This is a genomic window from Snodgrassella sp. B3088 (assembly GCF_026535815.1).
GTDB classification, from domain to species: Bacteria; Pseudomonadota; Gammaproteobacteria; order Burkholderiales; family Neisseriaceae; genus Snodgrassella; species Snodgrassella alvi_E.
The window spans coordinates 277,131-334,801 of sequence record NZ_JAFNPG010000009.1 but is presented as its reverse complement, the minus strand read 5'-3'; the positions used below and the strand labels follow the sequence as shown (position 1 = coordinate 334,801).

The window sequence follows — 57,671 nt, the reverse complement described above, 5'->3', positions numbered from 1 at the left end:
GTATTGCAGCTGGTGGCTGTACTTTTGACAGTGCGTTTTCATTTGCGCTGATTCGCGGCGGCCATGTGGATGCCTGTGTGCTGGGTGGTCTGGAAGTGGATCAGGAAGCCAGTCTAGCCAATTGGATGGTACCTGGCAAAATGGTGCCGGGCATGGGAGGAGCGATGGATTTGGTTACCGGAGCTCGTCGTGTGATTATCGGTATGGAACACTGCACGAAGAACGGTGAATCGAAGATTCTGAAAAAATGTAGTCTGCCGCTGACAGCTAAAAACAAGGTAAATCTGATTGTTACTGAGCTGGCGGTGTTTGCTTTTGACGATGGGCAGCTGGTGTTGCAGGAGCATGCGCCGGGCGTTGATTTGGAAACGATTAAGGCCAAAACACAGGCTGAATTTATGGTTGCAGAAAATTTCTGCGAAATGACAATCAGCCAGCGAGGTTTGTAAAACGGGCAGTTGTCAGGTTAAGGAGTAGATATGGAACATGCGGTAATTGTTAGTGCAGCGCGTACACCAGTAGGCAGTTTCAATGGTTCGCTGGCCAGTGTGGGTACGGTGGATTTAGGCAGATTAGTGATTGCAGAATCGATTAGTCGTGCCGGTGTCGATGCGGGGCTGGTTGATGAAGTTGTGATGGGTAACGTGTTGCAGGCAGGACTGGGACAAAATCCGGCACGGCAGGCAGCACTGGCAGCTGGGCTGAATGATACGGTACCGGCTTATACGGTAAATAAAGTATGCGGTTCTGGCCTGAAAACGGTGGCTTTGGCGGCACAGGCTATTGCAGCTAAAGATGCAGAAGTGGTTATTGCGGGTGGTATGGAAAATATGAGCCGTGCACCGTATCTGCTGGACAGTGGAGCACGCTGGGGCTTTCGTATGGGCAATCAGCAGGTAATTGATACGATGGTTCATGATGGTCTGACTTGTGCGACCAATCATTATCATATGGGTATTACTGCTGAAAATATCGCACAAAAATATCAGATTAGCCGGCAGGAGCAGGACGAGCTGGCTTTACGTTCGCAGCAGCTGGCGGCACAGGCTGTGGCTGCTGGTGTGTTCGACGCTGAAATTGTGCCGGTGACGATTAAGTCGCGTAAGGGTGAAGTGGTGTTTGCTCGTGATGAGTATCCGCGTGCAGAAGCAACCGCTGAGGGGCTGGCTAAGTTAAAACCAGCTTTCCGCACCGATGGTACGGTGACGGCGGGTAATTCATCTGGTATTAATGATGGTGCGGCAGCAGTGATGGTGATGGCGGAAAGTAAAGCCAGAGAGCTGGGTTTGCAACCGCTAGCGCGTATTCGCAGCTATGCCAGTGCCGGTGTTGATCCTGCGCTGATGGGGCTTGGGCCAGTGCCGGCGACACAGAAAGCTTTACAGAAAGCTGGTCTGTCTCTGGCAGATATTGATCTGATCGAGGCTAATGAGGCTTTTGCTGCGCAGTTTCTCGGGGTTGGGCGTGAGTTGAACTTTGATATGGATAAAACCAATGTTCATGGTGGGGCAATTGCACTTGGTCACCCCATTGGTGCCAGTGGTACACGTATTCTGGTAAGCCTGCTGTATGGTTTGCGTAAACGTGATGTACAGCTAGGTTTGGCTACGCTGTGTATTGGCGGCGGTCAGGGTATTGCCATGATAGTGGAACGGATGTGATGTTGTCGCAATTGTGTTAGCAAGGAATGGAATATGTGAGCCATGTAATACTGATGTGTTATGTGGCTTGTTTTTTGTCAGAAACTATACCAGTTGATATGGTGTAACTTGGTATTTTAATTTTTATCTTCAATCATTTGCAGAATGTCGGCTTCTGTCATGTTTTGGGTTTGATTGGCGAAGGTGTAGCAGTCAGGTTTGTTGTCTATATACACTTGTAGGTTGAAGTCCAGTGGCAGGGGTGGTTTGAAAATCCATGCAGCTATGTAATATTGGCCGCTGTGTTTTAATCGGTAGTAAAGATGGGTGCCGCATGCTGAACAGAATGCCCGTTCTGCCCATTCTGATGATTGATAATGAGTAATCAGCTCTTTGTTGTGAAAGTGAATTTTGCCAGTATGCATGATGGTCATTAATGGACCAGCATTCCATTGGCGGCAGGTATGGCAGTGGCAGGCACTCATGGAATAATTTTCCAGTTCAAGGGAAAAAGTAATTTTTCCACACAAACATGAAGCAGTGTGATTTGCCATGTATGGACTCCGATAGAAGATGTAAAGTGTAGTAGACGGCAGCTGTTAGGCTTTATGTCTGACTACTGCTGTCTGTAGGCTTTGGTTATGTTTTTATATTGCTACTGACTACACTTTTAGATGGAAGCGATATATAAGGAGATGATGCACACGACGCCTACTCCCCAAATGCAGGAGCGGGCAAAGGGTTTATCTTTGATGTAGCAATATAGGTAACCTAGCCGGCTGAGTATGAATAGAACGCTCCAGTAATTAATAGTGAGCTGAGCAGCCTTGCCAGTGGCATGAGCTATGATAACCGCAGCGGCAAAGGGGGCAAAAATTTCGTAACCATTCTGTTGCGCTGCATTGGCGCGAGCAGCTTTGCCATACGCTCTAGCCAGAAATGCGCGCGGTTGATGATTGTCGTCGGCAATGAAACCACCGCTTTTTTTTGCATAAAAGGCGGTAATCCATGGCAGTAGCATGGCTATGAAAACACACCAGTAGGCAAGGGTCATGATGTTATCCTGTTGAGTATGCTTATGTGCTGGGTTGATAATGGTATTAACTATATTAAGGGTATATGTGCTTTCGGTTTTATCCGGTTCTGACTTTACCCTGAATTTAAATTATAAGATAATTCAAAGTTTTTCAAGTTTTTTGTGTTTGATAACTATTTTTATGTGTTTGTTGCGCTGATGAGGTGGTCGTCGGGCGGTTTTGAATGGTAAGGCGATTTTGTCGGCGATTTTTGTTTCGGGAACTCTACCATGTTGTTTAAAAAGTTGGCTGACCAGAATGTGTCGGGCAAGACTGTTGTTATTCGGGTGGATATGAATGTGCCGGTAAAGGATGGTGTGATTGCAGATGATACGCGCATTCGTGCTTCGCTGGCTTCAATCCGTTTTTGTTTGCAGCAAGGGGCTGCTGTGGTGGTATTGACGCATCTGGGGCGTCCGAAAGCTGGAGCACCGAAGCCGGAAGACAGTGTGGCGCCGGTAGCACAACGTCTAGGCGAGCTGCTGGGGCAAGAAGTCAGGGTAGTGGAAGATTGGCGTGAGCATAAACCACAGTTACAGGCGGGAGAGGTGGTGATGCTGCCTAATGTGCGCCTGAATGTTGGTGAAAAAGAAAATGACTCAGCTCTGGCTGCGGCTTATGCTGCGCTGGGTGATGTGTATGTAAATGATGCGTTTGGGACGGCACACCGAGCTGAAGCTTCTACTGTAGCGGTAGCCGCGGTGGCGGGTATGGCCTGTGCTGGTATGCTGTTGACTGCTGAGCTAGATGCGCTGTCACAAGCGTTGCAAAATCCCCAAACACCGGTTGTTGCGATTGTGGGTGGCAGTAAGGTATCGACTAAACTGACGATTCTGGAGAGTTTGGCTGATAAAGTGGACCATTTGATTGTTGGCGGTGGGATTGCCAATACTTTTTTGCTGGCACAAGGCTTGCCAGTGGGACAGTCGCTGGCGGAATCGGAGCTAGTAAACAGTGCGCGGCAGATTCTGGACAAAATTGCGGCTAAGGGCGGGGATATTCCGCTACCCACTGATGTTGTAGTGGCAAAACGCTTTGCGGCAGATGCGCCGGCTGAAATCAAAAATGTGGCAGATGTGGCGGCGGATGATATGATTTTGGATATTGGCCCGCAGTCGGCACAAAGGCTGGCACAGATGCTCAAATCGGCCAGAACAATTGTTTGGAACGGCCCAGTAGGGGTGTTTGAGTTTGCTTCGTTTGCGCATGGTACTGAGGTGCTGGCTGAGGCAATTGCGGCTAGTGAAGCTTTTTCAATTGCCGGTGGCGGCGATACGCTGGCGGCGATTGCTCAGTTTGGTGTCAAGGATGATATTAGTTATATCAGTACTGGTGGTGGTGCATTTTTGGAGTTTTTGGAGGGTAAGACTTTGCCAGCTGTGGCTGCGTTAACTGCCCGTGTGTAGGTTGGAATAATTCTGCCGGTACTGCTCTGGTATCTATGATGATGGCGAAACCGCTACTAATAGCGGTTTCGCTTTTTTTATGGCCGTAAGTCCGGCTGTTAGGACTACTCTGATGTGATGATAAAGAATGAGATTATGGATTTGTTTGGATTTGAATGAGTGCCGACGCAGGCAGAAAGCAGAATTTTTTTCAAAATGCGCACTTTTTTAATTTTTTGCTTGGTCTGTTTTTACTTATCAACTATAGCCTGAATGTTAATTTTTTGACAATGGCTTATTTTCAAGTTAATAATAATGCTGTTTTGTTAATTTTATTTTAATTTTGTTTGTTTAAGTCATTTAATTTCATTGATTTATAAATAATTATTTCAAATATTGGTATTGATTGCTGGCTGACGGGCAGGGTGGAAGCTTTGCGTGTTGGGTGGCAATTTTTATTCACACACTTCAGGTTAGGAGTAGTTGATGTCTGGTTCTTCAGGTGGTTGCTGGCGTTGTTTACCTCGCTGGCTGCTGGTATTGATTTTACTGGCAAGTGGTCTGGCGCTGGGCTATGGCGGGATTGTGCTGCTGATGCAGGGCGGATCCATGTATTATCTGCTGGCCGGTATTGCTTATCTGGTGCTGGCGGTGCTGGTAGCTAAGCGTAAGTCTTGTATGGCTTTAGTTTCACTGCTGATTTTTGTGGCAACGTTTATCTGGGCATTGGTTGATGCGCCGGAGCTGACTTTCTGGCCGCTATTGTCGCGACTGGTGGTGCCGGCTCTGCTGCTGATGATGACTTTCTGGTCAGGCAGTGGTTATTCTGGTGTTTCGACTGGGGCGCGCCGTTTCTACAATTGGGGCGGAGCAGTTATTTTCCTAGCGTTGCTGGCTACGCTGATTGCGGCATATTTTCCTCATGGTGAGATTCGTAATCAGGTCGCCATTAGCGAGAATGCAGCTGCTGCTCAGGTAAGTGCGCGTAATCCAGCTGATTGGGCATTTTTTGGCCGTAATCAGCATGGGACACGTTTTGCGCCTTATACCCAAATTAATCCGGATAATGTACGTAATCTACAGGTGGCATGGACGTTCCATACCGGCCGCCGTACCAGTGGCAAGGCAATTGGTGTGGATGAAAATACGCCGTTGCAGATTGGTGACAAGCTGTATTCGTGTACGCCGGAAAATCTGGTTTCGGCCATTGATGCGGATACGGGTAAGCTGATCTGGCGCTTTGACCCGAAAGCGCGTACAGCCGAACATGTGACCTGTCGCGGTGTTGGCTATTATGATATGGATAAGGACGAAAGTCTGACTACAGCAGAGAAAGCAGCCTATACTGAGCCTGTATGCCGCCGCCGTATTGTGGTTTCTACTGTTGATGCGCGTTTATTTACGCTGGATGCGGATAAAGGAACGTTGTGCCCAGGTTTCGGTAATAAAGGCTATGTGGACCTGAAAACGTATATGGGGCCGACTGAAAACAGTAAGCGCTATCACCCAACTTCGGTACCGGTAATGATGGGGCATCTGACGGTGGTTGGCGGCTGGGTACGTGATATCGTGCATGGTGAGCCTTCCGGTGCGGTGCGTGCGTTTGATGTGCGTGACGGTAAGCTGGTGTGGACTTGGGATATCGGTAAACCGGATGGTTTAGCTAAACCTGGTCAGAACTATACTTTAGAAACGCCAAATGTATGGACTATTCCTACTTATGATAAGGAACTGAATCAAGTTTACTTACCAACTGGTAATGGCCCTCCGGATTACTGGGGCGGTGACCGCAATCACATTAAAGAAAAATTCGGTGCGGCTGTGGTGGCTCTAGATGCCAGCACGGGTAAGCTGCGCTGGGTGCGACAGCTGATTCACCATGATGTGTGGGACTATGATCTGCCTTCTCAGCCGGTGTTGTATGATGTGACTAATGATAAAGGACAGAAAGTTCCTGCTCTGATTCAGACTACTAAGACCGGTCAGATTTTTGTGATTGACCGTCGCAATGGTGAGTTTGTGACTAAGGTAGTGGAACGGCCTGTACCGACTGCTCCGGCTGCAGAAGGTGAGCGTCTGGCGACTACGCAGCCGGATTCGGTAGGTATGCCGAGTATCGGAAATGAAACGCTGACTGAGCAACGGATGTGGGGTATTACGCCGTTTGACCAGCTGTATTGCCGTATTTTGTTTAAGAAATCGGTATACAAAGGCCGTTTCACGCCACCGGGTGCGCAACCCTATATTGAATGGCCTAGTCTATTGGGTGGTATGAACTGGGGCGGTATTTCGATTGATGAATCGCGCAATCTAATGTTTGTTAATGATATGCGCATGGCGCTGCGTATGCAGTTGGTCACCCGTGAGCAGGCTAAGCAGTATAAGGTATCCACTGATGAAGTACCTGGCTTTATGGGTACAATCCGGCCGCAGGTGGCAGGTATTTATGGTGGGGTGAAGATTGATATTCTGCAGTCTCCACTGGGTGTGCCGTGTCAGCAGCCTCCGTTCGGTACAATGAGTGCTATTGATTTAACCACTAAGCAGCTGGTATGGCAGGTACCTTTGGGTACGGTGCAGGATACTGGTCCGCTGGGTATTAAGACGCATCAGCAAATGCCGATTGGTATGCCTACTTTGGGCGGTCCTACGGCTACAGCTTCTGGTCTGGTGTTCTTTGCTGGTACGCAGGATTATTATCTGCGTGCTCTGGATGCGAAAACAGGTAAGGAAGTGTGGAAAGCGCGTCTGCCGGTGGGTTCGGTGGCTGCCCCGCTGATTTATGTTTCGCCGAAAACAGGTAAGGAATATGTAGTGATTTCAGCTGGTGGCACCAGCCATGCTACGGATGTAGGCGATTATGTAATTGCTTATGCGCTGCCGGATAAGAAATAATTCTGGCCGTTTGATTCAACAGCACCTGTAATGCGGGTGCTGTTTTTTTTCTGATGGCGCTATAATAGTATTGTTTACTTATTAATTGCATTTATATTCCTGTTTTTACGCTGGTTTATGAAATACTGTTGATGATATAAGAATGTGATGCTGTGGTGCATTGTTAACTGAAATAATAAGGAGTTGTGTTATGAAAAGTTTTACCCGTGTAGTAACGCTGGCTGCTTTGTCTTCTTTGAGTATCGCTGCTTTTGCAGCACCCGCAACGGAGGTGCCCACTGCGGTGATGACTGAAACTGTAGTGGTTCAAGAACATGCACCGGTAAAAGGGTGGGTGAATACGCATTCAATTTTGCCGCAGTTGAATTTGAGTACGCAACAGAAGGCGCTGGTGCAGAAAATTGATCATCAATATGCTAGTCAGCGTCCGTTGATGAGTAATGAAAATCGGCAGACATTGTCTAATCTTCAGCAGCTGCGTAGAAATCTGGTTACTGGCAAACGTTTTGATGATGCTAAGGCTAAGAATATGATTGCACAGGAACAGCAGATATGGGCGCAGCAGCAACAGGCTCGTGCTGATTATGATTTTTTACAGCTGAAACGGGAACACGATATTTATCAGATTCTGACGCCTAAACAGCAGCAGCAATATTGGCATTTACGCCAGCAGCAGAAGTTGTTGCGCTGATGCGCTGGCGTGTATTCTGTTGATTGAAAACCTCGGATATCCGGGGTTTTTGTATGTGGGCTGGCAATGTATCAGAAGCGTATCTGAGCCCGTGCCCAAAGGGTACGGCCAGGTTCGTTGACGCGGCGTTCCTGTACGGAATAGGTGTCGAAATCGTAGGCAGATTTGTTGACAGCTTCGGCATAGGTTTTGTTGAAGAGGTTGTCGATGCCGATTTGTAGGAGAGCGTGCTTGTTGGGTTTCCAGCCTGCATTGAGAGCAAGGGTACCGAAACCATTGCTGCGGCCTAAATCCATACCGACGATGTTGCCCTGATTTTTGGCATAGCGATGCTGGCTGGCAGCTAAACGCCAAAGGGCACCGGCGCTGAAGTGTTCGTTTTCCCAGTTGAGGTACGTGCGCCATTCTAATGGTGGGGTTTGTGCCAGTGGCCGTTTGTCGCTGCGGTTGCTGGCGTAGGTATAAGCCAGACTGCCACCAAGATTCCAGTGTGGGGCAAACTGCCAGTTGGTTTTGGCTTCGAAGCCATAGCGACGGGCATTAATCTGGCGGGCATAATTTTTGCTATTTATGCTTTCAATCAATATGAAATCATTGATTCTGCTAGCGAAGATGTCGATGGAGCTGGTGATGCTGCTGCCTTGATAGCTGAGGCCAGCGTCGATTTCGTGGTTGGTTTCTTTGTGCAGTTTTGCACCATTTGTTTTGCTGCGTTCCCAGTAATCGGGGGCACGCTCGGCCTGACCATAGCCAATATAGCTGGTGAATCTGTCACCACGGTGTTGCAAACGCATGAAGCCTGCGTTTAGGCCTTCATGTTGATGTAGATAATTTGGGGCAATGGTATTTTTCTTAGGGTTGAACTGGGTATTGGTCCAGTCGTGACGCAGACCACCGTAGAGGCTATTGTTTTCGTCGAAATTCCATTCGCTTTGCACGTAGACACCATGGCGTTTATAAGTCTGATTCCATTCAAACGGCCATCTGGTGAAGTTTTCTGCCTGATGTTTGTCGGTGCTCATCATCATCGGGCGTGAGCTGACTTCGTCACTCTGCCAGTCTGCGCCAATTTCGCTGTGGGTGTTGCCAAGCTCTATCTGTGCCGACAGTTTGGCTGATTTAATTTCACGTCCTGGATTCATTACTGAATACATGCGCCGTACCGGCATGGCTGCTTGATGCGTACTGTCCATTCCGTTCATGCCTGTACCCGTTTTCATGCCCATACCCATGCCGCCATTCATTTTCATTGGTGGAGTAGTACGCAGGCTGAAGTTGTCCATGACATGATCAATTTTGCTGCGGCCGTATTCAAACTGTATCTGGCTTAGCCAGTCAGTGATGTTTTGCTGACGTAGTTTCATTGACCAGCCACGGCGGTTAAATTGGGTACCGTCCATTGACCGGTCGGCATAGCGGGCATGGCCGGTGCTGTGTTCGTACTGTACGGCAAGCAAGGTATCGGTGAAAGGTGTGAGGGCACCCTGAACTATTTGGTTGTTGCGCTTGAAAGCCGAATGAACGGTGTCACCATTACCATCTTTGTAGTCTTTTGATTCGTTGTGGCTGGCGTTGAGTCGAAGCCAGCCGTACTGGTTGCCTAGTGTGCTGTCTATGTAGGCATCGCTACGGCCAAATGAGCCTTTGGTAAGGGCGCTATCGAGTTTGGCCGTGGGCTGTGTTAGTGGTTTTTCGTCACGCATGAATCGGACTGAACCAGTGATCATACCCGGTCCCTGATTAACGGCTTGAGGGCCTTTGGTGATGATTACGCGGTCGTAACTGGCCGGAAAGAGATAGGATGTGGGCGGATCCATGCGTCCCGGGCAGCCACCGAGTACAAACTGGTCGTCGGCAGTAATGAGCAGGCGCGAACCGCCAAGTCCGCGCAGCAAAGGGTCGCCGGAGCTACCGCCTTTGCGGGTAACACTCATCCCGGCTACGGATTTGAGTAAGTCGGCACCATCCTGTGCCGGTAGGGGCTGAAGGGCGGTTTTGGGGTCGATAATTTCGATACCGGGTGCATTTTGCTTTGAAGCAACAACCACAATGGGACTTAGTTCGGCGGTATGAGGATCTGAATTAACTGGCTGGGGCTGAGCCTGCGCTTTGACGAGGATGCAGGACAGTGCAAGAAAAACAAGAAAGCGGGAGGGAATATACATGGGGTGAGTCTGTCCAGATGCAGGTATGGATGTGGCTTATTATATCTTAATCAATACAAACAAATCTTTAAACATTAAAATCATTTGTTTAGGCGGACAGGTTAATGTGCTCTAATTTTTTAGTGACTTAACCATTGTGATAGTACGTAGATGATGAGACCGATACATCCGCCCACCAATGTGCCGTTGATGCGGATGAATTGTAAATCGCGGCCAACACTTAGCTCGAGTTTATCTACCATCTGCCGGCTGTCCCAGCTTTTTACTTTGTCTGCGATAAACTGGCTGACGCGATTTTTGTACTGCTGGATGAAATGGCGTGCACATAGTGTGATGCGGGTGTCGAGCCGGCGCATAAATTGTGGATACTGGCTGGCTTGCTGTTGCATATGGCTACACAGGCGGATGAGCTGTTGCTGCCACCAAGAGTTATGTTGAGTGATGTCCTGCTCACTCCAGCCGACGAAGCTATCCCATAAATCTTTGATGCTTTGCTGTAAGGCGGCCGATTGTAGTAATTGCTGCCGGCTGGTGGCCAGTTGGCGATGCCAGCGGCGGTTGCGGCGTAACTGCCGCTCGATGATGAGCAGTTGTTTGCGACTGGCACGCCAGAATACATGTTGTGGATTGGCCAGTACAGCGTCTATATAGGAATCAGCCCAGTTGAGGGCTTTGCCGGCTACCCAATCATCTATCTGTGCAGTGAGGGTGGTTTTAAGGGAGGCTTTGAGTTTGTCCCATGTGGATGGATCGCTTTTTTCAATTCTGCCTACCCATGACAGCAGACTTTTTTCCAGCTGGGCTCGTGTCTGTTCGTTTTGTAACCAGCAGCGCACTTGTTGTAATAGAGCACGCAGGAGAATAGAGTCGATTCCTTGTTTATTGATTAGCAGTAGAATGTTGGCCAGTGTTTTACCTATGCGGGCACCGCTGTACTGTGTATTTAGCAGTTGGCTGATGAATCGGGATACATCGCTAGCGGTAGCGGTGCGTAATAGGAGAGGAATCTGACGAGTAAGGATGGGCAACCATTGCTGTTGGTTGTCTGTATTGACCAGCCATTTTAATGCGCTGGTGGCCGGATGCTGGCGATAAATGCGGCTGGCGATGGCTTTGTCTTGCAAAAAATTGTTTTCGATAAAGCGTGCGAGCTCGTCGGCAATTTTATTTTGCTTTTGCGGCAGAATGGCGGTGTGAGGAATGGGCAGACCGAGTGGATGGCGGAAAAGCGCAGTGACAGCAAACCAGTCTGCCAGTGCACCTACCATGGCTGCTTCTGCGAATGCTTTCAGGTAAGCGAGTGCCGGATAGTGCTGCTGCCACAGACAACTGAACACAAATAAGACGCAGGCAGCAAACAGTAGGCTGGTAGCCAGTAGGCGCATGCGGTCTAATCGACGGCGTTGCTGCAAATTGTGTACGGTTTGGGACATGGTTTGGGCTGATGGTGTTCTGTAGTAGTGGTAGATGTAGTGATTTTAGTGGCTGGTGACCGGTTATCCAGTCTGATTTCCGGAATTTTACCCGATTAAGTAAGAATATGGATTTTGGGAGCTGATGTGTGTGACAGGCTGTTGTTTTTTTGATGGCAGGGTTTGGACAGTGGGGAAGCGGTCTATCTTGCTTAAATGAGTTTGCGGCAAAACTATGGTTTTGCCGCACGATAGGCGTGATGCGAATAGAAATTTAAACGCTAGGCTGCGGGCGTTGCTGTTTATGCTGCCACCATTTAAAAGCATAGCCGGCAATAACCGGAATCAGGGCGTAGATAATGAGTGCTGTCCAGCTGCCGTACCAATGTACCAATTTGGTTGTGCTGCCATCACTATTGAGCATGATTTCGCTTGAGCCGTGGTGAATGGCTCGCCACCAGCACATTACCAGTAAACCCAAAAATAATGGCCATATGTTGCGCGTGCGTGCGCGTTGCCATAGCAGAAAAAACACCAGTGCCCACACCAGTGTCAAGGTGGTGACGAGCAAACCAGTATCTGTTGGCAGTTGCAGATAGCGGCAGATAATAAAGGTGATCACTACCCAGATGCCGGCGAGAATGGCCATGATGAATTCTTCGGGTTTATTTAGCATGCTGTTGCTTCCTTAGCGAATTTACGGCAGTTACGTTCAATATACCGCAGCTATTTTGCTTTGTCATGTGCTGGCAGCCATGGCTTCAGGGTACTGGTATCGATATCCCACTGCCAGATGCCATGCTGATTGAGCGGATTAAGGCCGCGCAGAAACAGATATCGTACGCTGATGGTGGTCGGCAGCTGGCCGTGGCTGTGCAGAAATCGGGCGCAGGCGATGCTGTAGATGAGTGCCTGTAAATAGTAATGATGTCTGGCGATAGCGGTGTCCATGTTTGCCTGGGTATAGTCGTCAAGGCGGTTGCCCAGATGGTTAGATTTGTAATCAATTACATATACTTGCCCGTTAATATCTTCGCCCATTAGGTCGATGGCGCCGTTGATATAGCCGCTGACGGTGGCAAAGTCTAGCTCTTGAGCTGCCTGAACACAGCATTCAGGCAGGCCGGGTGCTTGGGCAAACCACTGTTGTAAATCTGCGATATTAAAGTCGTCGACGTGTAGCATGAAATTCATTTCGGCAACGCGCTGTGTGATGGGCAGGCTTGCTATGGTGGTCTGTGCGGACAAGGGGCAGTGGCGTACGGCATCGCTGAGTTCCTGCATGGTAGCGGCATGGGTATTATCGAAACCGTAGCGGGCGAGACAGGCAAGTATTTGTTCTTGTTCGTCACTGTTGGCTGGCTGGCTAAATTCAGTCTGTTCTAGTATGGCATGCAGGCACAAGCCGGCATTGATGCCACGTTCAAATGCCAATAGGGCGGTTTCGGCTTCAGCGGCGGGGGTTGCAGGCTGTGACAATATTTCCGCCTGATCGAGTGCTGGTGCCAGTTTTTCTTCTTCGAGGCTGTGTTCGTGGTGACGGTATTCGTGGCGGCTTAAGCTGGTGAAGCTGGTATAGCGTACAGTCTGAAATTCTCGTGGTGGCAGGGTCAGGGCGCGATAGGGTTGCTTTGGCGCTGCTGCTTCATCCGCAACGGTAGGCGCAACACTGCCTTCGCACCAGTGAAACATGGATGTGCTGCAGCCGGCTAATCGTTTTTGCCATGCTGCATGCAGGGTGCTGGAGAGATTTTTTTTATGGGTTTGTTGCCAAAACTGTAGTGATTGTTCAAGTGTGCCGTCGGGCTGCCCGTCCAGTAACCATGCCATAGGGTTGCTGGCGGTGTTGTTGCAGGCGGCTGTATAGAGAATGAGTTGTTCACGGGCACGGGTGAAAGCTACGTAATACAGGCGCAAACGTTCGGCCATGCTTTCGCGTATCAATTCTGTGCAGTCAGTGTCGCTAAGAAGGCTGCTGGCAATCAGTTCTGTCTTATCCTGCTGATGCAAGCGCTGCCAATTTTCCTGATTGTTGATGGCCTCTTTGCCGTCCCAAACAAAAGGACAGAATACGACAGGATATTCTAGCCCTTTGGAGGCATGCATGGTAACAATTTTAACCAATGCTTCGTCGCTTTCCAGCCGCAGCAGGCTGTTTTCAGCGGCCGGCCGTTCGTTGTCGATGGCACTGGCTAGCCAGTCGAGCAAGGCGGTGGCGGTGGGCAGGGTTTGTTCGGCGTCGGCAAGTAATTCAGTGAGTTGCCACAGATTGGTCAGGCTGCGTTCATTGCGCTGGCTAAGCAGGTTCGTTTCCATGCTGGTGTGGCCGGCAAACCACTGCATGGCGCTATAAATCCCGTACTGCTGCCATAGCTCGCGGGTTTGCTGTGCCAGTTGTATCCATTCGCTGAGGTCGTTTTCGTTTTCGTTCAGTTGTGCCAGTTGTGCCGCTGTTTGGTTATACAGTATGCCGCCAAGAATAAAGCGCAAAATTTCGGTACGTTGTGGTTGCAGCCAAAAACGGAGCAACGCCAGTACAGCCTGTGCTTCGGTACTGGCAAATACGGACTGATTACCCAGTGACACACTCATGATACCGCAGCGTTTAAGGGCACTGGCAATCATGCTGCCCTCGTTGTGGGAATGTACCAGTACGGCGATGTCGCCTGCCTGTAATGGCCGAGTATTGAGTAATAGTTCATCTCGTCTGCCTTGATTAATCAGGCTGGCTATTTCGTGGGCACAGCATTCTGCTGCACGTACACGCAAACTGTCTTTATTTGGGATAAGCTCTTCGCCTTTGCTGTTGAGCTCAATTTGTTCTGGTAGCCAGCGTACGACCACGGCAGGTACGACTGTTTTGTTCAGTCTGCTATGCAGGCGGCTTTCAAGCGCCTGTGCTTGTACCGGTGGGTAATCGATACCTTCCAGCACAAATGGCAGCTGTTTGCCATTGAAGAGATGCCCGATTGCCTGTATGAGTGCCTGATGGCTGCGGTAATTGGTGGTGAGGGTGTAGCGTTGTTGCGGCGGAGTATCGGCGGCAGCACGTAGATAGGCATGAATGTCGGCACCGCGAAAACGATAAATAGCTTGTTTGGGATCGCCAACCATAATCAGTGGTCGATTTTGCTCGGCGAAAGCGGTTTTGAATATTTTGTATTGCAGCGGGTCGGTGTCTTGGCATTCGTCTACAAGTGCTATTTGCCATGTTTGTGCTAATGCGGCAGCCAGTGCAGAGGCCATGGGATTTTCTGTAGATAGTGCCATACCAACGTCGGCAAGAAGGTCGTCGTAGCTGCGCTGATGGCTGTGGCGCCGATGTTCGCTCAGACACTGTTTTACGTAATTGAAGCAATCCAGCTGTAATTGCAGAACAACACTGGTGTCTGCTGCTTGCAAGGCACTGAAGGCAGCGGCCAACTCGGCTAATACCGCTACTTCCGCTACCAGTACATCGTTTAGAGTTTGTCCTTTTCTGGTTTTTTCGTGCAGTTGGTCGGTAGCCAGTTTGGCACATCTTTCTAGTGTCGCTGTGGAAAAGATTGGTATGCTGGCTACACTTTCCAGAGCTGATTGTAGGTCGCAGAAAAGTTGTTGGTAGCTGCTGGTGCGATAAATATTGCCGTTGAGTTGTGGCTGTAATTGCCAGAATGCATCCTGAATATGAGCAAAGCGCGTACAGACAGTGTGCCAGGTCTGCTGCCAACATGCATGGATGGCATCTTTGTTTACAGCCGGCGGCTGACGCAACTGGATATCGGCTATGCCACAATAACGACCCATTTCACGCATTAGGCGTGCCGGTGTTAGTTTGTAGGTTACCGCAAGCTCAGCCAGGTTGTTGTTATTGCTGACTTGCCGGCGCCAGAAATCTTCGGCAAACCGGCACAATAGTTCAGGGTCGGTTTCGATGGTTTCAGTATCAAACGGTGTCTGGCACAAAAAGGCGTAGTCAGTGAGTACGCGCTGACAGAAGCCGTGAATAGTGTAGACGGCGGCGCGGTCGAATTGGGTAATCGCTGCCTGTAGGCGCAGTATCAGACTCGTTTCGTCTTCCTGAGCGCGCGCATAGTCAATGAGTTGTTGCAGTACCGGATCGTTTTGTTCGGCGGGCAGAGTGTTTTGCAGTAAGGCCAGAGCTTGATTGAGGCGTATCCGCAGGCGGGTTTTTAGTTCGGCTGTGGCGGCTTTGGTGAAGGTCACCACCAGTATGGCATCTACCGGCATGTGTTCCAGCAATACCAGCCGTGCAAACAGTGCGGCGATGTTGAAAGTTTTGCCGGTACCGGCAGAAGCTTCTATGAGGCTGCTGCCGTTTAAAGGCATGGTAATGGGGTTTAAGGCTTGGCTCATTGTTCTTTTTCGGCAGTTTCCAGCGCGGCCATCATTGGCAGCAGTAGTTCTTCAATCAGCTGCCAAAACAGCGGGCTGTCAATCGGCAGGGTTTCGTCACGGCCGAATACTTGGGCTACTTCGGGATATTCGGCCTGCGGTTTGCCGTTGTGGCTGTCCATATACATTTTAAAAGCTGCGCTTCGTTCTTCCGAGCCATATTCTGGTAGGGTGTTTGCTTTTTGTCGGCGCTTATACCAGCAGCGGGCGGCACTGAGACTGGTTTTCGGAAAAAATGGCAGTGGCCGGTATTGCCCAAGCTGGTAATAATCCAGCCATAAGGCCAGCTGCGCCTGTGCATCCGGCCGGCTTAGTGCGGCTAGCTTGCGAGGCTGGGGCGGGTATAGCTCGTAGGTATCCTGTTTAAACTCAGTGGCGCAGGCGCAAAAAAGTAAATGGCGCAGGTACAATTCAATGTTATCTGGTGCGGTGGGCGCCTGAGTGCGCTCGAGTAATTGTCCGCACTGGTGTATATGGCTGATGTTGCCACTGAGTTGTAGCTGTTGATGATTGAAAACGAAAACGATATCGGCTACAGCGGGGCTAAACAGTATTTCACCATCCAGAGCGAGTGTTTGGGTGCGTAAAGTCTGGCTGACAACTAAACCAAGCGCGCCTTCTGGCACCAGTCCGCTGACCGCCAATGCTGCATCCACGTCGTTAAAATCCAGATGCTGCTGGCGCGCGCGCGTGTAAGCACTATAGATTAGGGCGCTGTTTTCAATGGCAAATGGTTCTGCGGCGCTGACTGGTGCTTCTTGATACGGTGCCTGCCATTGCAATTGTTGTTGTAGCCAATGGCGTACCGGATTGCGCCAGAAACGGATAAACGTTTCAATATCAATTTCTTGTGGTTGTGGTTCGCCTTCTTCTGTGGCTGCATAAAATGGCAGTGGCTTGACCATTTTTTGATTCAAAGCTTCGGCATAATCAGAGCGGCTGCTATTCAGGTCTCCGTTAAAATATCGATAGGAAAACGGTTGTAATGGATGGCGAATGATATGTTGCTGATTAAACTGCAACGGGTTGCAGCCGGTCATAGCCGACAGTACATCTATTAGCTCATGCAGTAGGGCAGAGGGAGCCAGCTCTTCGTTTTTACGTATATCTTTACCTATGTACGACAGATAAAGTTTTTCGCCTGCGCTCAAAATGGATTCGAGAAACAGATAGCGGTCGTCATTTCGGCGGGCACGGTCGCCTCGGCGTGGATGGCGGGCAATCAAATCGAAAACAGCGGATTTAGTGGTACGCGGATAGTCTCCGTCGTTTAGTCCAAGTAGGCAAATGCAACGAAAGGGTAGACTGCGCATCGGCACCATACTGCAAAAGGTGATGCCACCCCGTAAAAAGCCGGCCTGACGAGTACCGGATAGATAGTTCTGTAAATGCTCTATGGCGATTTCTGGCTCAATTAGACACTCAAATTGTGCCAGCTCTGCTTGTGCCTGCCATTCGCCAAGGCTGGTTTCCAGTTGCTGCATGGCTTGACCAGCCAGAGAATCCGCATCGGCTACATCGTGCAGGAGCAGGCGTGTGCGGGCAATCCAATCGCTGATGCTGGCAGCGCTTTGCCAGCAACTGTGGTGCTTAATCAGACAATCAATTAACTGTTGTCCCCGAGCTAAAATCTCTGTCTGGCCAACATCGCCAAACCATGGCAATTGTTGCTGCCACAGGGCAGTGCGTTTATCGTCTGGCAGCAGCCAGCCTAGTACAGTTCGTTCTCGTGCTTGCTGCCAAGTAAAAAGTTTGCTTTCACCGCCATATTTATGGCGCATATCTGTGTCTATGCCCCAGCGAACACCTTGTTCTCGCCAGACACGGCTAATTAGTTCCACGTCGCTGTCACTTAAATCGAAACGTGCGCGCAGCGGTGATTCGTCTAATAAGGGCTGTATGCTTTCGATGTCGAAGCGGCTTTGCATAAGTTGCAAGAGTTTTTCCAGCAATTGCAGTAATGGCTCTTGCAAGCTGATTTTTACATCAGCAATATTGTAGGGCAGTGCAGGGGTGTTGCCCTGAGTCTGACCAAATACCGCATGAATGAACGGTAAATAAGGCTCGATATGCGGAGTGAGTACGGCAATGTCTTGTGGCTGCCACTCTGGATGTGTGGCTAAATCCTGCATCAGCTGCTCTTTCAGAATTTGCAGCTCACGTAAGCAGGAGTGTGCAGACACAATCTGTATAGAATTATCATAAGCTTGCTGTACATAAGGTGGGTCGGTCTGTTTGGGATGGTGCAGACACTGAATATCGTTTTGTAGCCGGTGTAGCAGGCTGTCGGCAGTGTCGCCGCATTCTGCATAAACTGGTGGCATGTACACCACTTCGCCTAAATCATTGAGTGCATCAAAAAAATCACGCCCCTGTTTTCCCAGACTGGCGAGTAGTGGATGGCCGACCATACTTGAATCAGCTTGCTGATGCTCGAGCAGTAAATCAGCAGAAAGGACATTGCCCCAGTATTCGGCACATGGATTCACTGCAAACACATGTACATCAGTGTGCTGTGCCATTATCTGCAAAGCGTGTAGATAGACTGGTGCCAGAGTGGCAATGCCAAAAACAAAAATACGTTTCGGTAGGTGTTCTTCTCGCAGCTGTGACAAAAAATCTTGCATTAGGCCAGCACGATTGGGGAAATTGGTTTCTTTGCTTAGCCAATACCATAATTCTGCCTGCCAGTCCTCATCTTCTCCAAGACCAACTAATTCTTTTTTTTGCCAATTATTTATCCAATCATTGCGATAAATTAAATATTGGTCAAACATATCTGCAAGTTTGCCGGCAAGATGGTAGGGTGCCTGTATACTGCTTTCAAGGTATGATTGCAATGCTTTGGCAGTCAGGCATAATTGTGCTCCCTGTAAATCATTGCTACGAAACAGGCTGAATAGGCGCCAGCGCAGCACATCTGTCTGAAAAGGATTGAGTCTGGGCGTGTCAGGTAGAACTTTATGAGTTAACTGCCAGATGTAAGCAGCTGGTAGGCTGAAATGCAGATTGGCTGCGATGCCGTGTTCCTGAGCCAGATAGTGGTTGAGGTAGCGGCGCATGCCCTGACTTTGAACTACAATTTCAGTCGGAGTCCAAGCTGAATACTCGGCGGTGTGCTGATACACGCTGGCCAAAAGTGCAGCTAAATCAGATAAGTGATTGGATTGATAAACATACAGCATAACAGCTTCCGCCCCTGTTCAATATTGCTATTATAGCGGTAGCACGGTGGTTTGCATCTGATTCAGAACTGGAATTTGCTACTGAGGGCTGGTTGGGCTATCTGTATGAAGATAAATAAATATCGAAAAGAGCCTCTAGTTAAAAAAATAGTTAATGCTGGTCAAAAGCGGGAAAAAATTGGAAAATAGATGATTAAATACCCTGCCATAAGCAAGTATGGCATCAGAAGAAGGATATCACAGTGAGATTTGAAGGCGTCATTGATGAGCTGGCGGCAACTAAAGGTGTCATGGCGTGTGCTGTCGTGGATTATGAAAGCGGAATGTTTATAGATGGAGTCAGCCCGTCTGGCATGGATCTGGACATTCTTTCTGCAGGCAATACTGAAATTGTACGTTCCGAGGTAAAAGCTATTGCACGCCTCTATGGACAGGAAAGCAATGAAGATGCAATAGATGATATTCTCATCAGTCTGCACAAACAGTATTACCTACTGCGGCCGATGAAGAATGTGAAAGGCGTATTCATGTTTATGGTGCTCGACCGTAAAACTGCCAATCTGGCTTTAGCTCGGAGAGCACTAAAAGTAGCCGACCGCAAATATCACGACTAAACACTTTTCTTTGATATAGCCGATACAGTTTGTTATCTGCGCGGCAGCCTCTCTGCATTTGCAGCGAGGCTGCTAATTTATTGTGCTTTCTGTACTTGTTTGTCATACCAGCTTAATAATTCCGGTGCTGGTACATAGCCAATTAAGGGTTTACTGCGATAGCCGTTACTGTGTACCACAAATAGACCCGGTGGTCCGTACAAGCCATACTGTTGCAACATGTGTCGTTGCGCTGGTGTATTGTTGGTAACATCGATTTGTAAGAAGCGATCTTCTTCAATTACTCTTCTGACCGCAGCATTACTTAAAGTAAACGCTGTCATTTCTTTACAGGAAATGCACCAGTCGGCATAGAAATCCACGACTACCGGTTTGTCTGGATCCTTATCAAACAGCTCCTGCATGGCCTGTCGCAAATGAATTGGCTTAGTGAAATATCTTCCGAAATGCTGGCCGTTTGGCGGTGTTAATGTCAAAAAGCGATGGAGCGGGGTGACATGGTGCATGACGCTGGCTGTCATAAAATAAATACCACCAGTCAGAAATAGTATGCCGGCCAGTGCTGTGAACCAGCGTCTGCGTTTGGGGGCATAATACCACTGCCAGCCCAGATAACACGCCGGTGCTACCATCAGCAAGGTATAAATGATGATCACCAGATAGTAGTTTAGAAACGGGGTGGCAATATAAGTGGCCGCGCCCAATAGCATCAACCCGAATAAATATTTTACACACGTCATCCAGTTTCCGGCACGCGGTAGGATATGTACGCCAAATACGGAAATCAGAATCAGTGGAACACCAGTACCCAGTGCCATGACATACAGTGCCATACCTCCCAGAGCAGCATCACCGCTCTGACCAATATAGCCCAGCGCAAAAGCCAATGGCGGTGCAACACAAGGACCGATAATTAGTGCCGACAATGCCCCCATAACCAGTACTGATAATAAATGACCGCCACGGAAACGGTTGCTGATGCGTTGAAAATATGCCTGCCAGCTGGCGGGTAGCTGAATACTGTATAAATCAAACATCGACAATGCCAGAATCACCAATATTGCTGCTGCAGATAGCACTACTGCCGGCTGTTGAAGCCAGCCGGTGAGAAAAGCTCCGGTACGTGCCGTTACAATACCCACCACGGTGTAAGTAAAAGCCAGCCCCTGCACATACACAAACGACAGCAGAAATGCCCGCCATTTTGTAGTTTTCTGGCGCGAACCCATGACAATTGCCGACACAATCGGCAGCAATGGATACATACATGCCGTCAGGCTCAAACCCATGCCGGCAATGAAAAACGTCATTAAATTGGTAATTAGGGTTGTCCGGGATAACTGAAACAGACTGTCACTGCCCGAATTGCCAGACCAGTCTGGAGGTGGAGCAATAGCAGGAGGGCTGCTAAAACTATCCAGCTCCGGCTGAGTAGACGCAGAAGAGGGGACAATATGATATTTGCCAGTGCGGCTGATGGTAAGAGTATTTTCCACTGGCGGATAACAGATACCAGCTTCAGCACAGCCCTGATAGGATAAGGTCAGCTGATATGGTTCGGTTTGTGTGCCTTTGTTATAGCGCCAGACCACATCAGTATGTTGGTAATAAACCTCTTGCTTGCCAAAGAATTCATCCTCTTTCTGTTTTCCCGACTGGTTAAACTGAGCGGCACCGAGCACGCCCGCCGGCTCAGTAGTAGCTAGAATTTTATTGCGGTATAAATAATAGCCATTTGCAATAACAAAATGTACCCGTATTTCATTATCATGTACATTTAACTGTGGCACAAAAGCCTGTTCCGGCGGCAACAGTCTACCGTTATTACCGGCAGCCAGCCCAGCGTGGCTCAGAACCAATAGCAGCGCAGATAACAGCACCAAATGCTTCAGTAGGAAATCCGTGCAGACACGCAAGCGAGAAAAAGAGTGATACATAAATGTCACAGTAGCCAGTTTAATTCCAACCAGAACATCGAACTCAGTAAATGGCTACCAGCAAAATCAGGCGGGGGTAGCCATTCACTTCCCCTTATGTTTCCTAAGTTTATCCACACAGAAACGGATAAAGATTGAATGTTGAGATATCAAATCAGGGGTATTGTATCAGTGCATAGGCCGAGTGATTGTGAATAGATTCGAAATTTTCGCTTTCCACGGTAAAAGATTGAATGCGCGGGTCGGCTTTAAGCGCCGTAGCTACATCACGTACCATATCCTCAACAAATTTCGGATTGTCGTAAGCGTATTCAGTTACATATTTTTCATCCGGCCGTTTCAGCAGACCATATAATTGACAGGAACCCTGCTGCTCCACCATATCAATGATTTCTTCAATCATCACAGCTTCGCAGGATTGTAGTGTAACTGTCACATGTGAGCGCTGATTATGTGCACCGTAAGCCGAAATTTCCTTACTACACGGGCATAAGCTAGTTACCGGAATCATTACCTGCAACGTGTGCTGATAAATACCGTCCTTGATCTCCCCACAGAGCTTTACTTCGTAATCCAGCAGGCTGGAAATAGCCGTCACTGGTGCCTGCTTGCGCCGAAAAAAAGGAAAACGCATATTGATTTTACCAGCCGTTGCCTGTAGCTTCTGCAACATGCTCACGGTAAGCTCTTTGAGCGCCGCAAAATCAATGCTGACTTGCTGCGAATGCATTAACTCGACAAAACGAGACATATGCGTGCCCTTCTGCTCGGCTGGCAGCGCTACTGTCATGGTTAAATCAGCTATTGTGTGTTGTTCACCGGCCGCACTCATAATACATAGGGGTAGCCGTAAGCCCTTCACTCCAACCTGATTGATTGGCATATTGCGTTTATCAACACTGCTTTGCACATCGGCAATAGTGTCCATTCTGATGGTTTTCCTCTTGAAACAATGTCAAATCTGCCCGCCAGATACTATAAAAACATCCAAACTGGCGGCACATAAGGCGTAAAATTATACTGTATGGCTTAATTCCGAGCAAATCACTCGGGATTAGGTATTCGGCAACGTGAAGCTGCCTCAGAAGCAGGGTGCATGCTAAACTAAGCACCCGCGGCAGCCGGTATTTTGCCAGTACCTGCTGCGGTACCGACAAAACCAAGACTTATCCCAGCGGAGAAAATATGAAATTTGCCACACAGACCATTCATTCCAGTTATCAGCCTGAAGAGCATAACCGTGCTTTAATGCCGCCTATTTACCAAAATAGCATGTTTGCCCTGCATGAAATCGGCGAAAATATTTCGTTTCGTTATGCACGCATCTCCAACCCTACCCGTCAGGTGTTAGAAGATACGGTAGCCGAGCTGGAAAATGGTTGCGCTGGCTTTGCCTACGCCAGTGGTATGGCCGGAATTGATGCCGTGTGGCGTACTTTTCTGCGTCCAGGTGACACTATTGTGGCTGTAGCCGATATTTATGGTGGTGCCTACGACCTACTCACAGAAGTGTATGCCCAATGGGGCGTGAATGTTATTTTTGCAGACCTCACTAATCCAGCCAATCTGGATAGCATATTGGCACAAACAAAAGTCAAAATGGTATGGCTAGAAACTCCGAGTAACCCGTTATTGCGTCTGGTAGACATCGCTGCACTGTGTGAGAAAGCCAAAGCAGCCGGAGCCATTGTTGGTATGGACAATACCTTTGGCACTCCCTATGTTCAGCAACCGCTGAATCTAGGTGTAGACATCGTGTTTCATTCTGCTACCAAATATTTGTGCGGACATTCCGATGTATTAATGGGTATTGTCGTGGTTAAAGATGAGGCACATGCGCGGCAGTTGCGAGCACTGAGTATTCAAACCGGCGGCGTGGCCGGTCCAATGGACTGTGCGCTGGTATTGCGCGGTATCAAAACTCTGGTGGTACGCATGGATCGGCATCTGGCCAATGCAGCTGAGCTAGCGCGCCGGCTGAAGCTGCATCCGGCGGTAGAAAAAGTGTTTTATCCCGGCCTGCCTGAACACGAACATCACGATATTGCTTGCAAACAGATGAAGCATGGCTTCGGCGGAGTAGTCTCCATCTATTTACGCCAGAACAGCCGCGAAGCGGCCAACAGCGTAATTAAAAACTTGCGCCTAATCCGCATGGCTGCTAGCCTTGGTGGCGTGGAAAGCTTAATTAACCACAGCTCCAGCCAGTCGCACAGCGGCATGAGTAAAGAAGTAAAAGAAGCATTAGGTATTCGGGAAGGTCTGCTGCGTATTTCTGCCGGCATCGAAGATATCGAAGATATCTGGGAGGATATCAGCCATGCACTCAATACCTTGATTTAACCAGTGTAAGTGAACAATCCGTGCACAACTACTACGACGTATTAAATGTAGCTCCCGGCGCGTCTGCAGAAGTGATTCGCGCCGCCTATCGGGCTTTGTCTCAAAAATACCATCCAGACCGCAATCCGCATAATCCGCAGGCACATCAGCGCATGGCTGAAATCAACGAAGCCTACAACGTGCTCTCGGACCCAGAAAAACGCCATCATCATGATGTGTGGATTGCGCGCCAGAGCCTGCAAGCACATGTGTCACCGGCCTTACTGGCTCGAAAGCAGACCCCGTTTGCTCCGCCAGTTTTGCTACCCAATCATCAAGACCACGTGGTTGACCTGCACGACCATGGCCATGGATGGATGTGGATAGTGGGTATCGCGATTCTGATAGCCATGGGTGGCGTGTGGTGGCGACTGGCCTATCCGCCTGCGGAAAATACGCCGGCGCAGACCGGCGCACCAGTGCTAACAGCACCCAACGGACAGCTTTTTCCGCTTAAGGCTGCCTATGTATCCGGTTATCCAGTTTTGCGTGAACGCGGTAATAACACCATCATCGTGCACGCCTCATCCTTGCAATCGCCGGTATTTGCCCAATTATACGAATTGCACGCTGGAAAATTCACCGCTATCCGCTCTTTTTATATTCCAGCGGGCGAAACCTTTGCCCTGCATAAAATCGGCGATGGCGACTTCAGCCTGCAATACCAGCGTATCAACGATGGTAAATGGGCAGTAAGCGACGGCATTGAAATCAAAAATACCGAAATCAGCCGCAAATATCAGGACATCGATATCAGACTCTAACACAATACAGCGCCGCCGCTTGACTGGTGGCCGACACAGGAACAACTGCATGCAGGCTGCTGAAGCCAAATTTACCGAAGAAACTGTACTGTGGGTAAAATACCATACCCCGAAACTGCTGACTTTTGCCATTACCCGCCCCGAAGCTTATCGCTTCAGTGCCGGCCAGTTTGCGCGATTGGGTTTTCGCGATGGCGCTGGATATATCTGGCGCGCCTATTCCATTGTCTCAGCCGAATATGCTGAGACATTAGAATTTTTTGTGGTACTGATTGAAAACGGGCCGATGAGTGCAAGGCTGGCACAGCTAAAAGCAGAAGACACCATCCTGCTTGATAAATCTGCATTTGGCTTTCTATTGCCCGGCCGCTTCACCGATGGTGAACAACTGGTTCTGCTCAGTACCGGCAGCGGCATCGCACCGTTTCTGTCTATGCTACAACAACCATCGGTGTGGGAGCGTTTTCAGCAAATCGGGCTGGTGCATTCTGTTTCTCACGCAAATGAATTAATTTTTAGCAATTATATCAAAGAATTAAATCATCATCCGCTGGTTGGTGAATATGTTGATAGATTATCCTACCAACCAGTGGTTACCCGTGAAAATGTCACAGGTGCACTGCATGAACGTTTACCACAATTATTGTCAAATGGTTCTCTAGCCAAGGGCTTACAGCTTAATTTTACTCCAGAAAAGACTCGGTTTATGCTATGTGGCAATCCAAGCATGGTAGCTGATACATTTCAGTCACTGCTGAATATGGGCTATAGCATGCATCGCAATAGAGTACCAGGGCAGATTATTATGGAAAATGGTTTTTAACAAAGGCTACGATATTCAATTGCGTTCAGCATATTTTCCAATTTGAGATATTGTGAATTCATGCCTGAGTCGCTTGAAATATTTTTTTGCATGGTAATATTTAGACCAGTATACAAATGATAAAAGGTTGAAATAATTAAATTCTTTTTTAAACATTATCAAGCTAAAATCAAAAATTTCTACACTGTGATATGGTTGTTTTTTAATATATTTAATTAATTGAATTTAATGTAAAAATATTATAAATGCTGATTTTTTTTTAGCTAAAGCGATAAATTTGGATCCTACATTTTATTATAAATTAAAAATACCTTTTACCAGTTGTTTATACCGTTAGTTAATATTTAGAATAAATGTGAAGAATGTGATTTAGCTATCCCAATCATCAGGATAGCTAAACAGGATGTTCTATAAACTATTGAATTTATTTTAAATTTAAATTAAAAATTTAGCTATAGTCATATAGCCGCTCAAATTCGCCGGTCGTTATTGATTCACCATAATGGGGAACTGTATACTTCAGCATATGATCTTGTTGAATTCTATCAAATGTTCCAGTTGCATCACTAATAATGACTGGAAGATAGCCTTTGTCTTGAGCTTCACGGAAAGTTGATTCCACACAAACATTAGTAGCATATCCTACTAAATAAAGTGTTTCTATATTATTATTTCTTAGATAAACATCCAAATTGGAACCAGCAAATCCACTTGATCCAGTTCTTCCCATTACAATAAATTCTTCGTTTATTGGTGCTAAAGTTTCATAAAATTGTGAATTAAAAGTGTCAATAGGAAATGTACCATAGTGACTGATGGCACATCTCAAGCCTGTTTTTCCATTGGCTAATTCTGGATATCCCTTTTGAAATCTTAAACCACAGTGAATAATTGGCATCTTAATCTGTCTTGCATAGACCAAAGCTGATTCAATATTTTTGATTGAATCTTCAAATAAATCTTTATCTTTAAAGCTCTGATATAAATGGCCTGTTGGGTGAAGCCATTCATTTTGGCATTCGATTAGAACTAATGCAGATTTTTTTACATCATCTGTCTTTGATTTCAATGTGGTTAAATTTGCTTTTGTCATATTATGTCTCTGAAAATTAGCGGTTAGTACAGGATAATCAGCTGATTACATTGCAATTTGGTATTTAATTTTTATACAGGTATACTATTTTACAGAATAAATTTATTTTTGCAATTTATTTACAATCATTGCAAATAAATTCCAAATAAGGTTGTAATATGGCATTTGATGATAAATTTTTAGAAACACTTATTGTGGGTATTGGTGAGGTGTCTCAGATAACAGGAATTCCAACACGGCAAATCCGTTACTGGGAGGACAAAGGTATAGTATCCAGCCTTACAAATGGTGAAGGAAAAAATAGAAGATATAATTATATCAACATAAAAAAAATGCTTTTGATTAAAGAGCTGATAGATGAAGGCTATACATTAGAGACAGCGAACTTAAAAGTTGTTAAACGTATGGAAATGATTGAATCTACAATGAACTCTTTGAAATCAATTCAATCTTGACAGTGACTGCTATGAATCTGAACCATTTTGGCCAAAAAAATAAGCAACTTCAACAGTTGTTGGCACAGTCTACACACTGGCAACGTTTGACAAACTGTCTCAAGCAAGAATTGCCTGCCACCATGAGACCGCACTTTAATGTAGCTTGTGTGCGCGATGGATGTTTGGTCGTCATCGCCTATAACAGCATGGCCGCTTCTCGATTACGCATGGTATTACCGGCATTATTACCACAATTACAACTGATTGATGGCACGGTTGAATCAGTAAAAGTTAAAGTACAGCCACCAGATTTAAAGCCTGAAGTAGTTAAACAAGCTAGTTTGGGTCCAGAGGCGCGCAGTGCATTGTCACGCTCTGCTCAGGCCTTAGCCCATCATCCCGAACTGGCGGCTGCCTTACGCCGTCTGAGTGAAAAAAATATTTAAGCCAGTCAACTGTATCGCAAATTCGGATTTGTAGAGATTTCCGACTACTCATTAGAAATCATTGCTTCGATATTTAAATGGAATATTAATTCTAGCCAAATAAATATTATTCGAAAATATAAATTCAAATTCTAAATTTAATTTCTCTAGCTTGAAAACATGGTTTACATTTATTACGTTTTAATGAAAATCCACTACAGCATCAGGAGGAATATTCAAAAAAAAAGTTTATAACAAGCATTTACTGTATTATATATTAAAATATTTTATATTCATAAAAATATATCCCGATTATGCTGCTTTTCAAAATTTCATTTTAGCTTATCGGGAAATCCGGTACATATGTAATTGAAAACATACCAGCGAGCCATTCAGATTTTGTTTACGATATTTCCATTTCATTGGCGCAAATATAAACAAAGAATCAAATGTTAACATCTAAAATATTCTCTTTATTAGTTGCAGAAAATTTAATTTATATGCCATTTAATTGAAATAAAAAACCAGCCGACAACAAAGCCATGCGCCCCCCCATAACACATAATAGATTCATTTCTGTAGCAGCAGAACTTGGAAAAAGCGGATTCACCATTATATTAAGCCGCAGAAAACACAGCCTGTATTAGCCAGCTGGTCACATATTACGCATAATTGACACAGGCATGCAATCAGCCGCACAGTAGCACAGAGGCTTGTGTTAAAATTCCCTATTTCATGCTTACTTTTTACTGCGCCCTTTAGGTGCCGGACTATTGATTTATGTTGAAGAACCTGGCAAAAAAAATTCTCGGAAGCCGCAACGACCGGCTTTTGAAACAATATCGTAAAGAAGTATCCAAAATCAATGCCCTTGAACCAACCATTCAGGCACTTAGTGATACTGAACTACAGGCTAAAACAGCTGAATTCAAACAATGTCTGGCCGATGGCGAAAAACTGGACCACCTGCTGGTAGAAGCCTTTGCCGTATGTCGTGAGGCTAGCCGGCGCGTACTTGGCATGCGCCACTTTGATGTGCAGCTGATTGGCGGCATGGTGCTGCATCACGGCAAAATTGCCGAAATGCGCACCGGTGAAGGTAAAACACTGGTGGCCACCACAGCTGTGTATCTTAATGCTCTGGCTGGCAAAGGCGTGCACGTCGTTACAGTCAACGATTATCTGGCCGCTCGTGACGCTGGCATCATGCGTCCGCTGTATGAATTCCTTGGCATGTCTGTTGGCATCATTATCAGCAACATGGACCATGAAGATAAAAAAGCCGCTTATCAGGCTGATATCACCTACGGTACCAACAACGAATACGGCTTTGATTATCTCCGCGACAATATGGTCAGCGACTTGAGCGAAAAAGTACAGCGTGAGCTCTCATACGCTGTAGTCGACGAAGTCGATTCCATCCTAATTGACGAAGCACGTACTCCACTAATTATTTCCGGTCAGGCCGATGATAACGTCACTCTATATCAGGTAATGAACCAGATACCGCCGCAACTAATCGCCCAGAAGACCGAAGAAGGCGAGGGCGATTACTGGGTAGACGAAAAAGGTAGACAGGTCATTCTCAGCGATCAGGGGCATGAGCACGCCGAACAGATTCTCACCAAAATGGGATTGTTAAAAGAGGGCGATTCCCTTTACTCCACTACCAACATCATGCTGATGCACCATCTGATGGCTGCCTTGCGCGCCTATACCTTATACCAGCGCGACCAGCATTACGTGGTGCAGGATGGTGAAGTAGTGATTGTAGACGAGTTTACCGGCCGTCTGATGGCCGGCCGGCGCTGGTCTGATGGTCTTCATCAGGCAGTAGAAGCCAAAGAAGGTGTGGAAATCAATAAAGAAAACCAGACACTGGCTTCTATTACTTTCCAGAATTTCTTCCGCCTGTACGACAAACTAGCCGGCATGACCGGTACGGCCGATACCGAAGCATTTGAATTCCAGAATATTTATGGTCTTGAAACCGTCATCATCCCGCCAAATCGCCCGATGATACGTAAAGACCTGAACGACCAGATTTACCGTTCCATCGAAGAGAAGTTCGAAGCTGTAGTGGCTGATATCAAAGAACGCCACGCCAAAGGCCAGCCCATACTGGTCGGTACCACCAGTATCGAAAACTCCGAGCTGGTTTCCGCATTATTGGATAAAGAGCATTTGCAGCACAATGTGCTCAATGCCAAAGAGCATGCCCGCGAAGCCGACATCATTGCACAGGCCGGCCGCCCAGGCATGATTACCGTTGCCACCAACATGGCAGGCCGCGGTACCGATATCGTACTTGGCGGCAACATCAAGCCGCAAATCGATGCCATTCAGGACGACGAGAGTCTCAGTGAAGCTGCCAAAGCAGAAAAAATTGCCAAACTACAGGAACAATGGCAGCGCGATCACGATGCTGTAATAGCCGCAGGCGGGTTGCACATCATTGGTACTGAACGCCATGAAAGCCGCCGTATCGACAACCAGTTGCGTGGCCGCGCCGGCCGTCAGGGTGATGCCGGTTCGAGCCGTTTTTATCTTTCATTTGAAGACCCGCTGCTACGCCTGTTTGCCCTAGACCGTGCCACGGCCATTCTGAATCGCCTCGCGCCTGAACGTGGCGTTGCCATAGAAGCCGGTATGCTGACCCGCCAGATTGAAGGTGCCCAGCGTAAAGTGGAAAACCGTAATTTCGACATGCGTAAGCAAGTACTGGAGTACGACGACGTCGCCAACGACCAGCGTAAAGTGATTTACCATCAGCGTGCTGAAATACTGGCTAGCAACGATATCGACGGTCTGATGCAGGAAATTCGTCACGATGCTATTGTGGAAACGGTAGACAGCTTTATCCCGCCCGATAGCATGGAAGAGCAATGGGATATTGCTGGACTGGAGCACAAACTGGCCAGCGATTTCCACATCGAAGTTTCCATCAACGACTGGCTAAAAGAAGACAATAGCCTCGACAATGAAAGCATCTGTGAGCGCCTGCTAGACATGGTTGAAAAGGATTATGCTTATAAAGTCGAACAGGTTGGCCTTGAAACCATGCGTAGATTCGAACGCGATATCATGCTGCAAATCATCGACAACCGCTGGCGCGAGCATCTGGCCGATATGGATTACCTGCGGCAAGGGATTCATCTGCGCGGATACGCCCAGAAAAACCCCAAACAAGAATACAAACGCGAAGCATTTGAAATGTTTCAGGCCATGTGGAGCAACATACGCAATACCGTAGCCTCATTGCTGATTTCCGTGCGTTTCGAACAGGCGCCGGCAGAAGAAGAGACACTGCCGCCGCAGATGTTTGCAGCCGGTGCTGACGACGATGAGGATTACAGCCCCACAGCCATGGAAGCACGCGGCATCATTGTGCGCCGTAACGACCCTTGTCCCTGTGGCAGTGGCCTGAAATATAAATTGTGCCACGGCCGCCTGTAATTTCGACTAAATTATTTCATCATTCACAACAGGCTGTCGGGAAACTGGCAGTCTGTTGCTGTATTGGCAGAAGCCTGTGCTAAATGTTTCCTGTCAACTGAAATGATTAAAGTGATTACTCTAAAACCCATTGAACCGCGCATCAAATTGTCTTAAAATTCACACCTTACGCCAGCGCCGACAGCAAAAATGCTTATTCAGACATCAGGCTGGCGTATTTTCGGTTTACGCTAAAAATACCGCTTTCCTTAATCATGGATTATTAATGGCAGCCTACAACACTCAAAAAGTCCTGTCCGTACATCACTGGACAGATGCATACTTCACATTTACCTGTACCCGTGACGAATCTCTGCGTTTTCAGAATGGCCAGTTTGTCATGATTGGTTTGCTGGTGGATGGCAAACCGCTAATGCGTGCTTACAGTATTGCCAGTGCCAATTGGGAAGAAGAGCTGGCTTTTTTCAGTATTAAAGTACAGGATGGCCCATTAACCAGTCGCCTGCAACACCTGAAGCCGGGCGATGAAGTGCTCGTTAGCAAAAAGCCCACTGGCACATTGATTGCTGGTGATCTCAATCCTGGTAAAAACCTGTATTTGCTTTCTACCGGTACCGGTTTAGCACCGTTTCTCAGCGTCACCAAAGACCCTGATATCTACGAGCAGTTTGAAAAAATTATCCTGATTCACGGCGTACGCTACCAGAAAGATTTGGCCTATTACGACCACTTCACCACCGAACTGCCTAATCACGAATATCTGGGTGAGATGGTGCGCGAAAAACTGATTTATTATCCGGTGGTATCACGTGAAGACTACATTCATCATGGACGCTTAACTGATTTAATGAAATCAGGTAAACTTTTCACCGACATTGGCTTACCGCCGATCAATTCCGCCGACGACCGAGCTATGATTTGCGGCAGTCCGGAAATGCTCAAAGATTGCTGTGACACCCTCAATAGCTTCGGGCTATCCATTTCCCCGAAAATGGGGCAGCGCGGTGACTATGTAATCGAGCGCGCATTCGTAGAGCAGTAAAGCTAAACCAAACGAATTCGGCAGCAGCCATTGTCAGTCAATGTGCTGCTGATTTTATTTAGTCTGGCAGCCATATCATGCTACTCATTTAACTGCACCTTAACCGCGACTATGCAAAATCTGCTTACTTTGTTCATCATCTTGATTCCGCTGTTTGCCGGATTTTGTATTCCTGTGCCTGCCCGTGCCGTTAGCTGGCTGAATATCGGACTCTCATGGCTGGTGTATTTGATTTTATTTTTGATTGGTCTGTCACTGGCACAAGTGCCCAATCTAGGTGCCGAGCTGGCCGTCATCAGCTTTACCGTAGCAGTATTATTTGTCTGCCTTATAAGTACCAATCTACTGCTGTTTATCTGGTTTGACCGCCGTTACCCGTGGCATCTGCAACGGCAGCAGACCGCCACCCAGTCTGGTGATATCAGCATTATGGGTAGCTTAAAACAGGTAGCCTGTCTGCTGCTCGGGTTGACCGCCGGCCACTTTTTTTCTTTTAGCTGGTTAGGCAATCCGCAGGCTGCTGTCAACAAGGCACTGATTATTCTATTGCTGCTGGTGGGAATGCAGTTGCGTAGTTGCGGTATTACCTTGCGACAAGTATTTCTGAATCGCCGTGGTGTGATTTGTGCCGTTTTGTTCACACTGGCCAGTCTGCTTGGCGGTCTGCTGTTTGCACTGTTGATGCCAAACGTATCCATTAGCAAAGGGCTGGCACTGAGTAGTGGATATGGCTGGTATTCGCTTTCCAGCATTATTATGAGTAAATCCTATGGAGCCGTGTGGGGCAGCATTGCCATGTTCAATGATCTGGCACGCGAATTCTTTGCCCTGCTGTTTATTCCTCTTCTGATGCGACGCTATCCTACTGCAGCCGTCAGCATCGGCGGCGCCACCAGCCTTGATTTTACCTTGCCCGCGATACAGGCTTCCGGTGGAATCAGCGCTGTACCATTGGCCATCAGCTTCGGCTTTATTGTTAACCTCACCGCACCGGTGCTAATGGTGTTTTTTTCTTCGCTGAATTTTTAGTGTAAAAATTTTGTTGTTTAGCTGTGCGATTGACCAAAATAGCCGTTCCATTTTTTGTATCTAAAAAATAGTTATCATGTTTATCAAGCGTGTATACACCAGAAAATAACGCATTACCGTATCAATACTCAAAATAGCCGCTGGCCAGAGGGAATCGGTTGCCGTAAAAAAGGTGTTTGAGTTCACTGCATTACATGGATATTATCCATTACAATGTCTTTGCCCAACATTATTTGGATTATTTTAAAGTCCATAAATAATGGCATAACCCAAAATTTTTTGTCTACAAATGACATCTATCGTTAGGTTAATGTTACATTTAAATACAAAACAAATTACGCCTATATCAATACGACTAATGTGTTTTATATCCCGTTTTTTACCACTCTATCCGTACTTAGAAAAATTATTTTCTTCACTTATCCAACATAGAAATTTTATGAATTGAAGATGATATTAATTGTTGGAAGAAGCTAAATCATATTCACAAGTAAAATAAATAACTTTAAAGAAAATTTTGTCTGGTTTAGGTTTAACTCTTTCTATTAAATTTCAAAATATTTTCTAATTTGCATTAGCAATTGATTATTAATACCTACCTTGAAAGTATTTATTAAATGTTTGTGTCAAAGTTCAAACCATTTATCCAGATTTTATATTTCTGATTATTCATAATAAAATTATTAATAAGGTATTTTAAACTGATAATACTAAATATATATTATAAATATATAATTTACGAAATTATATTTTATAGAATTATATTCAAGCAAAACTAATTAAATCCCTTTTTTAAATCATTTATTTTGACAAAACTTATTTTAAGTATTAATATTTTAATGTTTAATTTAATAAATATAATGTAAAAATTGAAAACACAAACTGTGGGAGAACAGCAACCAGACAGGAGGAACAATCTGCCGGATATCATCCGGCTAGCTATTCCGGCCGCAATAAAAAATGTTGCCTTAGATTTGGAAACAACATACAGGTATCAATCCTGATTTATTGCAATATCATTTAAATTTCACCATTCTCCAGCGGCAGTCAACAGTGCCAGAAGAAAGCAAAGCCACAGTGAATATTATTAAATATTAAATTAATGATTTGAATTAGAATTTTATGTCAAATATATCGATATATGCGCAATTTTTAACGATATATAAAAATATGTACGCAAATAGATTGCAACAAATGAAATATCTTCATTAAAATTAAATGAAATTGCTTATTCCTAACCATAATTTACAAATACAGCTTCACGAATTAGACCTGCCGTTGCTCGTATTTAAGGCGCTGCATAGTATCTGAATGATACTCAGCCTGATTTAATCAATAAACTTCGATGAACCTATACGGTAAGAAAAGAGTTGATTAATAAGTTACTGAGTTTTAAAGATTCGAAAAAATCATTCTGCCTATTTGTTTTAGTTCAAATAAACAAAGCTTTTTTATTGGCTAAAAATGCTGTTAAGAGTAAATTAAAGGCATAAAGTTTTAAAAAAAACTTTAATCTGTAAGAAATTAATCAAAACGATATATTCTCAAAACTAGACAAAGAAAGAGAACCATCATGTTTATGTGGTATAAAAATGTATCAAGAAATGAGAGAAAAACTTTTTGGGCGTGTTTCAGTGGCTGGGCACTTGATGCACTCGAAAATCAGATGTTCGGATTGGTGATTCCCTCATTAATTGCCTATTTTGCCATTACCAAAGGGCAGGCCGGATTACTCAGCAGTGCGACATTAGTTACCTCAGCTTTGGGCGGTTGGTTTGCTGGAGCACTTTCCGACCGCTATGGACGCGTCCGGACACTGCAAATCATGATTGTATGGTTTGCATTTTTTACATTTCTGGCTGCATTTGTAACCGATTACCATTGGTTGTTAGCACTCAAAGCCCTGCAGGGTTTTGGTATTGGGGGAGAATGGGCTGCCGGAGCTGTACTGATGGCTGAAACTATCTCCAGTCAGTATCGTGGCAAGGTAATGGCTATTGTACAAAGTGCATGGGCTGTGGGATGGGGATTATCCGTAATCTTGTTTTCCATTGTATTCAGTCTGGCACCGGAAAGCATGGCTTGGCGCATTATGTTTGCTGTGGGTCTATTGCCATCGTTACTTATATTTTATGTTCGCCGGCATGTAGAGGAACCGGTCAAGCAGACAGTCGAAACATCAAAAACCGAAGAAAGGCAACCATTAGCTGATGCACTCTTCGGTATTTTTTCACCCAAGCTTATTCGCACCACGGTATTGGGTGGTTTACTAGGACTGGGTGCACATGGCGGCTATCATGCCATTATGTCGTGGCTGCCAACCTTTCTTAAAGAAGAACGCCATCTTTCGGTACTTAATTCAAGTGGCTATTTGGCTGTGATTATCGTTGCATTCTGGTGTGGCTGTATCGCTAGCTCGGTACTGCTCGACAAAATCGGCCGCCGATTCAATGTAGCTTGCTTTGCCATCTGTTGTGTAATTACCGTCCGCATCTATCTTTTTGTACCATTGACTAATACCCAAATGCTGTTTCTCGGTTTTCCACTAGGCTTTTTTGCCGCTGGTATACCTTCAAGCCTTGGTGCATTGTTTAACGAACTCTATCCGCAACAGTATCGTGGTGCCGGCGTGGGTTTTTGTTATAACTTTGGCCGCATACTTTCCTCAATCTTTCCGTTTCTGGTTGGTCACATGAGTGCATCTATGTCACTGGGTTCCGCAATCGGTATTGATGCCAGCTGGGCTTATTCAATTGTAGTTATCAGTGTATTGCTCCTGCCGGAAACCAAAGGCCGTGATTTAAAGCAGATCAATCAGGATGGTCAGATTTCCGATAAGTAGTATATTAAATAAGGTAAAAAAATGATTCAGCCAACAATCGGCAGAATAGATAGTCATGCACATGTATTTACACTGGATTTGCCGATGGTGGCTGGCCGGCGCTATACACCGGCTCAGAATGCGCCACTGTCTGCTTATCTGGCGCATCTGGATGCGCTCGGCTGCACCCATGGTGTATTAATCCAGCCAAGTTTTCTGGGTAGTGACAATAGCTTTATGCTGCAAGCGATAGCTCAGGCTGCCCCGAAGCTCAGAGGCGTAGCCTGTGTTACTCCAGATATCAGTTTGCCCGAATTGGAAGCATTAGACAGAAGCGGCATCGTTGGCATTCGTCTTAATGTTATCGATGGCACCCAGCCGGATCTGAATACTGCTGCATGGCAAGATTTGCTCGAAAAAATCAAATCTCTTAGCTGGCACGTAGAAGTGCATTGCCGCAGCAACAAACTCAGCTCCATTCTGGTGCCACTGCTTAGAAAGCAGATCAATGTGGTAATTGACCATTTCGGCCGGCCATCAGATTGTAATCATAGCCGTGATTACGGTTTTCAGCAGCTATTAGAATGGGGGCACAGTGGGCTGGTGTGGTGCAAAATCTCTGCGGTATACCGCACCTGTGCTCATGCGGACGAGGGTCATAAATTTTTAGCTGATACTATACCTAAGCTTGTGGACAACCTTGGCCGTGAGCGCCTGATGTGGGGTAGTGACTGGCCGCATACTCAGTATGAACAGCAGATTAATCCTGAATATCTGACTACACAGCTGAATATGTTGTTACAAGATGAAACACTGGCACAGGCCGTATTGTGGGACACTCCGGCTAAGTTTTTTAAATTTGTTTAAAACCAAATTCAGATTGATACAACTTCTTTTATGCTAAATATATTTCTGGGCGCAATGTTAGAAAAAATCTCTGTTTTGTTATGCTGAAGCAACCCTTTATCATTTAGACCAATTCTGCAAACAAATAGCGGTAAGGTGCCTTTATTCGGAAAATGATACAGAACATATTAGAAGACTGGTTTGTTATAAGTTTTGATGTATAAATTGAACAAATATTAGACACTTTTGGTTGTTATAACAGAGATAATTATAAACAGTAGCAAAATTGTTTATATATTAATTTTGGCTGTTGGATTAAATTTATGCGATGGGTTAAATCAGGGCAAAAGTTCTGAAATTTTATAATTGCGAAGCATATATTGCAGGCTGTATAAAGAAAGTATGGCTTAATCCACTCATATAAATTAGGAATATTCACTTATGAAAAAATTCATTTTAGCTTCTGCATTATTATTTGGGCTGTGTTCGGGCGTATTTGCTAAAGGATATAGCTATGATTCCTCTAACATCGAGGACTTGCCTGCACAATGCATAACCTTGGAAACGGTTTTATCAACCACCTATAATCAATATAATATGGCTTACAGAGGGCAGAGATCGCTGGCAGATGCTGATAGAGTAGTGGGTACTGAAATTGAAAAAGCTTTTTTAAAAGGCACACCTGATGAGTATCTGCTCAATAAAAATCTACAACAATTTACTATGATTAAAAGAAACGGGCTCGAAAACGAGATTGCTCGAAACAGAATTTACAATCTCACCGGATTGATGACGAGACAGGAATTAATCAACATCGCTAAAAAAATGAAAAAGAAAGCAATGAATGGTGGTTTGACTGATAAAGATTATCGTATGTATGATGAATCAGTAATTAACGATTGCCTTGCCAGAGTGAAAAAACATCCGGAAGGTAATAGCGGCTCAGATTACTATAAAGCCATTGATTATTCAAAACGCAAAGCCACCAAGTAATATATCCAGCCGCCAAATAGGCGGCTGATTATTTTATTAATAAATGGAAAGTATTAATCCAATATCGGATACCGGTGCTGGCAGCGGGGTAGGTTGGTCGCTGCAGCAATGATGGAGTCTTCACTCAAAGATACAAATACAATCGGCTTTTAGGCTGAGTCTAAACAGGTCCTTATTTTGTACATCTTTAGAGCCTTGCAGACGCTACACAATGTTGAATTTCTAATTCTTAAAATGAAATTTTATCAAGAATAAGTTCAAAAGCTGAAATTCGTTGAAATTTCAATTGCTTTTTTAATTTCTTGCAAAGTGGAAATACCAATTTCTTCGGTTTTACTTTTACGTAAACAATTATGTATAATTTTTATTTTTTCCTTATCAAGGTTAAATTTTTTCAAGTAATCAGTTATGGTTGATGTGAGTATTTCTACTGAGTCAGAACTAAAAATGCTCAAAAGTAAGCATCCTAAATACTCAAAAAAATTCAAACGGTTTTTATCTACCAAAGTATAATTTGAATCGATATTTTCTAAGACATTATTTATAAAAATAATCATATTATCATTATCTTCACTATCTAGATTATTATAAGTTTTATAAATATCTGGAACTTTTATTTTTATAATAATGAAAAAGAAGACTAGAATAAGTTCATTTGTACGAAAACGATTATGAGATCTTGCTACGATATTCAAAATATTACAAAATGCTTCTATTTCTCTTAATGTTAATTGATATAAATAAATAAAATCCCAAATAAATACTCTTATTGTAACGCCACTGTAAAATATTACATCTACAATGTTGTTGAGTGATAATTTTTCCAGTAAAGTATTAATAAATTTATTTTTATTTGGTATTGGTAATAAATAATCAAAATCAATAAACCGGCGCAGATAGCCATTTACATCCAGTCCTTGCCCATATACCGCCCGAATGGAATGCGCTAGCTGGCTTTTATCTGTGGCCAGTACAAAAATAATATTGTCCACATTAAACAAATGTTTGGCATTTTCCAGTACTTCAATTGCAAAATTGGGGCGGCAGCGATCCAGCTCATCAATAAAGATGACCAATGGTGTATCCTTGTTTCCATTCGCATAAGAACGGGCGAGTTCGCTGAGGGCTTCTTTGAAATTACCTAGGGTGTTGCGCGATTGTTTATACTGTCTAATGTGTTCTTGTACCAGCGACTCACTTAGGCTGCTCAGTGTTTTGGTTAACTCATCGCTATTTGTTAATCCGCTTGATACCGCTTTAATACCAAGATTGGCCAGAGTTGGTGCCGTAGCTTTGAGAAAATTTGCTGCAAATCCATAAATTTTCTTGATGGATTTTTCAGCTTCATTTTTATCCTGTATGGCCAGTTTTTCGGCTGCCAGATTAATCTCCCCAATCAAAGCAATTAGTGCATCATCAGTATAATCACTTTCCCATGCATTGAAATAAATAGTCGGAATAGATTGCTGATGCAAATATTTTTCCCACATCCTGATAAAAGTGGTTTTGCCTTGCCCCCAGCCGCCATCAATACACAGCACAATTGATTGTTCAAAGCTGGTGATAAACTTGGTGAGAATTTCAATATTGTCTTTTCTGTTCAGTACATCGTTCTGAAACGGATTATCATCAGGAATTTCGATAGGTACACATTTTTTCAGGCTGTTTTCACTCATTTCAGCTTATCCCCTGTAGCCAATTTGTTAGCGGCCAGCGGCCACTTTGTTTACTCTGATTTTGTATAGATTAGAACTGTTTATGTTGTATACAAGTCCGATATCATTGCATAGGTGCAGCACATTAGCGCAATATAAATATTTTAACAGTCAGATAGGCATAAAATATCGAATCAGCTCTGTATTCGGCCACTAAATTCCAGCGGCTTGTTGCAATCAGCTTTGCTAGTAGTAGCGATAAGCAGAACAACAGGCCTTGCATTTCAGTTGAGAGTATTAGTTCCATCTAATAATATGATTTGTAAGAAAATTATTATGAATAGTAAAGTCTGGTCACAGCCGTTGCTGAAATGCCCGATTGCGTTATAAATCCCCTGTGGCTGCTTGCTTTTTGCTATAGATGGCCTTATGTGTAGATTAAACCGCGCACTGCGGTTTTTTAGCCGTTATGAGCAGTGTTAATTTTTTGGATGAATTTATTTTCAGGTAGCAGACATATGGATGTGATTCAGTATCCCGGTAGTGTATTCAAATTGCACCAGCCGTTTCCACCGGCTGGCGACCAGCCAACGGCAATTGAGGGATTGCTGGAAGGGCTGGATGATGGTTTATCCAGCCAGACTCTGCTTGGGGTAACCGGCTCAGGTAAAACCTTTACCATGGCGAACGTTATCGCCCGTAGTGGTCGTCCGGCCATCATCATGGCGCACAACAAAACACTGGCCGCCCAGTTGTACGCGGAGATGCGCGAATTTTTCCCTGAAAACGCCGTCGAATATTTTGTCTCCTACTACGATTACTATCAGCCGGAAGCCTATGTTCCCAGCCGCGACCTTTTTATCGAAAAAGATTCGGCCATCAATGAACACATCGAACAGATGCGCCTGAGCGCCACTAAAAGCCTGATGCAGCGGCAGGATGTTGTGATAGTTGCCACTGTGTCTGCTATTTACGGTATTGGCGACCCTAATGAATACCATCAGATGATTCTGCACCTTAAAGAGGGTCAGAAAATCGACCAGCGCGACATCATTGCGCGACTGGTAGCGATGCAATATGAACGCGGAGACATCGACTTTGCGCGTGGTTCTTTTCGTGTACGTGGTGACGTGATTGATATTTATCCGGCCGAAAGCTCCGAGCTGGCACTGCGCGTAAGTCTGTTTGATGATGAAGTTGACCGCATGCAATTATTCGACCCTGTATCCGGCAGCTTGCAACAGCGTGTCGGCCGCTACACCGTATTCCCCTCCAGCCACTATGTCACCCCACGTGATACGGTACTGCGTGCCTGTGAACACATCAAAGAGGAGCTGGGCGACCGCATCAAATGGTTTACCCACGAGGGGCGGCTGGTTGAAGCCCAGCGCATAGAGCAGCGTACGCGCTTTGATTTGGAAATGCTGTACGAAATGGGTTTCTGCAAAGGCATTGAAAACTATTCTCGCCATTTTTCCGGCAAACCTGAAGGCGAACCGCCACCCACTTTGATGGACTATCTTCCCAAAAACGCACTGATGTTTATCGACGAGAGCCATGTCACCGTCAGCCAGATTGGTGGCATGTATAAGGGTGATGCTTCGCGCAAGCAAAATCTGGTCGATTATGGTTTCCGCTTGCCTTCGGCACGAGACAACCGCCCATTGAAGTTTCACGAATTCGAGCGCGTGATGCCACAGACTATTTTTGTTTCTGCTACACCGGCGAAATATGAAGAAGAGCACGCAGGGCAGGTGGTCGAACAGGTGGTGCGCCCCACAGGTCTTGTTGACCCAGAAATCATCATTCGCCCTGTGGCCACGCAGGTAGATGATTTACTTTCAGAAATCAATATTCGTCGTGAAAAAGGTGAGCGTGTACTCGTCACCACTCTGACTAAACGCATGGCCGAACAGCTTACCGATTACTACGCTGAGTTAGGCGTTAAAGTTCGCTACTTGCACAGCGACATTGATACTGTTGAGCGCGTCGAAATCATCCGCGACCTGCGACTTGGATTATTCGATGTACTCGTCGGCATCAACCTGCTACGTGAGGGGCTGGATATTCCCGAAGTTTCACTGGTGGCCATACTCGATGCTGACAAGGAAGGCTTCCTGCGCAGCCACCGCAGTCTGATTCAGACCATTGGCCGTGCCGCGCGTAACGTCAACGGCAAAGCCATTCTATACGCCGACAAAATCACCGACTCTATGAAAGCGGCGATAGACGAAACTGAGCGCCGACGTGCCCGCCAGATACAATTCAATACTGAACACGGTATCGTACCGCAGCAGATAAAAAAACAGGTACGTGACCTCATCGATGGTGTGTATCACGACGAAAACGGCGGCAAAGGCCGAGGCCGCAGTAAACTCAAAGTTGGCGAAATCCATACCGAAGACGATGCGGTTAAAGAGATTGCTAAACTCGAAAAAGCCATGCAGGCAGCCGCCCGTGACTTACAGTTTGAAGAAGCAGCCCAGATACGCGACAAAATTCGCGCCATCAAAGAAAACCTGCTCTTCGGCGCCAGTGACACCTGAATGACAAATGTTTCCGGTATCGGCCGGTGTATTGCCATCCAATAGTGGTTGGCGCTGCCCAAAAAATACTAAGCCGGCCGTACTCGGAGCATAAAATTTCCGCCCTTAGCGCCACAGGTATATACTAATCTAGCTATCTCTATACGTGCCGGCCGCTGCCGCCCAGCACCGGCACACCATACTGGAGCCATACTATGCAGCTCTCGCATCGCCAGCACTTGCTGGCTCTGGCCAGACTTCCCGCGCTGCTTCTGCAAACCGCCGCCAGCGTAGTGTGTACCGCAATATTTTGCTCCATCCTCTTCATATGGCGAGTAAGTAGCGAGCTGCCACTGCATCCCGTCAACCTGCTCAACCACAACGATATTCGCCTTATCCTAATATTACTCTGCGGCTGCATGCTGTTTGCCTTTCTACCCTCACTTCTGTCTGCCATCCTCAGCAGCTACCTCAGTCACCACCTGCCACGTCTCATCATCAGTGCCGTAGCCGCCGGCACCGCTTTGTTAACTGCCCTGATACAGAACTGGCTGTTTGTCTGGCCGCTAGACTGGTTGCCCCTGCTCCTCAATGCACTGGCGGCCGGACTTAGTGCACTATGCTTTGCCAATGTAAAAATACTAGCAAAAAAACATTAGTTATCAGGCTGTAATTATCTGCACTCTCGCCATTACAGCCGGCTGTTATCGCAAATCTTCAATATCATCATACACATAATCGGCTCCCGTTCCTAAGCTGGTGTAGCCATCACCTGCTGTTATCAAAAAATTTCATCGTCATCATAACAATCGTCAAACAGCAAAATAATCAACCAGCTAATCGTTGCAAAACCAGCATAGCCGCGCCAGAACTAAATTTACTATTGCTGAGGACAAGTAAAAGTGCTTAAATTAAGCACTTATTATTGTCAATGATTTAAGTCAAAAACACATAAATCACACCAATAGTGAATACTTCTTTGTGCTAACTTCCAGATAAACACTTATCAGAACAACCTGAAGAGAAGAGAGAAGAGTTTGCGTTATGAAAAACACCAAATGCGATAGCTCAGCAGACGTCGTACTCATTGGCGCCGGCATCATGAGCGCAACACTGGGAACATTTCTCAAGGGGTTACAGCCAGACTGGCAGATAAACATCTACGAACGCCTTGCCGATGTAGCCGCCGAAAGTTCCGATGCATGGAATAATGCCGGTACCGGCCACTCAGCCCTGTGCGAACTCAACTATACACCTGAGCTAAAAGACGGCACAGTTGAAGTATCCAAAGCCATCAAAATCATCGAGCAGTTCGAGCTGTCCAAACAGTTTTGGGCCTCACTTGTTGACGCCGGCATGATTTCTGACCCTAGCGAATTCATCCGCAGCGTTCCTCACATGAGTCTCGTGCGCGGTGAAAAGGATGTAGATTTCCTACGCAAACGCTACCATGCCCTGCAACAATACCGCCTGTTTCAGGACATGCTCTACACCGAAGACAAACAACAAATCAGCCAGTGGGTACCCCTTATGATGCAAGGACGTGACAACAGTGAGCCCGTTGCCGTCACTTGGTCAGACCTTGGTACCGACGTAAACTATGGCTCTTTAAGCCGCCTCTTAATCAACAACCTTACCGAACACGGTTGTCACCTGCATCTTCAGCACGAAATTATTGACCTCCGGCAGGAAAATGGCCGCTGGGTGCTTGACATCAGAGACCTCTCTACCAATACCCGTCAGCAGGTATCTGCTCGTTTTGTATTTATCGGTGCTGGTGGTGGTTCCTTGCGTTTGCTACAGAAAAGCCAAATCAATGTCAGCAAGGGCTACGGCGGCTTTCCTGTATCCGGACAATGGCTAGTGTGTAAAAACCCTGAAATCGTCCGCCGCCATAATGCCAAAGTCTATGGCAAAGCCTCCGTCGGTGCTCCACCTATGAGTGTGCCACATCTGGATAAACGCGTGATTAATGGCGAAGAAGCCTTACTTTTCGGTCCTTTTGCCGGCTTTACCACCAAATTCCTCAAACGTGGTTCCTTCAAAGACCTATTCAAAACCCTCAACTTTGCCAATATTCGTCCCATGCTCACCGTTGGCATGCACAACCTCGGCCTCGAACACTACCTCATCCAGCAAGTTAGATTAAGCTTTGCCGACCGCATGAAAGAATTACGCACCTTCTATCCTGAAGCTCGAGATGAAGACTGGCAGCTTGCCATCGCCGGCAATCGAGTGCAGGTGATTAAAAACGATCCACACAAGGGTGGTGTGCTTCAGTTTGGCACCGAGCTGGTAAAATCCGCCGATGGCACTCTTGCCGCTCTTTTAGGAGCCTCCCCCGGAGCCTCCACTTCCGTATCCATTATGCTTGAGTTACTTGAACACTGCTTTCCCGCTCAAGTGGCTGGCGATTGGTCTTCAACCCTACATAAATGGATACCTAGCTATGGCCAGAAACTCGAACACAATCCCGAGCTCGTACAGCGCATCCGCGACTGGACCCTCAAGTCGCTAGGTCTGCATATCCCTGCCAGACACACACCCACTCAGCCTGTCCATTCATAATAATAACGTTGCCATAAACTACCTGACCAAATTCTAAGAATTTGGTTTTTTTTCATCTGTAACCCTCATACATCCCATCACAGTAACACTGACTACCAAAGTTTTGCATGCCTCTAACGCAGCAGCTACTTTAAGTTTTAGTGCTTCGACGTCTTTAATCCCGAAAAGTTTTTCACCGTATTAAGGGGGATGAAATGATTAATAAAAAGTTGGTTTTACCATTATATTTAGCGTGTCGGCATCGCCCTGAATTGAGGAAATTGGCCATAACAAGTTTTGTGTTAGCTAGGCACGCAGCAACTAGAAACTGACTTGTATTTGCGTCATTAGAAAATAAAAAAATCAGAAGTCATAAAAATTCTAGAAACCAGACAGAAATTGTAAAAGGTAAAGGTATCAGAAAGGGTACACCATACTTATTAGTTAGGGGCACAAAAAGGCAAGCGAAGCAGGCAAAGATAATATCAGCAACAAGCGAGTGGTGTATAAGAATGAAATGTGTAAGCAACTCAATCTTGATGGCATTTAGCCGGCCAGGCTTAGCAAATTTCTCCTCAGCATCGTCAGAAAAATTTATATTGGCAACAAAGGTTAAAATTTAATAGAAGAAAGCCATAAATTGATGGTTAGATACCTGCATGAATTTCATCTCGAAAACATGCATTCCGGCATTTTTTGATTGACACTTATTTGCCTAAGCAGAGACAGGCACTTTCACCACAAAAGATTGAAATAATAAAAAAAGTATTGCTAAGTTTGCTGAATTAGCAGTACTCTCAATACAGCGTTTCATTAACGCTGACTTCGCCCCAACGCCATTGCATTGATATCAGTGCAGTGGCGTTTTATTGTGTACATTGCCAATATCACTCTTTTTGAACAGATTATAGTGTATTAATGATATTGGTATAATCAATCCCGTGGCTTTGCTTCAGCTTCTATTTATCAAAATATATCTTAATGGATAAAATACAAATAAAATATCGAATATAATTTAGCATAATAATATGCCATAGGGTTTTAGGTTGAATATAAGTACTAAAGTAATCAATCTCTATATTAAAGATAACTTTTTTTCAAAATTTCTAGAATATATTTGAAAATAGATATTTTACATAAAATATACAAATATAATATTATTTTTTAAATTATCCAGCATATTATCGGCTATTCCGGCTATCATCTCTTGCAATTCGGCTTCAAACCTATTGTCTGAATTACCTTCGGCAAAAACTAATCCTAAATATGTTCATTAAAAGCACTCGTATACGATTGTGAAAATATGTACAGTGATCCAATCAACGACAACAGAATACAGGGTGCCAGAAATGGGGATGCTTACGAAATCGGTAAAAAATAAATGTGCATTCACCCTTGGTTCTTCTTATCTGTGAGAAAAGTGGGAGCAGAAGCATGGTCGTGTATACATCATGGGACGCGCTACTGTATTGAGAGTGGTGGATTAAGTGTTTAAATTTATTAAGATTAATAATAAGAAAGAAATGGTTATATTATGCCATATGCTAAAAAATATTTAGCTGATGTTTACCTTACCGCCCTCATCACCATTTGCCAGCGATGATTTTGGCAGGGTAAAAAATATCACCGTGCATTTTCTGGCTTGTAATCAGATTTTCATTACCTACGCTAATATTAAGAGGGTAGAAATACGCCGATGCATTCTAAGCTATTTGCCAAAAGTTAAAAGCTATGCGTGCCACGACCAAGTTTTAAATCCACGGCTGATTATCGGCGCAATTAAGCCAGGTTCGAAGCCATCAAGAAAGATGGCGAAAACATCGCACAGATGATTATACCGGCATATAGAGGAATTACTACAGCAAGGCAAGCTGCAGGCAGCTTCGAAGTAGACTGCGATGTATGCTGACTATGGGCGGTATTGCCACCAGCACCAGCATGAGCCGACCTTGTGGCACCGGCGTAAAGCTACCTCGCAAAGTCAGACTGATATGCCGTGGCGTAGGTATATGGTTTAGTTTTCTGTGCGGGGCTGCTTTAGTGCTTTTTGCTGTTGGTGCGGAGCTGGCTGGCTGCTGATAATGTTTTTCTCACTGGAGAGGGTGTTAAATAAGGCACGGAAGTTTTGCACGGTAAAGGGGAAGGGTTTGCGCACACCGGCAGGCGGAATGGTGAATATGGTGTGACCAGGGTTGGTATTTTTAAGGCGGATGATATTTCGAACTGAAGCAAAGATGATGAGGGCAATGCTGAGTAATAACGCGGTTTTAGCAGCGATTCGAATTGTTTTGATACGGTTTTTTCTGCGGATGGTTGTTGCTGGATGGAAGTAATAGTGGCAGACTCGGCTCTGCAGTGAATGAGAAGGTGATGATGTGGCAGCGCTATGCTTAGCGTCAGCAGTGTGGTTATTAATGGGTGCCTGTTGGTTGTCGGTTTTGTGTTGCCGTTGTTCGGGCTGTGGCTTTAGCTTGCGGATGTTGTCTGTTGTTCCCATGTTTTGTCCTTTGATGCTGTGCCTGCTGTTGTGTCTTACTCGCGGTGGTTGCGAACGGTGTGGCACAGTGCTGCTTTAATTGAATTAGTTGCCGTCCTTATGCTGTACCCACCAATTTTTAGGCTTCGTTTTGAAGCGATAAATTGCGGGGAGCCCAGTATTTTTAGCAGTTTGTTGTTGTGCTGATGCAGCGTGAATGTAAGTAAGATTTAGTTACTAAAACATAGCGTTAGTATTTTACATTAAACTTTTGTTCTATGCTTGGTATGGTATATGAAATTTGTGATGGCATTGTCTGCGGTTGGACGGGCAGGTCTATACTTTATTTATTGGTAGGGTCAAAGGCTGCAGGCTGAAATCTACGGGATCATGGTAAGTGTTATAAGGTGCAGCTGTCGGTTTTGTTTGCATAATGATGATTTTATACAAGGGGAAATGAGATGCTATGCAGGTTGATTGTGGTGTTTCTGTTGTAGGTACTGGCGGGAATTTGGAAAAAGGACAATACAGCGGTCAGGAATACTGATTTACTTACGTGCAACTGCGGAGCTTGTGCTTAAGGCTATCGGCTTGAGGCCGGAAACTGCTGGTGTGGCGGCTGTAAAGCTTTGTGATAATTATTAGTATGTATGCAGGGGTTAATTTTAGATGCTACGTGCTGGAAAATAGGGATGACATCTGCTATGGCATGTTTTCCGGTAGCTGGTTGCTCTGCTATTCGTTTGATTAGCCGGATGCTGACTGAGGTAAAAATGCTATTTGAAAAGCTTAAGTAAGCCGATTACGGGTGTTAAAGTAAAATTTTGTTTGTATTTTGGTTAATTTGGTTTAGTATTTGCCAGACTATTACTAAAATACTTAATCCTTTTTTTATTTAGTATAATTGTATATTGCTTATATAAATTGGGTATATAATTATTACCTTTTGGTTGGTATTTTCAGCCGGTCTGCTGTAAATGCCTTTGCACATATTCAGAATAGCTATGCTTAATAAAGATCAGTTTGCCGATAATCATTTTATCCGTTCTATCATTGAGGAAGACCTGCAAAGCGGCAAGTGCCAGCAGGTGATGACGCGTTTTCCTCCGGAGCCGAATGGTTATTTGCATGTTGGCCACGCCAAATCCATTTGTTTGAATTTTGGTCTGGCTTATATTTATGATGGTTTGTGCAATCTGCGCTTTGATGATACGAATCCTGAGAAAGAATCGGATGAGTATGTGCGCTCGATTAAAGAAGATGTGCAGTGGCTGGGCTTTCAGTGGCATGAGGAACATTATGCTTCTGATTATTTCGAGCGTCTGTATGATTACGCAGTGGCGCTGATTCAGGATGGTAAAGCGTATGTGGATGATCTGGATGCGGAGGAAATGCGCCAGTACCGCGGTACGTTAACTGAGCCGGGCAGAAACAGCCCATATCGCGAACGTTCTGTTGAGGAAAATCTGGATTTGTTTGTGCGCATGCGTGGGGGTGAGTTTCCAGATGGCAGTAAAACGCTGCGGTTGAAAATCGATATGGCGGCAGGCAATATCAATCTGCGCGACCCAGTGATTTACCGTATCCGCCGCGTGCATCATCACCGTACTGGTGATAAGTGGGTGATTTACCCGATGTATGATTACACGCATGCGATTTCAGATGCGATTGAAAATATTACCCATTCCTTGTGTACGCTGGAATTCGAATCCCATCGGCCGCTGTACGACTGGGTGGTGGAAAACATTGCTATTGCCCATCAACCTCATCAGTATGAGTTTTCTCGGTTAGAGTTGCTGTATTCGATTACGTCCAAGCGCAAGCTCAATCAGCTGGTGGTGCAGGACCATGTTTCTGGCTGGGACGACCCGCGTATGCCTACTATTTCTGGTATGCGTCGTCGCGGCTATACTCCCGAAGGGCTGCGCCTGTTTGCTAAGCGGGTGGGAATTTCTAAAAGTGAAAATGTAGTAGATATGAGTGTGCTCGAAGGAGCCATTCGAGAAGATCTGGAAAGTGTAGCGCCACGAATGATTGCGGTGTTAAACCCGATTAAAGTGGAGCTTATTAATTTTGATGAGGCAGTGACACAAAGCCGTGAAGCGCCATACCATCCACATCATCCAGAGATGGGTGAGCGTCTGATGCCGCTGAGCAAAACCATTTATATCGAAGCCGATGATTTTGCGTTAGACCCGCCTAAAGGTTGGCAGAGGCTCACACCGGGTGGCGAGGTGCGTCTGCGATACAGCTATGTGATTAAATGTGAGGAAGTGGTGCAGGATGCTTCCGGCCGGGTGGTGTCGCTGAAGTGTTCCATCGATCACGAAACGCTGGCTGCCAAGCCGCAAGGGCGTAAGGTGAAAGGGGTAATACACTGGCTGTCTACGGAGCATGCGGTATCGGCCAAAGTACGTCTTTACGACCGGCTGTTTACAGTGGAGCGTCCGGATGCAGTACGTGGAGATGATGGTCAGTACCGCGATTTTACAGAATTTCTGAATCCGGCCTCGGTAACGGAAATTGATGCGCTGGTCGAACCAGTAGCGAATACGCTGGCACCGGAAACGCGCTATCAGTTTGAGCGGTTGGGCTATTTTGTTACCGACCGCTACGACCATACGCTGGAAAATCCGGTATTTAACCGCACGGTTACTTTACGTGATACGTGGCAGGCACAGGCAGAAAAAAAATAATTGTGCCTGTATTCCTGTGTATATAGCCGGCCGTTATGGCCGGCTTTTTGGTAAACAGAATCCGCCGGACGGGCAGCCGGTCGCTTGTTAAAATAAGCATAATGGTAAGTTCTGCTGATTAAGGACAGTCTGATGAGAACAATTCCGGTGCGTGCCGGTTATCTGGCTAATCTGCCGATGCTGCTGAGCATGGTGCTGGCCGCTTTGTGGGTTTGGTATACCGGTAATACGGCGGAAAGCACGGCTCTGTTTCTGGGGATTATCGCTGGCGGACTGGTAGATTTAGATGATGGTTTTACCGGCCGGCTGCGTAATCTGTTTTTTACGCTGATTCATTTTTCTTTAGCGGCTACGGCAGTTCAATGGACATTTGGGCACCCTCTGGCGTTTTCGCTACTGATGATTTGGGCGGCGTTCACCATGACGATGATGGGTGCCATTGATGCGCGCTACCGTACCATTGCGTTTGGTACGCTGCTGGTGATGCTGTATACGGTGCTGACTTATTCGCCAATGCTGCCTTGGTATACCAATCCGCTAATGCTGATTTGCGGCACCAGCCTGTTTAGCATATGTACGCTTGTGCTGCATTTGCTGTTTCCCAATCGGCCGGTACAGGATAATTTATCAAGTGCTTTTGCGCGTCTGGCCGATTATATGCTGGTGAAAGCACAGTTTTTCGACCCAGATGAGGCTGACTTGCTGGCAGAAAAAGAATTGGCGCTGGCGATGAAAAATACGGCTGTAATTGAGGGGTTTAACCGCTGTCGCGCAGCGCTGTTTTACCGTCTGCGCCGGCAGCATCGCCAGCGCGGTTTGGGCACCTTACTGCAATATTATCTAACCGCACAGAATATTCATGAACGCATCAGCTCGCGCCATGTGGATTATACGGCGCTGGCTCACAGGTTGGCTCATTCTGATCTGATTTACCGAATTCAGCGTTTGATTGTGCTGCAGGCACAGGCTTGCCAGCAGATGAGTGAGTGTCTGCACGAGGACAAACACTATGTATTCAATCCGATGCTGCGCCGTGCTGGTGAGGGCATTGAGCAGGCAGCTGAGCGCTATTGTGCTGAAAATGGTTGTGATGAAGATACACCAGGGTTGCAGCAATTGATAGCCAATGTTTTGGGAATCAATGAGCAGCTATTGTGGCTGGAGCAGGTAAAGACTGGTGCCACAGCAGAAGCAGTCAGCGAGACACAAATCGCAGGACTGGATGTGGATCGCATTCGCGATATTCTGCCGGCTGTGCGCGCTCATTTTACTTTGCAATCAAATGTATTGCGTCATGCGGTACGGCTAGCCATCCTGACGGCAGTGAGCTGTGTGGTGGTGGAAGGCTGCCAGCTTAAAATGGGCTACTGGATTCTGCTCACTGGTGTTATTGTTTGCCAGCCCAACTATTCAGCCACTACTGTCCGTCTGAAGCAGCGTATCGTGGGCACGCTGCTCGGTGTGGTAGTGGGGTCGGTGTTGCCATATTTTGTGCCGACACTGGCTGGCCGGCTGGTGATTGTGGTAGTGAGTACGGTATTGTTTTTTGCTTTCCGTGTACGCCGTTATAGTTTTTCTACCTTTTTTATTACCGTACAGGTGTTGGTTGGCTTTGCTATTATTGGCATGGATACCCAGTCGGCAATGCTGTCGCGCTTTGTGGATACGATTCTGGGTTCGGTATTGGCGTGGTGCGCGGTGTCGTATCTGTGGCCAGACTGGCGTTATCTGACGTTGGGACGGATTGCCCGCCGTGCTCTGTGCAGTGACGCTGCCTATCTGCGGCAGGTTGCGCAGCAATTGCAGCAAGGGCTGCGTGACGATGTGGACTACCGTTTAGCCCGCCGCACGGCGCATGAGCTGGCGGCAACGTTAAGTAATACGGTGGCAGATATGTCGATGGAGCCGGCGCGCTATGGACGACGTCTGCCCGAGGGCAAAACTATTTTGCAACTTAATTATGTGTTGCTAAGCTGTATTTCCGCACTCGGGGCGCTGCGGGCGCAGGTGGATCGGATGCGACCACAGCTGACGCCACAACGAATACAGCACTGGTCTGTTATCGCATCAGCACTGGCAGAGCTGATGGCGCAGGATGCTGCTGAAGCTGTGCTACAAGCTGAATGGTCAAAACTGGACACAGAGCTTGTGCAAAGCCGGCCTCAGGCGGATGAAGATGTGGTGGAGAAAGTGTTGTGGCGGCAGCTACACCGGCTGCATGAACAGCTGCCGGCCTACTGGCAGGCTTTGCAGGCGGATGCAAGGGCTGGTACTGCTGTGCAGGAATATCCATGAAAGTAGCGGAAAAAAAGCTTGCGTTAAGCTGGTTAAAATTCGTGACTAAATAAGTTAATCTTGACGTGCAGTGGTGTTTTCTCAATTATGCTATTGGTGGTTTTCTTTTAAAATCAGATATAAAGCTAAAATTTTGGCGTATGTTATACTGATATTCACCATTTCAATATTAATAATGAGAGGATTACCATGGCTGAACCTAATGAACAGATTGAGACTTCGTCTCAAGTACCGCCATTGATTCCTACCCAGAATGGTACACTGGAATTACACGACATTACGATTGTTGACCAGAGTAAGCTGAAAAAGGCGATCTCAGCAGCGGCGCTAGGCAACGCCATGGAATGGTTTGATTTTGGTGTCTATGGTTTTGTGGCCTATGCGCTAGGACAAGTGTTTTTTCCATCAGCCTCGCCCAGTGTGCAGATTATCGCTGCGCTGGGTACCTTCTCCGTTCCCTTTCTGGTGCGCCCTTTAGGTGGCGTATTTTTCGGTATTCTTGGCGACCGTTTCGGCCGGCAAAAAGTGCTGTCGACCACCATTATTATTATGGCGCTCAGTACGTTCTGTATCGGGCTGATTCCTTCCTATCACAGTATCGGCATTTGGGCTCCGGTGCTTTTGCTGCTATGCAAACTGGCACAAGGTTTTTCAGTAGGCGGTGAATATACCGGTGCAGCAATTTTTGTGGCGGAATATGCGCCCGACCGCCAGCGTGGTTTTCTGGGCAGTTTTCTTGATTTTGGGTCGATATGCGGCTTTGTGCTCGGCGCGGGGTTGGTGGTGTTGCTGGAAAATATCATGGGCTCGTCGCATTTCCTTTCATGGGGCTGGCGTATTCCATTTTTCCTGGCCGCTCCTTTAGGCTTGCTCGGCCTATATCTGCGTCATGCTGCTGAAGAAACTCCGGCTTTCCAGAAACATCTGGATATGATGGAAAAAGAAGAACAGGAAGCAGTGAGCAACCGGCCGCAGGTGTCATTTAAAGAGGTCTTGCGCCGATTTTGGCGAACTTTGCTGGTCAGCGTAGGGTTAGTGCTCACTACCAATATTACCTATTACATGCTACTGACTTATATGCCCAGCTATTTGTCGCATAATCTGCATTACGGTGAAGACCGTGGGGTGCTGATTATTATCGCGATTATGATAGGCATGATGTTTATGCAGCCAATTATCGGATTCACTAGCGACAAAATCGGCCGTAAGCCCTTTGTGATTGGCGGTTCGATTGCTCTGCTGGTACTCGCCATACCGTGTTTTCAGCTGATTACCAGCGGCAAAGTAGGGCTGATATTCCTCGGTCTGTTTATTCTTGCAGTAATATTGAATTCCTTTACTGGCGTAATGGCCTCTACTTTACCGGCCTTGTTTCCAACACGTATTCGCTACAGTGCTCTTGCCAGTGCGTTTAATATTGCGATTATTATTGCCGGATTAACGCCAACCATCGCAGCAGCACTGGTGGACGCCAGCAATAATCTGTTTATTCCGGCCTATTATCTGATGCTGGTGGGCGTAATCGGAATTGTGACCGGTATCTGTCTGAAAGAAACAGCTAACCGCCCGTTACGCGGTGTTTCACCTTCTGCCTCGAGTAAACAGGAAGCGCGTGAGCTGCTAGCACAGACTTATGAGCATATTGAGCAGAGTGTGGAAGATATCGACGCAGAAATTGCACGCCTGCAGGAACAGATACAGACGCTGGAAATGCGCAAACAGCAGTACATTGATTTACATCCGAAGCTTGAATGAGCTTTTAGTAACTTATTTGTTAAAATTCAGCCACTAATGTTAATCCATAATGGTTAATATTAGTGGTTTTTTTTGTTATTAGTAATCTGGAATCTGTAATAAAAATTATTCGAAATGCTGTTGCGTTATTAGGTTTTATAAGAAATGTAATTGGTTGTTCGTTCAACCAATTACAATGAGGTTTAGGAAATGATGAAGTTGATATATTTGCTGCTTTTAACAACTATATAGTAGGGAAGTTGAGCATTTAAGATAGCTCCAAGCCATACAGGTATTAGTCAGAAAGATGTTAATCTGTTTGTTGATCTAAATAATCAGATAGCTTTCTTGATTTGGCTGAAAAGGGGCTGGTGGATAATTCGGTATGTAAGCAATGGTGCCAGATTGATTTGATATAGTAGATTTTTTATAAAATTTTAATCTGAATATAATTTGCTTAATGAATTATCCCTGCTAAAGAATGAAGGAAAAAACTGTAAGCAGGGATATCTGTGATTTAGTTGCCATTCATGGCTTTGTCCAGTTCCTGTTGTCTGGCTTGTACGGCATCTTCTAATCCTTTGATGCGTTCCTGATAGCGTACGTAGTTGCGTTCGTTGCCCAAACGTATTTTTTTGCCTTCTTCCAGCGCTTTTTTGGCATCAGCAAGATTTTTTCGTGCAGAAGCTATTGCTGACTGGTTAGGCTGTTTTTCTGTTTCGTTGTTATCTGTGGGAGCAGAATGGTTGTCCACAGCAGGTTTGTAGGCAGGTGTGGTGGAGAAATTTCCCCCTAAATTATTGGCCTGACGACAGTTTTTGCCATTTGGTACTTCTGAATAGCTGTGGTTGCCACGGCTGTCGGTACATTCGTATATCTGTGCTAGTGCAGTAGTGCTCAGTAAGGAGCATAGTGCAGCCAGAATGAGGTTTTTTTTCATGATTTGTCCTTTGTCAGGGGGTTACATGCGGCCAAGTTCGCGCTGAATGGCCTGAATATTCTGCTGGCGGTCGAGTACGGCGCTTTGCAACTCGGTAGTATTGCCGCCTTTGCCAGTACGGCTGCGGTTAAGTGCTTCCTGTGCCTGAGCCAGTGCGTTGCGCTCGTTGGTCAGTTCCTGTTGCAGGATTGCACGGCGGGTATTGTCGCTGCCTTTGGGTACGATATTTACCGAGGGCTGGGGTCCACTGTATGCTGTGGCTACGCGTGTGGCCGGGCGCGGTCGACTACGCACGCTTGTTGAAGAGCTACTACTGCGGTAGCTGGGGCGGCTGTCGCTATAGCTGCCGATAGCAGGCAAGCTAGCGACGGCACAGTTGCCTTTAGGTTTTGATGTATAGACAACTTCGCCGTTTTCAAGGCAGGTATATACTTTTGCCGGTACTTGCGCACTGATGAGCAGACTGCCAGAAATGATCAGTATGGGAAGCGCTTTTTTATATGTCATTATTAAACCTTGTACATCAATCATTCAGTTTTGTTGGCTGATGTCTTCAAGCTGTTGCTGCCATTCAAGCCATTTTTCTTCAGTTTGGGTTAATTTTACTTTGAGCTCGGCTAGTTGGGTAATGGTTTGTTGTAATTTTGTGCGGTTTTCGTCAAGGTAGGCTTCTTCGCTGGCGAGAAAGGCTTCGCCTTCCTGCTGCTGCTGTTGCCAGGTTTCCATGTCGCGTTCGGCTTTTTCGATATTTTTCATCAAGGGTTTGGTCAGTTTGGCTCGTTCCTGCCGCTGTTGTGCTTCGATGCGTTTTTGCTCTTTGCGCTTAATGCTGTCGCTGGAGTTTTGCGGCTGGTCGATACTGGTTTGCTCTTGTGTCAGACGCCATTGGCGGTAGTTGCTTAGGTCACCATCAAAGTGTCTTAGCTCACCATGATTAAGGTATATCAGGGCATCGGTGGTGGATTCGAGCAGGCTACGGTCATGCGACACTACGATTAATGCGCCCTGAAAGCTTTGTAACGCTAGTGTCAGGGCGTGGCGCATGTCTAAATCCAGATGGTTAGTGGGTTCATCCAGCAGTAAAAGGTTGGGCTTCTGCCACACAATCATGGCCAGTGCCAGCCTTGCTTTTTCGCCACCTGAAAAAGGGGCTATAGGTTGCATTGCCATATCGCCGATAAACGCAAAGCTGCCAAGGAAATTGCGAATTTCCTGTTCGCGCACGTCTGGAGACAGTTGCTGAATGTGCCATATTGGGCTTTGGTCGGCACGTAAGGTTTCAAGCTGGTGCTGTGCAAAGTAGCCGATTTTGAGTTTTTCGGCTCGCACAATCTGTCCGCTTAATGCTTGCAGGCTGCCGGAGATGGCTTTTATTAGGGTGGATTTACCGCTGCCATTGACACCTAGCAGACCATAGCGGGCACCCGATTCGACTGAGAGGTCGATGCTGTGCAATACCGTTCGGTCGCCATAACCTAGATTGATGTTTTCCAGTTTTAGCAGCGGATTGGGCAGATGGTCTGGCTGGGCAAATTCAAATGAAAACTCGCTGTCCAGATGAGCTGGTGCGATACGTTCTAATCTGGCCAATGCTTTGATGCGACTCTGTGCCTGCACTGCTTTGGTGGCTTTGGCTTTGAAGCGGTCAATAAAGGATTGCAGATGCTGTATGTGTGCCTGTTGTTTGATATAGGCGGCCTGCTGCTGTGCGAGTCGCTGTGCGCGCTCTTGCTGGTAGAAATCGTAGTTGCCACCGTAAAGAGTCAGTTGTTGCTGTGCCAGTTCGACGGTTTGGGTGGTGGTGGCGTTGAGGAAATCGCGGTCGTGCGAGATGATTATCTGGGTGGTTTCGAGACCGGCCAGATGTTGCTCTAGCCACAGGACAGTTTCTAAATCCAGATGGTTGGTGGGTTCGTCTAGTAGAAGCAGATCAGTACGGCACATGAGTGCCTGAGCCAGATTTAGGCGCATACGCCAGCCACCGCTGAATGATTTTACTGGCTGTTGCTGTTCTTGCTGTGAGAAACCTAGGCCGTTTAGTAATTTGGCGGCACGTGCTGGTGCGCTGTAGGCACCGATTTCATCTAGACGTGCATGAAGTTCGGCCTGTTTGAGTCCGTCGTTGCCTGCTTCGGCCTGTTGCAGCAGTTGTTGTAGTTGCTGTAATTCTGTGTCGCCTTGAAGTACGTAGTCCAGCGCAGGGATATCAAGTGCCGGTGTTTCCTGCTTGACGGTGGCTAGCTGCCAGTGTTTGGGTAGGCGTAGGTCGCCGCTGTCATGGCTGATTTTTCCTTCCAGCAGGGCAAACAGGCTGGATTTGCCGGTGCCATTTTTGCCAATCAGGCCGACGCGCTGACCGGGATAGATGGTCAGGCTGGCGTGTTGCAGAAGCTGTTTGCTACCACGCTGTAAGCTGAGATTTTTTATTTCAATCATACATATCAAACGCTACAAGTTGAGAGGCAAGGGGGGCGGGTTAGTTGACAATCTGGCTAAGCGGCCAGCGCGGTCTAACATTAAAACTGCCGGTAGGGCGGGCGCTGGACAGATGCATAGCTCCGGCAAAGGCAATCATGGCACCGTTGTCAGTGCAGTAGGCTAGCGGAGGAAAAAATGTATGCACTTCAGGAAGGCTGCTGAGGCTTTGGCGCAACTGCCAATTGGCACCCACACCGCCAGCTACGACCAGTTGTTTGTAGCCGGTTTGCTGTAGTGCCTGTTTGGCTTTGCTGGTCAGTACATCGACAACGGCGTTCTGGAATTCGCGGCAGATATCATGTCTGATTTGTTCGGGTAAAGCTTCGCCGCAGCCAGTTTCTGCTTTGATTTTGTTGACGGCAGTAAGTACGGCGGTTTTTAAACCGGAAAAACTCATGTTCAGGTCATGCGAATGCAGCATGGGGCGCGGAAAATGCAGGCTGCCGCTGTGGCCAAGTCTGGCTAGCTCGGACAGTTTGGCACCGCCTGGATAGGGCAGGCCAAGTAGTTTGGCAGTTTTATCAAATGCTTCACCGGCTGCATCATCGATGCTTTCGCCCAGTAGGGTGTAGTCGCCGATGCCTTTGACGGCCATAAATTGGGTGTGACCGCCAGAAACCAGTAAGGCGACAAATGGAAAATCCGGTTTGTCGTCGCTGAGCAACGGCGACAGCATATGGCCTTCTAGATGATGGACGGGAATGATGGGTTTATTTAGGGCAAAAGCCAGTGCGTTGGCAAAGCTGGCTCCGGCAAGTAATGCACCACCTAGTCCTGGGCCTTGGGTATAGGCGATGGCATCGATGTCGGCAAAAGTTT

General features: G+C 46.3%; 40 protein-coding genes (2 of these 40 cut by a window edge). 23 read left to right on the top strand and 17 right to left on the bottom strand.

Annotated elements, in window-relative coordinates; all coding sequences use genetic code 11:
* Together J3U75_RS08335 and J3U75_RS08330 are read left to right on the top strand one after the other, a co-directional pair.
* A protein-coding gene (locus tag J3U75_RS08335; RefSeq protein WP_267391482.1) for a 3-oxoacid CoA-transferase subunit B crosses the window boundary here: on the top strand, nt 1-449 show its 3' portion. Its footprint begins 217 nt before the window's first position; the window shows 449 of its 666 coding nt (coding positions 218-666); the start codon falls outside the window, past its left edge; it ends in the stop codon at nt 447-449.
* Between the two features lie 30 nt (nt 450-479).
* The gene (locus J3U75_RS08330) at nt 480-1,661 is read left to right on the top strand and encodes an acetyl-CoA C-acetyltransferase (RefSeq protein WP_267391480.1); all 1,182 of its coding nucleotides are present in this window, start codon (nt 480-482) and stop codon (nt 1,659-1,661) included.
* Nucleotides 1,662-1,777: 116 nt separating this feature from the next.
* On the opposite strand, the gene J3U75_RS08325 is transcribed toward J3U75_RS08330, so the two are convergent.
* Both J3U75_RS08325 and J3U75_RS08320 read right to left on the bottom strand, forming a co-directional pair.
* Nucleotides 1,778-2,194 (bottom strand): GFA family protein, encoded by a 417-nt coding sequence (locus tag J3U75_RS08325; RefSeq protein WP_267391479.1) that lies wholly within the window; start codon nt 2,192-2,194, stop codon nt 1,778-1,780.
* 116 nt (nt 2,195-2,310) lie between these two features.
* The gene (locus J3U75_RS08320; RefSeq protein WP_267391478.1) at nt 2,311-2,694 is read right to left on the bottom strand and encodes an MAPEG family protein; all 384 of its coding nucleotides are present in this window, start codon (nt 2,692-2,694) and stop codon (nt 2,311-2,313) included.
* Between the two features lie 252 nt (nt 2,695-2,946).
* Between J3U75_RS08320 and J3U75_RS08315 the strand changes: the two genes are divergently transcribed.
* From J3U75_RS08315 to J3U75_RS08305, 3 genes are all read left to right on the top strand, one after another.
* A complete protein-coding gene (locus tag J3U75_RS08315; RefSeq protein WP_267391477.1) occupies nt 2,947-4,122 on the top strand; it encodes a phosphoglycerate kinase in 1,176 nt (391 codons plus the stop codon).
* Nucleotides 4,123-4,587: 465 nt separating this feature from the next.
* Nucleotides 4,588-6,996, top strand: a complete 2,409-nt coding sequence (locus tag J3U75_RS08310; RefSeq protein WP_267391476.1) for a membrane-bound PQQ-dependent dehydrogenase, glucose/quinate/shikimate family — start codon at nt 4,588-4,590, stop codon at nt 6,994-6,996.
* A gap of 190 nt (nt 6,997-7,186) precedes the next feature.
* A complete protein-coding gene (locus J3U75_RS08305; protein WP_267391475.1) occupies nt 7,187-7,687 on the top strand; it encodes a Spy/CpxP family protein refolding chaperone in 501 nt (166 codons plus the stop codon).
* Between the two features lie 71 nt (nt 7,688-7,758).
* Here the strand turns inward: J3U75_RS08305 and J3U75_RS08300 are convergent, their stop codons facing one another.
* The 5 genes from J3U75_RS08300 to recC form a co-directional block, all read right to left on the bottom strand.
* On the bottom strand, nt 7,759-9,852 hold the full coding sequence (locus J3U75_RS08300; RefSeq protein WP_267391474.1) for a TonB-dependent receptor domain-containing protein: 2,094 nt from the start codon (nt 9,850-9,852) through the stop codon (nt 7,759-7,761).
* A 119-nt stretch (nt 9,853-9,971) separates the two neighbouring features.
* On the bottom strand, nt 9,972-11,285 hold the full coding sequence (locus tag J3U75_RS08295; RefSeq protein WP_267391473.1) for a DUF445 domain-containing protein: 1,314 nt from the start codon (nt 11,283-11,285) through the stop codon (nt 9,972-9,974).
* Nucleotides 11,286-11,538: 253 nt separating this feature from the next.
* A complete protein-coding gene (locus J3U75_RS08290) occupies nt 11,539-11,940 on the bottom strand; it encodes a hypothetical protein (RefSeq protein ID WP_267391472.1) in 402 nt (133 codons plus the stop codon).
* Between the two features lie 50 nt (nt 11,941-11,990).
* Nucleotides 11,991-15,620, bottom strand: coding sequence for an exodeoxyribonuclease V subunit beta (recB, locus tag J3U75_RS08285; RefSeq protein WP_267391471.1), 3,630 nt, complete (start codon nt 15,618-15,620; stop codon nt 11,991-11,993).
* The gene (recC, locus tag J3U75_RS08280; RefSeq protein WP_267391470.1) at nt 15,617-18,844 is read right to left on the bottom strand and encodes an exodeoxyribonuclease V subunit gamma; all 3,228 of its coding nucleotides are present in this window, start codon (nt 18,842-18,844) and stop codon (nt 15,617-15,619) included. The genes recB and recC overlap by 4 nt, the downstream gene beginning before the upstream one ends.
* 242 nt (nt 18,845-19,086) lie before the next feature.
* On the opposite strand from recC, the gene J3U75_RS08275 reads away from it, so the two are divergent.
* A complete protein-coding gene (locus J3U75_RS08275) occupies nt 19,087-19,458 on the top strand; it encodes a hypothetical protein (RefSeq protein ID WP_257377951.1) in 372 nt (123 codons plus the stop codon).
* A gap of 77 nt (nt 19,459-19,535) precedes the next feature.
* Here J3U75_RS08275 and dsbD read toward each other — a convergent pair whose 3' ends face one another.
* Both dsbD and folE2 read right to left on the bottom strand, forming a co-directional pair.
* Nucleotides 19,536-21,395, bottom strand: coding sequence for a protein-disulfide reductase DsbD (gene dsbD, locus J3U75_RS08270; RefSeq protein WP_267391469.1), 1,860 nt, complete (start codon nt 21,393-21,395; stop codon nt 19,536-19,538).
* A 154-nt stretch (nt 21,396-21,549) separates the two neighbouring features.
* On the bottom strand, nt 21,550-22,323 hold the full coding sequence (folE2, locus tag J3U75_RS08265; protein ID WP_267391468.1) for a GTP cyclohydrolase FolE2: 774 nt from the start codon (nt 22,321-22,323) through the stop codon (nt 21,550-21,552).
* A gap of 257 nt (nt 22,324-22,580) precedes the next feature.
* Between folE2 and J3U75_RS08260 the strand changes: the two genes are divergently transcribed.
* The 3 genes from J3U75_RS08260 to J3U75_RS08250 are packed head-to-tail and all read left to right on the top strand — an operon-like array spanning nt 22,581 to nt 25,364.
* Nucleotides 22,581-23,738 (top strand): trans-sulfuration enzyme family protein, encoded by a 1,158-nt coding sequence (locus tag J3U75_RS08260; RefSeq protein WP_267391467.1) that lies wholly within the window; start codon nt 22,581-22,583, stop codon nt 23,736-23,738.
* 20 nt (nt 23,739-23,758) lie between these two features.
* A complete protein-coding gene (locus J3U75_RS08255; RefSeq protein ID WP_267391466.1) occupies nt 23,759-24,541 on the top strand; it encodes a J domain-containing protein in 783 nt (260 codons plus the stop codon).
* A gap of 49 nt (nt 24,542-24,590) precedes the next feature.
* Nucleotides 24,591-25,364, top strand: a complete 774-nt coding sequence (locus J3U75_RS08250) for a ferredoxin--NADP reductase (RefSeq protein ID WP_267391465.1) — start codon at nt 24,591-24,593, stop codon at nt 25,362-25,364.
* 448 nt (nt 25,365-25,812) lie between these two features.
* On the opposite strand, the gene J3U75_RS08245 is transcribed toward J3U75_RS08250, so the two are convergent.
* On the bottom strand, nt 25,813-26,457 hold the full coding sequence (locus J3U75_RS08245; RefSeq protein WP_267391464.1) for a cysteine hydrolase: 645 nt from the start codon (nt 26,455-26,457) through the stop codon (nt 25,813-25,815).
* 158 nt (nt 26,458-26,615) lie between these two features.
* Here J3U75_RS08245 and J3U75_RS08240 point away from each other — a divergent pair, with 158 nt between their 5' ends.
* From J3U75_RS08240 to J3U75_RS08205, 8 genes are all read left to right on the top strand, one after another.
* Nucleotides 26,616-26,912 (top strand): MerR family transcriptional regulator, encoded by a 297-nt coding sequence (locus tag J3U75_RS08240; protein WP_267391462.1) that lies wholly within the window; start codon nt 26,616-26,618, stop codon nt 26,910-26,912.
* 11 nt (nt 26,913-26,923) lie between these two features.
* Complete coding sequence (locus tag J3U75_RS08235; protein WP_267391461.1) at nt 26,924-27,340, top strand: DciA family protein; 417 nt, start codon at nt 26,924-26,926, stop codon at nt 27,338-27,340.
* Nucleotides 27,341-28,099: 759 nt separating this feature from the next.
* Entirely contained in the window at nt 28,100-30,775 is a 2,676-nt protein-coding gene (secA, locus tag J3U75_RS08230; protein WP_267391460.1) for a preprotein translocase subunit SecA, read from the top strand.
* A 265-nt stretch (nt 30,776-31,040) separates the two neighbouring features.
* Complete coding sequence (locus tag J3U75_RS08225) at nt 31,041-31,817, top strand: ferredoxin--NADP reductase (RefSeq protein WP_267391459.1); 777 nt, start codon at nt 31,041-31,043, stop codon at nt 31,815-31,817.
* A 111-nt stretch (nt 31,818-31,928) separates the two neighbouring features.
* The gene (locus tag J3U75_RS08220) at nt 31,929-32,846 is read left to right on the top strand and encodes a lysine exporter LysO family protein (RefSeq protein WP_267391458.1); all 918 of its coding nucleotides are present in this window, start codon (nt 31,929-31,931) and stop codon (nt 32,844-32,846) included.
* A 1,573-nt stretch (nt 32,847-34,419) separates the two neighbouring features.
* A complete protein-coding gene (locus J3U75_RS08215) occupies nt 34,420-35,688 on the top strand; it encodes an MFS transporter (protein ID WP_267391457.1) in 1,269 nt (422 codons plus the stop codon).
* Between the two features lie 21 nt (nt 35,689-35,709).
* Nucleotides 35,710-36,534, top strand: coding sequence for an amidohydrolase family protein (locus J3U75_RS08210; protein WP_267391456.1), 825 nt, complete (start codon nt 35,710-35,712; stop codon nt 36,532-36,534).
* 420 nt (nt 36,535-36,954) lie between these two features.
* The gene (locus tag J3U75_RS08205; protein WP_267391455.1) at nt 36,955-37,506 is read left to right on the top strand and encodes a hypothetical protein; all 552 of its coding nucleotides are present in this window, start codon (nt 36,955-36,957) and stop codon (nt 37,504-37,506) included.
* 257 nt (nt 37,507-37,763) lie between these two features.
* On the opposite strand, the gene J3U75_RS08200 is transcribed toward J3U75_RS08205, so the two are convergent.
* Nucleotides 37,764-39,182, bottom strand: coding sequence for a KAP family P-loop NTPase fold protein (locus tag J3U75_RS08200; RefSeq protein ID WP_267391454.1), 1,419 nt, complete (start codon nt 39,180-39,182; stop codon nt 37,764-37,766).
* A gap of 497 nt (nt 39,183-39,679) precedes the next feature.
* Here J3U75_RS08200 and uvrB point away from each other — a divergent pair, with 497 nt between their 5' ends.
* Nucleotides 39,680-41,707: an excinuclease ABC subunit UvrB gene (gene uvrB / locus J3U75_RS08195; RefSeq protein ID WP_100139657.1), complete on the top strand. Its 2,028-nt coding sequence runs from the start codon at nt 39,680-39,682 to the stop codon at nt 41,705-41,707.
* Nucleotides 41,708-41,775: 68 nt separating this feature from the next.
* On the opposite strand, the gene J3U75_RS08190 is transcribed toward uvrB, so the two are convergent.
* Nucleotides 41,776-42,066: a hypothetical protein gene (locus J3U75_RS08190; protein ID WP_267391453.1), complete on the bottom strand. Its 291-nt coding sequence runs from the start codon at nt 42,064-42,066 to the stop codon at nt 41,776-41,778.
* 39 nt (nt 42,067-42,105) lie between these two features.
* On the opposite strand from J3U75_RS08190, the gene J3U75_RS08185 reads away from it, so the two are divergent.
* Both J3U75_RS08185 and mqo read left to right on the top strand, forming a co-directional pair.
* Entirely contained in the window at nt 42,106-42,345 is a 240-nt protein-coding gene (locus J3U75_RS08185) for a hypothetical protein (RefSeq protein ID WP_267391452.1), read from the top strand.
* 385 nt (nt 42,346-42,730) lie between these two features.
* On the top strand, nt 42,731-44,254 hold the full coding sequence (gene mqo / locus J3U75_RS08180) for a malate dehydrogenase (quinone) (RefSeq protein ID WP_267391450.1): 1,524 nt from the start codon (nt 42,731-42,733) through the stop codon (nt 44,252-44,254).
* A 1,993-nt stretch (nt 44,255-46,247) separates the two neighbouring features.
* Here the strand turns inward: mqo and J3U75_RS08175 are convergent.
* Entirely contained in the window at nt 46,248-46,730 is a 483-nt protein-coding gene (locus J3U75_RS08175) for a hypothetical protein (protein ID WP_267391449.1), read from the bottom strand.
* 983 nt (nt 46,731-47,713) lie between these two features.
* On the opposite strand from J3U75_RS08175, the gene J3U75_RS08170 reads away from it, so the two are divergent.
* The 3 genes from J3U75_RS08170 (at nt 47,714) to proP (ending at nt 53,455) form a co-directional block, all read left to right on the top strand.
* The gene (locus tag J3U75_RS08170; RefSeq protein WP_267391448.1) at nt 47,714-49,405 is read left to right on the top strand and encodes a glutamine--tRNA ligase/YqeY domain fusion protein; all 1,692 of its coding nucleotides are present in this window, start codon (nt 47,714-47,716) and stop codon (nt 49,403-49,405) included.
* A gap of 132 nt (nt 49,406-49,537) precedes the next feature.
* On the top strand, nt 49,538-51,700 hold the full coding sequence (yccS, locus tag J3U75_RS08165; protein WP_267391447.1) for a YccS family putative transporter: 2,163 nt from the start codon (nt 49,538-49,540) through the stop codon (nt 51,698-51,700).
* A 189-nt stretch (nt 51,701-51,889) separates the two neighbouring features.
* Nucleotides 51,890-53,455: a glycine betaine/L-proline transporter ProP gene (proP, locus tag J3U75_RS08160; RefSeq protein WP_100152177.1), complete on the top strand. Its 1,566-nt coding sequence runs from the start codon at nt 51,890-51,892 to the stop codon at nt 53,453-53,455.
* 496 nt (nt 53,456-53,951) lie between these two features.
* On the opposite strand, the gene J3U75_RS08155 is transcribed toward proP, so the two are convergent.
* The 4 genes in view from J3U75_RS08155 to tsaD are tightly spaced (at most 40 nt apart) and all read right to left on the bottom strand, a layout consistent with a single transcriptional unit that may run on beyond the window.
* Nucleotides 53,952-54,374, bottom strand: coding sequence for a DUF4124 domain-containing protein (locus tag J3U75_RS08155; RefSeq protein ID WP_267391446.1), 423 nt, complete (start codon nt 54,372-54,374; stop codon nt 53,952-53,954).
* A gap of 21 nt (nt 54,375-54,395) precedes the next feature.
* The gene (locus J3U75_RS08150) at nt 54,396-54,881 is read right to left on the bottom strand and encodes a hypothetical protein (RefSeq protein ID WP_100152702.1); all 486 of its coding nucleotides are present in this window, start codon (nt 54,879-54,881) and stop codon (nt 54,396-54,398) included.
* 24 nt (nt 54,882-54,905) lie between these two features.
* Nucleotides 54,906-56,810 carry an ATP-binding cassette domain-containing protein gene (locus J3U75_RS08145; RefSeq protein ID WP_267391445.1) on the bottom strand — a complete coding sequence of 635 codons (1,905 nt, stop codon included), beginning with the start codon at nt 56,808-56,810 and terminating at the stop codon, nt 54,906-54,908.
* Nucleotides 56,811-56,850: 40 nt separating this feature from the next.
* A protein-coding gene (gene tsaD / locus J3U75_RS08140; protein WP_267391444.1) for a tRNA (adenosine(37)-N6)-threonylcarbamoyltransferase complex transferase subunit TsaD crosses the window boundary here: on the bottom strand, nt 56,851-57,671 show its 3' portion. 202 nt of this gene lie beyond the right edge of the window; 821 of the gene's 1,023 nt are visible here — the last part of the coding sequence; its start codon lies beyond the right edge, outside the window — the gene reads right to left on this strand; its stop codon occupies nt 56,851-56,853.

Bases quoted from the DNA above. Each gene is read 5' to 3' on its own strand.
- J3U75_RS08310 (WP_267391476.1), top strand. From the start codon at position 4,588: ATGTCTGGTTCTTCAGGTGGTTGCTGGCGTTGTTTACCTCGCTGGCTG.
- J3U75_RS08290 (WP_267391472.1), bottom strand. From the start codon at position 11,940: ATGCTAAATAAACCCGAAGAATTCATCATGGCCATTCTCGCCGGCATC.
- J3U75_RS08325 (WP_267391479.1), bottom strand. From the start codon at position 2,194: ATGGCAAATCACACTGCTTCATGTTTGTGTGGAAAAATTACTTTTTCC.
- J3U75_RS08240 (WP_267391462.1), top strand. From the start codon at position 26,616: ATGGCATTTGATGATAAATTTTTAGAAACACTTATTGTGGGTATTGGT.
- J3U75_RS08250 (WP_267391465.1), top strand. From the start codon at position 24,591: ATGCAGGCTGCTGAAGCCAAATTTACCGAAGAAACTGTACTGTGGGTA.
- J3U75_RS08315 (WP_267391477.1), top strand. From the start codon at position 2,947: ATGTTGTTTAAAAAGTTGGCTGACCAGAATGTGTCGGGCAAGACTGTT.
- J3U75_RS08260 (WP_267391467.1), top strand. From the start codon at position 22,581: ATGAAATTTGCCACACAGACCATTCATTCCAGTTATCAGCCTGAAGAG.
- recC (WP_267391470.1), bottom strand. From the start codon at position 18,844: ATGCTGTATGTTTATCAATCCAATCACTTATCTGATTTAGCTGCACTT.
- J3U75_RS08245 (WP_267391464.1), bottom strand. From the start codon at position 26,457: ATGACAAAAGCAAATTTAACCACATTGAAATCAAAGACAGATGATGTA.
- secA (WP_267391460.1), top strand. From the start codon at position 28,100: ATGTTGAAGAACCTGGCAAAAAAAATTCTCGGAAGCCGCAACGACCGG.
- J3U75_RS08305 (WP_267391475.1), top strand. From the start codon at position 7,187: ATGAAAAGTTTTACCCGTGTAGTAACGCTGGCTGCTTTGTCTTCTTTG.
- recB (WP_267391471.1), bottom strand. From the start codon at position 15,620: ATGAGCCAAGCCTTAAACCCCATTACCATGCCTTTAAACGGCAGCAGC.
- J3U75_RS08220 (WP_267391458.1), top strand. From the start codon at position 31,929: ATGCAAAATCTGCTTACTTTGTTCATCATCTTGATTCCGCTGTTTGCC.
- mqo (WP_267391450.1), top strand. From the start codon at position 42,731: ATGAAAAACACCAAATGCGATAGCTCAGCAGACGTCGTACTCATTGGC.
- J3U75_RS08150 (WP_100152702.1), bottom strand. From the start codon at position 54,881: ATGACATATAAAAAAGCGCTTCCCATACTGATCATTTCTGGCAGTCTG.
- J3U75_RS08225 (WP_267391459.1), top strand. From the start codon at position 31,041: ATGGCAGCCTACAACACTCAAAAAGTCCTGTCCGTACATCACTGGACA.
- J3U75_RS08300 (WP_267391474.1), bottom strand. From the start codon at position 9,852: ATGTATATTCCCTCCCGCTTTCTTGTTTTTCTTGCACTGTCCTGCATC.
- J3U75_RS08320 (WP_267391478.1), bottom strand. From the start codon at position 2,694: ATGACCCTTGCCTACTGGTGTGTTTTCATAGCCATGCTACTGCCATGG.
- dsbD (WP_267391469.1), bottom strand. From the start codon at position 21,395: ATGTATCACTCTTTTTCTCGCTTGCGTGTCTGCACGGATTTCCTACTG.
- J3U75_RS08215 (WP_267391457.1), top strand. From the start codon at position 34,420: ATGTTTATGTGGTATAAAAATGTATCAAGAAATGAGAGAAAAACTTTT.
- J3U75_RS08185 (WP_267391452.1), top strand. From the start codon at position 42,106: ATGCTGTTTGCCTTTCTACCCTCACTTCTGTCTGCCATCCTCAGCAGC.
- J3U75_RS08145 (WP_267391445.1), bottom strand. From the start codon at position 56,810: ATGATTGAAATAAAAAATCTCAGCTTACAGCGTGGTAGCAAACAGCTT.
- proP (WP_100152177.1), top strand. From the start codon at position 51,890: ATGGCTGAACCTAATGAACAGATTGAGACTTCGTCTCAAGTACCGCCA.
- J3U75_RS08330 (WP_267391480.1), top strand. From the start codon at position 480: ATGGAACATGCGGTAATTGTTAGTGCAGCGCGTACACCAGTAGGCAGT.
- J3U75_RS08175 (WP_267391449.1), bottom strand. From the start codon at position 46,730: ATGGGAACAACAGACAACATCCGCAAGCTAAAGCCACAGCCCGAACAA.
- J3U75_RS08295 (WP_267391473.1), bottom strand. From the start codon at position 11,285: ATGTCCCAAACCGTACACAATTTGCAGCAACGCCGTCGATTAGACCGC.
- J3U75_RS08235 (WP_267391461.1), top strand. From the start codon at position 26,924: ATGAATCTGAACCATTTTGGCCAAAAAAATAAGCAACTTCAACAGTTG.
- yccS (WP_267391447.1), top strand. From the start codon at position 49,538: ATGAGAACAATTCCGGTGCGTGCCGGTTATCTGGCTAATCTGCCGATG.
- J3U75_RS08205 (WP_267391455.1), top strand. From the start codon at position 36,955: ATGAAAAAATTCATTTTAGCTTCTGCATTATTATTTGGGCTGTGTTCG.
- folE2 (WP_267391468.1), bottom strand. From the start codon at position 22,323: ATGGACACTATTGCCGATGTGCAAAGCAGTGTTGATAAACGCAATATG.
- J3U75_RS08210 (WP_267391456.1), top strand. From the start codon at position 35,710: ATGATTCAGCCAACAATCGGCAGAATAGATAGTCATGCACATGTATTT.
- J3U75_RS08200 (WP_267391454.1), bottom strand. From the start codon at position 39,182: ATGAGTGAAAACAGCCTGAAAAAATGTGTACCTATCGAAATTCCTGAT.
- uvrB (WP_100139657.1), top strand. From the start codon at position 39,680: ATGGATGTGATTCAGTATCCCGGTAGTGTATTCAAATTGCACCAGCCG.
- J3U75_RS08155 (WP_267391446.1), bottom strand. From the start codon at position 54,374: ATGAAAAAAAACCTCATTCTGGCTGCACTATGCTCCTTACTGAGCACT.
- J3U75_RS08170 (WP_267391448.1), top strand. From the start codon at position 47,714: ATGCTTAATAAAGATCAGTTTGCCGATAATCATTTTATCCGTTCTATC.